The organism is Brevundimonas vitisensis, from assembly GCF_016656965.1.
Classification (GTDB): Bacteria; Pseudomonadota; Alphaproteobacteria; order Caulobacterales; family Caulobacteraceae; genus Brevundimonas; species Brevundimonas vitisensis.
Genome location: NZ_CP067977.1, coordinates 2,508,101 through 2,565,771, shown reverse-complemented (window position 1 = coordinate 2,565,771; position 57,671 = coordinate 2,508,101). Strand labels below are relative to the sequence as shown.

The following is a 57,671-nucleotide window of genomic DNA, read 5'->3' as shown; positions in this document are numbered from 1 at the left end:
TACTCCAGCAGTGACCAGTTCATCGGCGTGCCCTTGGCCGCTGGCACGCGCAGTCGCCGACCCAGCAGCTCGCGGTAATGGCGCGGGTGCAGCCCTTCACCGGGGCGTACCGATCTCAGATTGTCCGGCGTAAGCGCCTCACCCGCCGCGACGTCTGCGGCGATGAACAACGACCGGCCATAGCGCGCATTGGAGGCGGCCTGCCCCCTGGGGCCATAGCGCACCTGACCCAATGCGGCCTCGGCCACGCGCACCCCGTCAACCAGGGTGGAGAATTCCTCTGGCGTCAGGGAAAAACTGGCGTCCGGCCCGCCGATGGCCCTGTCGAGGATGAAGTGTTTCTCGATCATACAGGCACCCAGGGCCACTGCCGCGATCGCCACCGCCGGATTGGTCGTATGGTCCGACAGGCCAGCTTTGCAGCCGAAGGTCTCGGCCAGGCTGGGAATGGTCCGCAAATCCGCATCTGCCGGATCTGCCGGATAGGCCGAGGTGCATTTCAACAGAGTGATGTCCTCGGCCCCCATCCGCCGGCAGGCCGACACCGCTTCCTCGATCTGACCCAGGCCCGCTATGCCGGTCGATATCACCATCGGCCGCCCCTTGGACGCCGCATGCTCGATCAGGGGGATGTCGTCGATCTCGAACGAGGCGATCTTGAACATCGGCACGCCCAGGCCGTCCAGAAAGTCTACCGCCGTCGCGTCGAAGGGCGAGGAAAAGAAGGCCAGACCGTTGCGCTCGGCCTCTGCCTGGATCGGCGCATGCCATTCCCACGGCGTCATCGCCTCTGCATACAGATCATGCAGGGTCCGTCCGTCCCACAAGGTGCCGCCACCGATGCGAAACGAGGGGCTGTCGCAGTCCAGGGTGATCGTGTCGGGCGTATAGGTCTGCAGCTTGATCGCATCCGCGCCAGCGGCCGCCGCCGCCCGCACCGTGTCCAGGCAGACCTCCAGCGACCCTCCGTGATTGGCCGACAGTTCGGCGACCATGAAGACGCGGTCGGGCCAGGCGAAGCTCATACGGCGGCCTCCTCGAACACGACCGGGGCCAGGCGCTGGCGATCATCGGCCCACCCTTCAGCGAACCGGGCCAGGGCCACGATGTCTTTCATCTCGCCGTCCTTCCGGTAGTGGCGGACAAATCGCCCCTCCTCGACGAAGCCGAACCGGTGATGCAGCCGGATCACCGCCGCATTGAACACAAAGACCTCGCAGCACAGCTTTTCGAGCCCAAGCGGACCGAAGACCTCGTCCAGGGCCAGATACTCCATCGCCGCTCCAGAGCCCCGCGGGGCGTCGGCCTCGCCCAGATAAAAGGCCCAGGTGCAACGTCCATGCTCGCGCCGGATGTCGGTGAAGGAGACAAAGCCGATGGGCCGTCCCTGATGCTCGAAGATGCGATAAGCCGCCCGCTCGTCCGCCAGGGCCCGCTCCAGCCAGAGGGCGTGTTCGGCAGGGGCAATGACGTGGTCGGTGTACATATTGGCCCGCACCCGGTCCTGGTTGCGCCAGGCCAGAACGCGATCGCCATCGGCGAGGGTCAGGGGCTTGAGGGCGCAGTCGGCCAGACGGGGCAAGGCGAAATCCTTTCGGCGGTCACCGCCTCGCGCATTGAATCCCGCCAGGGTTAACGAAGCGTGGGGACTGCCTCTGTCAGCCGGTCCAGCAGGCGATCGACACCGCCACCATCGACGGCCTGCTGGGCGCGTGCGGTGATGCCAGCGCGCCGCGCCGAGGGGGCCAGGGCCACCACCGCGCGCGCAACCTGCTGGTCCAGGTCCGGATCGTCCCACGCCCCGGCCGCCTCGAAGCCGGCCAGCGAGGGCCACAGCGCCAGGTTGGCCGCCTGGTTTGCTGCCACAGCGATCATCACCGTCGGCGTTCCGCAGGCCGCCAGCTCGAAGATCGTCTGACCTCCCGCACTGATGGCCAGATCGGCCTGGGCCATCAATCGCGCGACTGCGGCGGCGTCACGATCCAGGTAGGCTATCACGCCGGGCTCCGCCGGTGCAGGCCCCAAGACGTCGATGGCCGCCTCCGGCAGGAGGCGGCGCACGACAGAGACCACCCGTGCGCTCAGACTGCGGACATCTGTCCCGCCCAGGCTCACCAGCACTCGCCGTACTTGGTCCGACACCGCCGTGCGTTTCGGCACAATCCTGAAGGCCGGTCTCAGCGGTTGCCAGCGCGGCCCCATCAGCCATTCGGCCGCTCCCGCCCGGTCCGCCCTCTGCACGGCGGGGCTGACCACCAGCCCGCCCGGATAGGCCAGAGAGCCCAGATCATCGATGAAGACGGTCTGCTGCGCGCGGCCCAGCACACCCTCGGCCAGATCCTGTGAAAGCGCATAGGAATCGACCAGGGCGACTTCATCTGGCGCGATGTCGGGCAGAGGGCCGCTCTGCCAGGGCTGTCGCCGCACCGGACCTGTCTCCGCCGCCACACCGGCTGCCCGATCGTCTCCGTCTAGGATCCAGCGCACCTCACCGCCCCGTGCGCGCCACCCCTGGCCATAGGCTGAGCAGCGCACGACATGACCCAGGCCCCGCGCTGCGTCCCCCTCGGTCAGGATGACCAGGCATGGCAGCCGGCTCACGCCCCGGTCTTCCGCCACTGGTGTTTCAGTTCGGCCAGCCGCCAGTCCGCCTCGGTGTCGATATCCTGCGACTCCATGGGGTCCAGGACCAGGGTTCCGGCCCGCCCCGCGAACACCGATGCCCGCGACAGCCAGGTCGCCGCCGAAGCCCAGTAGAACTGACCCGCATCATGATAGGCCGGCTCCAGGTCCTGAGACCGGCTGGCATAGTGTTCGGGATGCAGCATGCTGGCCATGCCGTCCGCGTCGCGTCGCAAGGCCCGCTGAACCGGGGCCGGGAAGGCGACCAGAGCAAAGACACTGTCGAAACGGCCCGAGGCGAACATCTGTGCCCCCTCGGCCAGTCGCGCGGCCGTCAGCAGAGGTGCGGTGGGCAGGATGCAGCAGACCGCGTCGAAGGTCTGCCCCTTGTCGGCGTAGGCGCCGACCACCTCGGCCATCACCTCGACCAGGGTGGCGTGATCCCCCGATGTGGCCGGGCTGCGCCGGAAGGGCACCGACGCCCCCTCCTCTTCGGCCACTGCCGCAATCTCGGCGTCATCGGTCGAGACCATGACGGCGTCGAACAGGCCGCTGTCCAGGGCTGCGGCGATCGACCAGCCGATGATCGGCCGCCCGGCGAAGTGGCGAATGTTCTTGCGTGGAAACCGCTTGCTGCCGCCCCGGGCGGGAATGATGGCCAGCCGCTTCATGCCAGGGCCCGGACGGCAGCGATCACCTGGGCTACGTCGTCATCGGTCATGGCCGCATAGAGCGGCAGGGACAGGGCCTGGCAGTAATAGGCCTCGGCATTGGGGAAGGCAGCGGGATCAGTGGCCAGATGCTCTCTGTACCAGGGCTGTCGCGTCACGGGGATGTAGTGGACCTGACTGCCGATGCCCCTGGCCGCCAGGGTGGCCATCACCTCGGCCCTCGTCTGGCCCAGCGCCTCGAAATCGAACTGCGTGGTGAAGAGATGCCAGCCGATGCGCCGGTCGCCGGCGTCGGGCGGCAGGGTCAGCCAGTCCAGGCCCGCAAAGGCCCGGCGATAGTCGGCCACGATAGCCAGCCGCCGGTCGATGAAGCCATCCAGCTTCTTCAACTGGCTGGAGCCCAGCGCCGCCTGGATGTCCGTCATTCGATAGTTCAGGCCCATCGCCTGCTGTTCGTACCACCAGGGTCCCGGCTGGTCCGCCAGCCGCGTCGGATCGCGCGTAATGCCGTGGGACCGCAGCATCCGCAGTCGCTCATAAAGTTCGGCATCATTGGTGGTGATCGCCCCCCCCTCTCCCGTCGTCATCGTCTTGACCGGGTGGAAGGAGAAGACGGTCAGGTCCGCATGGAGCCCGTTTCCGACCCGCCCGCCGCCGGCATACTCCGAACCTATGGCATGGGCGGCGTCCTCGACGATCTTCAGCCCGTGGTCGCCGGCCAGCGCCTTCAGCGGTGTCATGTCGGCGGGCAGACCCGCGAAATGGACCGGGGCCAGCAGGCGGGTGGCGGGCGTGATCGCCGCCGCCACTGCCGACGGCGACAGGGTCAGGGTGTCCGGGTCGATATCGGCAAAGACCGGCGTCAATCCGACCTGGACCATGGTGTTGGACGTGGCGACGAAGGTGATGGGGCTGGTGATCGCCTCGCCTGACCCCAGGTCCAGAGCCATCATCGACAGGTGCAGACCGGCCGTCGCGCTGGACACCGCCACGGCATGGCGAGCCCCGACATAGTCGGCGATCTCACGCTCGAAGGCGTCGGTTGCCGGGCCCTGGGTCAGCATGGGCGCACGCAGGGCGGCCAGGACCGCCGCCTCGTCCTCGGCATCGATCCATTGGCGGCCATAGGGAATCTGGGTCACGCGCGCTTGGGTCCGATCAGACGGTTTCTGGGGGCAGCCTATCGTGAGTCGCACCGGTCGTTTCACTGGCCTTCCCGGCCCGCTCGTCTAGGATCGTCGCCAGCACGAGAGGCCGTTCAGCGGCCCGGATCTTCTTGGGGCAGGCCGATGGGCGAACCGATCCAATCCATCTTGATCGTTGGCGGCGGCACGGCCGGCTGGATGGCGGCGGCGGCCTTGAAGCGCGCGGCCGGGCCCCATGTCCAGGTGCAGCTGGTGGAGTCGGACGACATCGGCATCGTCGGCGTGGGCGAGGCCACCGTGCCGCCGATCCGCGACTTCAATGCCATGATCGAACTGGACGAGGCCGAGTTCATGCGCGAGACCCGCGCCAGTCTGAAACTGGGCATCCAGTTCAACGGCTGGGGCGGGGCCGACTCTGCCTATTTCCATCCCTTTGGCACCTTCGGAGCCGGACCAACGCTGGGGGACTTCCACCACATCTGGTTCAACCTGCATCGGCAGGGCCAGCTCAAGGGGCAGTTGGGCGGCGACCTGCACGATCATGCCATCTGCACCCAGGCAGCGCGTCGCGGCCGGGTCGGCCAGCGTGATCCCGATCCGCGCCGCGCCCCGTTGAACAGCCTGTTCACCGCCTATCACTTCGATGCCGGCCTCTATGCCCGCTACCTCCGCCGCGTCTGCGAGAGCCGAGGCGTCCAGCGGCTGGAAGGACAGGTGGTCGAGGTGCAGCAACGCCCCTCCGACGGCTTTGTCAGCGGGGTCAGGCTGGACGATGGCCGGGTGCTGGAGGCGGACCTGTTCATCGACTGCACCGGCTTTCGCGGCCTGTTGATCGAAGGCGCGCTGAAGGCGGGGTATGAGGACTGGTCCCATTGGCTTCCGATGAACCGGGCCATGGCCGTGCCCTGTGCCCGAACCGGCCCCCTGACCCCCTACACCACGGCCACAGCGCGGGCGGCCGGATGGCAGTGGCGCATCGGCCTGCAGCACCGCACCGGCAACGGCTATGTCTATTGCAGCGACCACATCACCGACGACGAGGCGCGAGAGACCCTGCTGGCCAATCTGGATGGAGAGGCCCTGGCCGAACCCCGGCCCCTGCGGTTCGTGACCGGTCGGCGAAAGACCTATTGGGACAAGAACGTCGTGTCGCTGGGCCTGTCGTCAGGCTTCATCGAACCGCTGGAATCGACCAGCATCCATCTGGTTCAGTCCGGCATCTACAAGCTGTTGCAGCATTTCCCGGACCGGGATTTCAGCCCCGCCAACACCGCTGCCTATAACCGGCGCCTGGGGCGCGAGGTGGAGCTGATCCGCGATTTCGTGATCCTGCACTATCACGCGACCACCCGCGACGACACGCCGTTCTGGCGGCGGGCGGCGGCGATGGCCATCCCCGACAGCCTGGCCGAGAGGGTAGAAGCCTTCCGCGACCGGGGCCTACTGTTCCAGGTCGGGGCCGACGAGTATTTCAGCATGGGCTCGTGGCTGGCCGTCATGGTCGGACAGGGGATCGTGCCGCGCTCCGGCAATCCGCTCTATGCCCTGGGCGACGCAGCCCGCTCTGCCGCCGGCATGACCGCCTTTGCCCAGCGGGTGGCCCAGATGGCGGACGCCCTGCCCGAGCACGAGGCCTTCCTGAAGTCCCGCAACATGTGGGCCCCGGACAGCACTGCGGCGGCGGCCTGATCGACCGCCGCCGCAGGATTTCCGTCGACCCCTAAAGGTCAGTGGCCGCCGGGCGTACCCACCACGACGTCGCCGCGCACCTTGGCCCGCGAAGCGAAGAAGGCGAACACGACCAGGATCAAATAGCCGGCCAGCGGCACGAAGAAGACCGGGTTCAGCGTGGGCGAGGTATCGGCGATATGGCCTGCGATCGGCGGCAGGATGGCCCCGCCGATGATGCCGAAGACCAGCAGACCCGACGTCGCCGGGATCGGCGCGGTCGACCGCTCCAGCGTCAGGGTGAAGATGGTCGGGAACATGATCGAGTTGAAGAAGCCGATCGCGATGGCCGCATAGGCGGCGGTCGGTCCCGTCGTCTGGGTGACGACCAGGCAGAGGGTCGCGGCGACCGCCGTATTGACGATCAGGATGGTGCTGGCGCGGATCGAGGTCAGCATCAACAGACCGCCGACCAGACGGCCCACCATGGCCCCGCCCCAGTAATAGGCGACCATGCTGCCGGCGGTGGCCAGCGGCACGTTCAGGATTTCGGGGCTGTGCAGGAAGTTGGTCAGCAGATCACCGATCGTCACTTCCGATCCGACGTAGAAGAAGATCGCCAGGGCCCCGAACACGGCCCAGGGCGACTTCAGCGCCACCAGGGGCGACATCCGGTCTTCGGCAGTCGGCACGGGGGCAGCGTTGTTGATGGTCTTGCGCGCGGTGAAGATGAAGCCCGCGACGACGGCGAAGAACACGCCCACGGCCAGGAAGGCCATGTCGATGCTGCGCAGGGATTCTGCCCGCGTGGCGGGATCAGAAATCACGGCGTCGGCCGCGAACACGCCACCGGTCAGCAGGATCGGCGCGGCGATCAACGGGCCCAGGGTGGTGCCGAGCGAGTTGAAGAACTGCGAGAAGTTCAGGCGGGCGTGCGAGCTCTTGGCCGAGCCGAGCGCCGCGACCAGCGGGTTGGCCCCGACCTGCAGCAGGGTCACGCCCGAGGCGATCACGAACAGGGCGATCAGCACGCCGGGATACCAGTCGACGATGGTGGCGATCGGCACGATCAGACAGCCCAGCACCATGGTCACCAGGGCCACGATGATGGCGCGGCTATAGCCCAGACGACCCAGGATGGCCGCGGCCGGGATCGAAGCGATGCCATAGGCGATGAACCAAGCGAAGGTGGTCAGGGTCGCTTCGGCATAGCTGAGCTCGAACACCCGGCGGACGGCGGCAATCAGCGGCCCGATCAGCGAGGTGACGAAACCCCAGGCAAAGAACAGGGTGGTGACATAGGCGAAGGCAAGGCCCGTGCCTTTGACAGGCGCCGCCTGCGGCGGCGTTGGCGTGGTCTGACTCATTTGGCTCCCCGAAACGGAACGCTGCACTCTTTTGGCGCGCGAACTCTGGTCGGCCTTGGTTCCACGGCAAATCCATGCGCGTAAAGCCTATTTTCGATGGCCGTAACGAAAAGTGGCCGGACGGGGGCCATAAGGCACCTGTCCGGCCGAAGTCGAAGGGCCACGCCGGGGGACGGCGGGCCGCTTCTTCAGGAGATCAGTAGCGGAAGTTCACGCCGAACAGGAAAGTCCGGCCATATTCCTGGTAGATGATGGTCTGGCGCTCATCCCCGTTCACATTGTTGGTGAACGGCTCGTCGGTCAGGTTGTTGACCTGAGCCAGGACGGACAGGCCTTCCAGAGGACCGGACTGGAACTGATAGCCGATCTGGGCGTCGATGATCGATTCCTCGACCACGTTCTGGAAGCCGCGCTGGCCACCGAACACCGCCACTTCGCCGACGAAGTCGGAGCGATAGCGGTTGCTGACGCGCGCCTGGAACCCGTCCTTCTCGTAATAGAGGGTCAGGTTGGCCACCGTTTCCGACAGGCCCGGAATGGGCTCGGACGGATTGCCCGGGTTGGGCTCGATGTCGCTCTCGGTCGAAGAGATCGAGAAGATGCCGCCGAACCCGTCGAGAGCCGGATGGATCAGGTCGAACGGGGTCGAGACCGAGAACTCGACGCCCTGGATGGAGCCGCCGTTGCCGTTCTGGGGCGAGGTGACCAGACCGTCGTTGGTGACCGCCACCGGGCCGCCCGTCGGGAAGCCGGTGAAGTCGAACGGCACGCTCTGATCGAACACATAGGTGTCCAGATCCTTGTAGAAGGCCGCGATCGAGAAATAGGCCGCACGTCCGAAATAGCGCTCGTACGAGACGTCGAACACATTGGCGATCCAGGGCCGCAGCTCGGGGTTGCCGCCGCCACCGCTCCAGGGCGAGTTCGGCGCCCCGACGACGTTGTTGGCATTGTTGAAGTTGTAGGTCTTGGACGCACGCATCTGGTCCATGCGCGGCCGGGCAAAGGTGCGCGACGCCGCCAGACGGATGTACTGGCTGTCGGCCACTTCGAAGATCAGGTTCGACGACGGATAGATCTCGACATAGCTGTCCCCGCCCGTAATCGGGGTCACCAGGCCGGTGCCGTTACCGCCCGTGGCCGCAAAACCGTCCGAGGACTGGTCGGTATAGACCACCTGGAAGCCGACGTTGCCGGTGACGGGCACAGCGCCCCACTGGGTGTCGATGTCGGCCTTGACGAAGGCCGTGGCGACCTTCTCGTTCACCGACCAGCTACCGGCCACGACGCCGGCGTCATCGTTGGCAACGCGGTTGTAGATGCCGCTGTTGACCAGACCGCTGACGTCATAGCTCAGGATGCCGCCGTCGATGCCGACGAAATCCAGCGACGTCGGCTCCAGCAGGAACTCATCCGGCACGCGCACACTGCCCGGCGAGGCGGCCAGGATCAGATAATACTGCTCATTGGTCAGCGATTTCTCGCGCTCGCTCAGATACAGCCCGCCCTCGATGCCGCTGAAGATGCCGTAGTCGATGTCGGCGTCGATCGAGAAGCGCGCCGCGATCAGCTCATCTTCGGTCGAGGGGCTGTTCAGATACCCGTCCTGACCATTGGGAGCCAGGGTGCCGCCCCAGCCCTGAGGGCTGGTCAGGCGGATCAGGTTCGGGTCCGAATAGTCCAGCGCCGTGGTGAAACGCGGGAACTCGCCGGGACGCAGGTCGAAGCCCAGGGTGTCGAGGGCGCCGTCGATGTTGCGGCCCGTGCCGGCCAGGGTTTCATAGCGGTCGAAATTACGCTCGGCGTGCGACCAGCTGAGGTCGGCTTCCAGCGTCATCGTATCGCTGAGATCGTACTGGGTGTTGAAGCCCAGGGCGTTGATCTCGGCGTCGAACGCGAACTCATAGTTCTGGACGATGGCCTTCACATTGCTGAAGGCCCCCTGGGTGATTAGGCCGTCCTCAACCGTATAGCCGGGCTGCAGCTGCGGGCCGGGACGGCAGGTCGCGACGGGCCCAGGGCAGGTGCCGGCGCTGCCACCCCACCACAGCGGAGCCTCGAGCCCGCGCAGAAGCTGGGTGTTGTCGAAGGTCGAGTGATAGGCATCGATGACCGTGCGGCTGCGGTCGTTCGGCCGGAACTCCAGCACGCCCATGAAGGCATCGCGCTGCAGGTCGCCGGACATCACCCGGAACTCGGCGCCGCCCAGCACCAGATTGCCGTCGGCAGCATTCGGATAGGGAGGGCCCCAGGCGCGGAATTGGGTGGCCTGATACGGCGATCCGGTGTGGGCATAACCCAGCGCCAGACCGATCGTGCCGTCTGCGAACTGGTCGATATAGGAAATGCTGTAGCGTTCGCCCGTGTCCTCGGACCCGGCGTTCAGAGCGCCCTTGTCGTTGACTTCCCAGCGATAGTTCATCGCCAGGGCACGACGCCCATAGGCCAGCGGACGCACGGTCTGCAGGTCGACGGTGCCCGCCAGACCCTGGCCCGTCAGGGTGGCGTCGGGGGTCTTGTAAACGACCACGCCGCTCAGCAGCTCGGACGGATACTGGTCGAATTCGACGCCGCGGTTATCGCCGCTGGACACCTGCTCGCGACCGTTCAGCAGAGCCGTGGTGAAGTCGGGACCCAGGCCCCGGACACTGACCACCTGGCTGCGGCCGTCCAGGCGTTGCGACGCCAGGCCCGGCAGTCGCGCTAGAGACTCGGCGATGGACACGTCCGGCAGCTTGCCGATGTCCTCGGCGGTGATGACCTCGACGATGGAGGTGTTGTCGCGCTTGGCCGCGATGGAGTTTTCCAGCGAGGCGCGAATGCCGGTCACGATCAGTTCGTCGACCTCGGTCGCCTCGGGCTCCGGCTCTTCCGCCGTCTGAGCGTGGGCTCCGCCTGCAAATGCCAGCATCAGCACGGCGCAAGCGGCGCCGCCCGTCATCAGGCGCGCACGACGCGTCAGTGTGTTGGCCGAAGCCATGGATTGTCTCATCTCGTCCTCCCTGGGCCGTCGCTTTCTGTCGAAGCGATCCGATGCCGTCGCAAACTTATGCAAACTTCTTCGACTGTTGCAACTCCTTAATGCATGGGGCTGAAGCGAGGCGGCTGAAATAAGGCGGACAAAACGCCGCAATGACGCGCCGCAACATAGGCCTGCGGCGCTTGCAGTCAGGCAATCATGGCATAATCCGGACGGTTGACAGTGCTCAGTTTGACTGCAAAAACTTGCAAATCGATCCGACAGGCACGCATCTGTTTGGACGCCACAGGGATGGATGCATATGGCCTGGATCAGGACAGCCACGGCATGGGCAGGTTTGGGCCTGGCCCTTACCCTCGCCACGGGCACGCCAGCTCAGGCCCAGGTCCAGCAGAGCGCTGACTTTCGTCAGCGTCCGCCAGAGGACGAGGTGATCTATTTCGTTCTGCCCGACCGCTTCCGAAACGGGGATTCAGCCAACGACCGAGGCGGACTGGCGGGCGATCGGCTGGCGACGGGCTATGATCCCACCGACCGCGGCTTCTATCACGGCGGCGACCTGAAAGGGCTGATCGAGGGGCTGGACTATATCCAGGGGCTGGGTGTCACGGCTCTGTGGATCGCGCCGATCTTCGCCAACAAGCCGGTGCAGGGCCCGCCTGGGCATGAGAGCGCGGCCTATCACGGCTATTGGATCACCGACTTCACGCGGGTCGACCCGCATTTCGGGACCAATGACGATTTCCGCGCCCTGGTCGAAGCGGCCCATGCGCGGGGCATCAAGGTCTATATCGACATCGTCATCAACCACACGGCCGATGTGATCCGCTATCGGGAATGCCCCGGTTTCACATGTGCCTATCGCAGCCGCGCCGATCATGCCGACCCCGCCTATACGGCCTATGTCTCGGCAGGTGAGGCGGACATCAAGGTGCCAGCCTGGCTTAACGATCCGGCCCGCTACCACAATCGCGGCAACAGCGATTGGTATGGCGAAAGCGCGCTGGACGGCGACTTTGCCGGCCTGGACGACGTGGCGACCGAGGACCCCGTGGTGATCCAGGGGTTCATCGACGTCTATGGGGCGTGGATCGACGACTATGGCATCGACGGCTATCGGATCGACACGGCCAAACATGTGAACCCGGAGTTCTGGCAGGCCTTCGTCCCGGCCATGATGGAAAGAGCCCGGGCACGCGGGATCCCGAACTTCCATATCTTTGGCGAGGTCTACAGTTTCGACCCGGCGCAGCTGGCGCGGCACACCCACGTCGATCGCCTGCCGACCGTTCTCGACTTCGCCGTTCAGCGGGCGATCCAGGACATGATCGCCGGGACCGAGGGGCCGGATCGGTTGGAGGCTGTGCTCGCCGCCGACGCCGTATACGCCGGTGGACCCGCTACCGCCCTTCGCCTGCCGACCTTCAACGGCAACCACGACATGGGCCGGATCGGACGGTTGATCCTGAATGCCCGACCCGACATCGGCGACGAGGAGCTTCTGGCCCGCACGACCCTCGCCCATGCCCTGCTGCTGACCGGCCGGGGTCCGCCGGTCATCTATTACGGCGACGAGCAGGGCTTCACCGGCGACGGCGACGACAAGGCCTCGCGTCAGGACATGTTCGAGACCCGTGTCCCCGACTATGCGGACGACCGCCGTATCGGCAGCGCAGACGAAGCGTTCGATACCGAGGCCACTCTCTATGGCCGCATTGCCGCCCTGGCCCGCATTCGGGCTGGCGACGAACGTCTGCGCCGCGGCGACAGCCTGATCCGCCGTGCCGATCAGGATCCCGGCCTGCTGGCCATCTCGCGCTTGATCCCCGGACAGCCGGGCGAAACCCTGGTGGTGTTCAATACCGGAAGCGTACCGATCACCGCCAACCTCGTGGTAGAGTCGGGCTCGCGCGATTGGCGGGGCGTGCACGGATCCTGTCCGACGCAGGCCAGCCGACCGGGCGTGGTCACCGTGACGGTGCCGCCGCTCGACTACATGATCTGTGTTGCGGAAGGTGCGCGTTGAACGTCCAGACCCTGGCCCCCATTGCGGTCGAAGCCATGATCGATCCCGTCCTTGATGCCGACTGGTGGAAGGGTGCGGTCCTGTATCAGGTCTATCCGCGCAGCTTTGCCGATTCCAACGGCGACGGCATCGGCGACCTGGCGGGCATCACCGACCATCTGGATCACATCGCTTCGCTCGGCGTGGACGGCATCTGGCTGTCGCCCTTCTTCACCTCCCCGATGAAGGATTTCGGCTACGACGTGGCCGACTACTGCGGGGTCGATCCGATCTTCGGAACCCTGGACGACTTCGACCGGCTGATCGCGCGGGCCCACGCCCTGGGCCTGAGGGTCGTCATCGATCAGGTGTATTCCCACACCTCCGATGAGCATCCCTGGTTCATCGAGAGCCGCCAGAGCCGAAGCGCGCCGCGCGCCGACTGGTATGTCTGGGCCGACGCCAAGCCGGACGGCTCGCCGCCCTCGAACTGGCAGTCGGTCTTTGGCGGCCCGGCCTGGACCTGGGATGCCCGTCGCGGCCAGTACTATATGCACAACTTCCTGGCGTCCCAGCCGCAGCTGAACGTCCGCAACCCCGAGGTTCAGGCCGCCCTGCTGGACGCGGCACGCTTCTGGCTGGACCGGGGTGTCGACGGCTTCCGGCTGGACGCGATCAACTTCGCCATCCACGACCCTTCGCTGCGGGACAATCCGCCGATGCCCCCCGGCGTGGGCAAGCGGACCCGGCCCTTCGACTTTCAGGACAAGATCTACAACCAGTCCCACCCCGACATCCTGGCCTTCCTCAGCCGGATCCGGGCCGTGACCGACAGCTATGGCGACCGCTTCACCGTCGCCGAGGTGGGCGGCGAGCACGCCGACCGCGAGATGCAGCTGTTCACCGCCGGCGATGATCGCCTGCACAGCGCCTATGGCTTCCTCTATCTGTATGCGCCCCGCCTCCTGACCGATCTGGTGCGCCAGGGCGAGGGCATGTGGCCGGACCGCCAGGGCGAAGGCTGGCCGTCCTGGACCTTCTCGAACCACGATGCCCCGCGCGCCGTCTCGCGCTGGGCCGAGGGTCGCGACCCCCGTGCTCTGGCCGAGATGATGATGCTGCTGCTGATGACCTTGCGCGGCAACGCCTTCGTCTATCAGGGCGAGGAGCTGGGCCTGCCCCAGGCCCATGTCCCGTTCGAGCGGCTGCAGGACCCCGAGGCCATCGCCAACTGGCCCCAGACCCTGGGCCGCGACGGAGCGCGCACCCCCATGCCCTGGCATGCGGACCAGCCGAACGCGGGCTTCTCGGCCGTCGAACCCTGGCTGCCCGTCGATCCACGCCACCTGCCCCTGGCCGTCGATGCGCAGGAAGCGGACGCCGCCTCCATGCTGCATGCGGCGCGCCGCCTGATCCGGCTGCGTCAGGACCACCCGGCGCTGCGGACCGGATCGATGACCCTGCTGGACACGACCGATCCACTGCTGGCCTTCGTGCGAGATGTCCCGGGCGAGAGGCTGATGGCGGTGTTCAATCTGGGCCATGAGGCCACGGCGTGGGCCCAGCCGGACGGCTGGCGCGTGATTGAGGCGGTCAATCTGGACGGGCCTGTCGCAGGGGAGCTGCCGCCGCTGGCGGGGCTGCTTCTGACGGCGACGTCGTGAGCCGGATAGCCTCCATGAATCCTCCCCCGAGTAGCGAAGCGAAACGGGGGTGGGGGACCGCCGCAGGCGGTGGAGGGGGCAAAACTACGCACCGAGTCTGGGATCGCTCCCTCCACCACTTCGTGGTCCCCCTCCCCCGCGAAGACGCGAGGGAGGATAAATGGGTTTCAGCCCCCGCAGCTCTCGCGCACGATCAGGTCGGTGGGCACGCGCTCGGAGCGACCGGCAGCTGTGCCGCCGTGATCGATCAGCTTGGACACCATCAACCGTCCGGCCTTCATCGTGTCCTGGGCGATGGTCGACAGGGCCGGGCGGCTGTAGCGGCTGAAGGGGACGTTGTCGAAACCGATCACCGACACATCGCCAGGCACCGAGCGTCCGGCATGCAGCAGACCCCGCACGGCCCCCAAGGCGATCTGGTCGGAGGCACAGACCACACCGTCGAAATCCACCCCACGCCGGATCAGGGATTCGATCGAGGCCTCGGCCGATTCCACTTCGAAGTGGGCATCCACGATCAGTTCGGGCTCCACGCCCAGGCCCTGTGCGATCAGCGCCTCCTGATAGCCGCGATGCCGCTGCATCGATTCCGGCGGGTCGAGATCACCCAGGAAGACGATGCGCCTGCGTCCCAGACGCGCCAGATGCGCCGTCGCCCGGCGGCCGCCGTTGATGTTGTCCGATCCGATCGAGCAATAGGCCTGGTCCGGCAGTTCAGCGCCCCAGACCACAAAGCGCGCCTCGGTTTCGACCAGGCGGTTGAAGGCGGCGTGCAGGGTGCTCTGGCCCAGAAAGATCACCCCCTCGGCACGCGAGGTGGTCAGCGCCGCCGACAGGTCCTCATAGGTGGCCGGCGAAAGGTGACTGATGACCAGGTCACAGCCCCGCTCGCGCGCCGCCTCGCCGACCCCGGCCAGCAGCTCCAGGAAGAAGGGGTCCGACAGCCGTCCCTCGCGCCCCTGCGGCCTGGGCACCACCAGGGCAATCGTCGCCTCCGCCCCGATCGGGCCTGCGGGCATGGAGCGCCGGAACGGATAGTCGTGCTCGCGCGCCAGCTTCCAGATCAGCTGCTTGGTGCGCGCATTGACCGCCGGGCTGTCGTTCAGCGCGCGGGAGGCCGTCGCGATCGAAACCCCCGCCAGTTTGGCGATGTCTTCCAGGCGGGTGGTCTTGCGGCTCACGGGTTCGGGCGTCCGGCTCTGGCTGCTGATGTAAAATTTGCTGCAAAAATGTCACCTCCGTCATGCTCCCGGAACTCCGGGTTTGGCAAGCGGGAAAGCGTTGCTTTGGGAAGGATCGTCCGATGATCGAACGTCGCAGTCTGCTGGCCCTCGTGGGCGTTTCGGCCCTGGCCTTTGGTGCCCCGGCCGTGGCCCAGACAGCCCCGGCCGTGATCACGGCCCGTTCACCGGGCGGTGTGCTGGCGGTCCAGGTCATGACCGATGGCGATGGACGGCCCATGTATGCGGTCACCCGCCTGGGCCAGCCCGTCGTCACGGCATCAAAGCTGGGCTTCATCCTGACCGATGCCCCCAAGTTGGAGCGGGGCTTTGCCCTGGGCACGCCGGTCATCCGCACGGCCGACGACACCTGGGAACAGCCTTGGGGCGAGCGCCGCTTCATCCGCAATCACTTCACCGAACTGCGCGTGCCGATGACCGAGCGGTCCGGCCTGATGCGGCGGATGGACGTGGTGTTCCGCCTGTATGACGACGGCCTGGGCTTCCGATACGAATTCCCCGAGCAGGACGCGCTGAAGCAGCTGAAGATCGGCTCCGAGCTGACCGAGTTCACCCTGGCCGAGGACGGAGAAGCCTGGTGGATTCCGGCCTGGGAATGGAACCGCGAGGAATATCTCTATAACCGCACGCCCATCGGCGCGGTCGGCGCGGCCCAGACCCCGATGACGGTCCGCAACGCCAGCGGCCTTCACGTCTCGATCCATGAGGCGGCGCTGATCGACTATTCCGGCATGAACCTGTCGCGGGCCGAGGGCCGCCGGTTCCGCGCGGACCTGACGCCCGGCCTGTCCAGCGCCGCGGTCGAGATCGCGGCCCCCTGCACCACGCCCTGGCGCACCCTGCAGATCAGCGACACCGCCGCCGGTCTGGTGGAATCCAGCCTGATCCTGAACCTGAATGCGCCCAACAAGCTGGACGACGTCAGCTGGTTCAAGCCCATGAAATACATCGGCATCTGGTGGGAAATGCACCTGGAGTTGAAGTCCTGGAACAGCGGGCCCAAGCACGGGGCCACCACCGAAAACGCCATCAAACACATCGACTTTGCGGCCGAGCACGGCTTTGGCGGCGTGCTGATCGAGGGCTGGAACGTCGGCTGGGACGGCAACTGGTTCGGCACCGGCTGGGACTATTCCTTCACCCAGGCCTATCCGGATTTCGACATCGAGCGGGTCGCCGCTTATGCGAGGGACAAGGGTGTCGAGATCGTTGGCCACCACGAGACGGGCGGCAACGCCTTCCACTACGAACAGCAGCTGGACCCCGCCTTCGCCCAGATGCAGCGGTTCGGCTGGCACAGCGTCAAGACCGGCTATGTCGCTGATGCGGGCGGGGCCCAGGTGCGCGGGCCGGACGGGCGGGTCACCTTCGCCTGGCACGAAAGCCAGCCCATGGCCCAGCACCATGTCCGGGTGGTCGAGACCGCTGCGAAATACCAGGTCGCGGTCAATGCCCATGAGCCGTTCAAGGACACGGGCCTGCGCCGCACCTATCCGAACATGATCAGCCGCGAAGGTGCGCGGGGCATGGAGTTCAGCGCCTGGGGCCAGCCCGGCAATCCCCCCGAGCATGAGGCCAATCTGGTCTTCACCCGCCTGCTGGCCGGGCCGATGGACTATACGCCCGGCATCTTCGGCATGGAGACGCGCAGCCCCGACGGCATCGCCACCACCTGGGCCAAGCAGCTGGCCCTGTATGTCGTGATCTACAGCCCGATCCAGATGGCGGCGGACCTGCTGGAAAACTACGAGGCCAACCCGGCCCCGTTCCAGTTCATCAAGGACGTACCCGTCGACTGGGCCGACACCCGCGTCCTGAACGGCGAGATCGGCGATTACGTCACCATCGCCCGGAAGGACCGGAACTCCGACGTCTGGTGCCTGGGATCGCTGACCGACGAGCATCCGCGCGTGCTGTCGGCCTCACTGTCCTTCCTCGATCCGGGCCGCACCTATCGCGCCGAGATTTATCGCGACGCGCCAGACGCCGACTGGAAGACCAACCGCGAGGCCATCGTCATCGAGAGCCGCGACGTCACGGCCGCCGACACCCTGACCCTGACCCTGGCCCCCGGCGGCGGCCAGGCGATCCGCTTCGTGCCCAAGGGGCGGCGGCGTTGAGCGCTGGGCATTCCTTGTCTCCTCCCTGTTCGCGTGGCGGATGGGGAGGTGGCGCGGCGCGGCTTCGCGCCGTGACGAAGGGGGGCCTTCCGCCAGCGCGCAAGGTTGTGGAAAGCACCCCTCCACCGCTGCGCGGTCCCCTTCCCCACCGCTGCGCGGCAGGGAGGAGACGGCCATGACCACCCCATCGTCCCTGTCCCGGACTCCGCTGAAGTTCTGGGCCATCTGGAACATGTGCGTCGGCTTCTTCGGCATCCAGATCGGCTTCGGCCTTCAGAACGCCAATACCAGCCGGATCTTCCAGACCCTGGGGGCCGAGGTCGACAACCTGGCCATCCTGTGGATCGCCGCCCCGCTGACGGGGCTGATCGTCCAGCCGATCATCGGCCATTTCAGCGACAGGACCTGGACGCCCCTGGGCCGTCGCCGGCCCTATTTCCTGTTCGGGGCCATCGCCACGACCATCGCCCTGATCTTCATGCCCAATGCTCCGATCCTCTGGATGGCGGCGGCGACGCTGTGGATCATGGATGCGGCAATCAATGTCACCATGGAGCCGTTCCGCGCCTTCGTCGGCGACAACCTGCCTGAAGAGCAGCGCGCGACCGGCTATGCGATGCAGAGCTTCTTCATCGGTACGGGGGCCGTCTTCGCCTCCTGCCTGCCCTGGCTGCTGGCCCAGATGGGCGTGGCCAATACCGCCCCGGAAGGCATTGTGCCCGACAGCGTGCGCATCAGCTTCTACGTCGGGGCGGCTGCGATGCTGACCGCCGTCCTGTGGACGGTCGTCTCGACCCGCGAGTACACGCCCGAACAGATCGACGCCTTCGAGGCCGCCCGCGCCCTGCCGCAGGACGACCGGAGCACACTGCGGTCGGCGAAGGCCTATCTGACCGGCGGACTGACCTGGCTGTTGGTCGGCGTGGGCGCTGCGGCCCTGGTCTGGATGCTGCGGGATCAGGCGGCAGCCCTGCCCACCGGCACGATCGACTGGCGCACCGCCGTGGGTCAGGAACTCTACGTCCTGGCCGGCTTCATCGGCGGCTTTGGCCTGTTGCAGATGGTCGTCGCCCTGATGCGCGGGGCTGGCCGTTCCAACGGCCTCAGCGAGATCTTCGACGACATCTTCGCCATGCCGCAGACCATGCGCGGTCTGGCCGTGGTCCAGTTCTTCAGCTGGTTCGCCCTGTTCGCCATGTGGATCTACACCACCGCCGCCGTCACAGCCGTCCACTATGGGTCCAGCGACACGACCTCGGCGGCCTATAATACCGGGGCTGACTGGGTTGGGGTCCTGTTCGGCATCTATAATGGCGTCGCCGCCCTGACGGCCTTTGCCCTGCCCGTCCTGGCGCGGCGAACGGGGCGGACCGGGGCCCATGCGATTGCCCTGGCGCTGGGGGGCCTGGGCCTGATCGGCCTCTTCCTGATCCGCGATCCGGCCCTGCTGTGGCTGCCGATGATCGGCGTAGGCATCGCCTGGGCCTCGATCGTCTCCATGCCCTACGCCATCCTGTCGGGCGCCGTGCCGGGCCGGAAGATGGGCCTCTATATGGGGGTGTTCAACATCTTCATCGTCGTGCCCCAACTGGTGGCCGCGACCCTGCTGGGCCTGATGCTGAATGCCCTGTTTCAGGGCCAGGCCATCTGGGCTCTGGTTGTCGGCGGGGCCAGCTTCTTCATCGCGGCCGGCTTCAGCCTGCGGGTGAAGGAGGCAAGGCCATGAACCGCAGGGCCCTGATCGCCGCCCTGGCCGCCACGCCTCTGGCGGCCCCGGCCCTGGCGCATTCGCCCAAGACCGACACCGGACGCCTGATCGAGTGGGAGGCCGTGGCCTCGTCCCATGTCGGCCCGCGGAACGTCACCGTCTGGCTGCCGCCCGACTACGATCAGGGCAGCCGACATCCGGTCCTCTATATGCACGACGGCCAGAACCTGTTCGATCCGGCCCGCGCCAACTTCGGCGAATGGGGCGTGGACGAGCACCTGGTCCGGCTGATCGCCAACGGACAGGTCCGCAGCCCGATCGTTGTCGGCATCTGGAACACGTCGCTGCGGCTGCGCGAATACGTTCCTGCCGATCTCATCGCCTCCCTGCCGGCCGAGATCGGCGAGACCCTGACGACCCTGTATGGCGGACAGCCTCTGTCGGACGGCTATCTGCGGTTCATCGTCGAGGAGTTGAAGCCGCAGGTCGATGCGACCTTCGCCACCCTGACCGGGCGCGACGATACGATGATCTCAGGCTCCAGCATGGGCGGGCTGATCTCGCTCTACGCCATGATGAAACACCCGCAGGTGTTCGGGGCCGCCGCCTGTCTGTCGACCCACTGGCCCCTGCGTCTGGAGCGGCTGGATGAGGCCGCCCTGGCCCAGTGGCGCGAGACGGTCGTCCAGACCTGGAGCCGGGTGATCGCGGCCGGCCTGCCCGATCCGGCCACGCATCGCCTGTATTTCGATCGCGGCGACGAGACGCTGGATCAGTTCTACGCCTTCTTTCAAAGCCGCATCGACCAGACCGTGCGCGCCGAGGGATGGGGACCGGACCGGTTCCGCAGCCTGGTTTTTCCCGGCGCTCAGCACAATGAGGCGTCCTGGAACCAGCGCCTGGACGTCCCCCTGACCTTCCTTTTGTCCCCCCAGACGTGAGTTCGACCATGCGTTTCATGACGACCCTGGCGCTGTGCGCCTCGACCCTGGCGCTCAGCGCGGGTATCGCCCAGGCACAGACCGCCCCTGGCGCACCGGGCGAGCCGCCCACCTGGGCCAGCGCGGCCAAGATCGGCGCGGGCGCGTCCTACGAAGCCTATGTCGAGGGCCAGTACCGCGACGGCGGTCCCACCGGCGAAGTGTCCAAGGTCTGGTTCTCCATCGCCGACGGCGTGTTGACCGAAACCATGTGGGGCCTGATCCACGAGGCCCAGATCAAGCAGATGCGCATGGCCGTGGTCATCGGCGACGAGGTGGTCGTGGAAGGCCAGGATACCGACTTTGCCATCGACTATCTGACCAAGGACGACGAGGGGCGTCCCCTCTCGCCGTCATACCGCGTCACCACGCGCGACCGGCAGGGCCGGTTTGAAATCGAAAAGCGCATCTTCACTGACCCGAGCGGCCAGGCGCTGGTGGTGCGGGTCCAGGTACGCGCGCTCACGGCCTCGGTCGTGCCCTTTGTTCTGCTGGAACCGCACATGGCCAACACCGGTGTCGGCGATCGAGGCGACGCCGAGGTCAACGGCCTGTTCGCTCACGAGGGTGACACCCATCTGGCGCTGGTCCCTGATGTCCCCTTCACCGCGACCTCGGTGGGCTTTGTCGGGGTGTCGGACGGGCTGACGGATCTGCGGGACAATGGCCGGATGAACCGGGCCTATGCCACCACTGGCGAGGCCAGCGGCAACATCATGCTGACGGGGGCCCTGCCCCGCGTGCGGCCGGGCCGGACCCTCAGCCGCGATTTCGTCATCGGCTTCGGCTCAGATGCGGGCTCGGCTGAAGCCGAGGCGCGCGAAGCGCATGAGGCCGGGCTCGACCGCGTCCAGGCCGAATACGATGGCACCGGGTCCGCCATCGGCTGGTCCGACTGGCTGGCCTCGCTGGATCAGCTGCCGCGCCTGGCCGAACAGTCCACCGATGGGGGCAAGCTGGCCTATGCCTCGGCCCTGATGCTGAAGGTTCAGGAGGACCGGACTCATTCGGGGGCCCTGATCGCCTCCCTGTCCAACCCTTGGGGCGACACGGTGGACGCGACCCAGTCCTCGACCGGCTACAAGGCGGTCTGGCCGCGCGACTTCTATCAGGTGGCCATGGCGATGCTGGCCCTGGGCGATACCCAGACCCCGCTGGCCGCCTTCCGCTATCTGCCCCAGGTCCAGGTCCGGGCTGACACGCCGGGCAATACCGGCGCGACCGGCTGGTTCCTGCAGAAGACCCATGTGGACGGCGAGATCGAATGGGTGGGGGTCCAGCTGGACCAGACCGCCATGCCGATCATGCTGGGCTGGCGTCTGTGGAAGGACGGCCACATCGACGATGCCGAAATGGCTGCGGTCTATGCCGACATGATCAAGCCCGCCGCCGACTTCCTGGTCGATGGCGGCACGGTCGGCCTGCTGTGGAACGACCGGACGATCACGCCGCCCTGGAGCCAGCAGGAGCGGTGGGAGGAGCAGGAGGGCCACTCCCCCTCCACCACCGCTGCAGTCATCACCGGCCTGACCGTCGCCGCCGAGATCGCCCGGGCCTCCGGCGATGTCCCGTCCGCCGATCGCTATCAGGCCGCCGCCGACGACTATGCGTCCAAGGTGGAGTCCCGGATGTTCACGACCACCGGCGAATATGGCGACGGTCGCTATTTCATGCGCCTCAGCCGCAATGACGATCCGAACGACAAGGGCCTGCTGGGCGAGAACAACGGCCAGCCCGCCATGCCCGAGGACCGCATCATCGATGGCGGCTTCCTGGAACTGGTGCGCTATGGCGTGCGGGCACCGGACGCCGCCTCCATCGTCGAAAGCCTGGGCGAATATGACGACCAGACCCGCGAAGACCGGTTCCGTGTCCGCTACGACGTGGGCCCCGAGGGTGATCGCACCCCGGCCTTCCGCCGCTACGGCAATGACGGCTACGGAGAGAATGCCCAGACCGGCGGCAACTATGGCGTCGGCGGCATGACCCCGGGCCAGCGCGGTCGCATCTGGCCCTTCTTTACCGGTGAGCGCGGCCACTATCAGATCGCTCTGGCCGCCGCCGATGGCTCCGTCGACGATGCCGAACGGGCCGAGATCCGGCGCACCTACGTCCGGGGCATGGAACGGTTCGCCAATGGCGGCCTGCTGCTGCCGGAACAGGTCTGGGACGGCGTGGGCGATCCCACGGCCAACGCCTATGCGCTGGGTCAAGGCACGGATTCGGCCACGCCTCTGGCCTGGACCCACGCCGAATATATCAAGCTGCTGCGCTCGCTGGCCGATGGCGCCGTCTGGGATCGCTATGCGCCTGTGGCCGGGCGCTACGCTCGCCCGGATTGAGCCACCGTACAGGGACCGTCACAAACGGGCGCTAAGGCGCTGTCATGAAGCCGTTGCTGACCCGTCTTGGGGCGGCCCCCCTGTCCAGCCCCCGAGCCCGCAGTGCGGTGGAGCTGTCGCTGCTGGTCCTGCTGGCGATCCAGCTGGCCTGGGGTTTGTCGCTTGCCTTGCGCCCCGCTGAGGGTCAGGGACAGGCCGCGCGCGTCGCGGTCGTGCCGGACCGCGCGGTCTTCAGCCGATTCGACGCCTTCTTTCGCAGGGCGCCTGCCGTGGCCGGGTTCGATCTGGCTCAGGCAGGCTATCGGCTGTTCGGCGTCCGCACAGGCCCGGCGCCCAGCGCGATCCTGCTCGGACCTGACGGTCGCCAGGCATCCTATGGCCTGGGTGACGGTGTCGGGCCGGACGTCACCCTGGTGGCGGTTGCCGCCGACCATGTGCTGCTGCGTCAGGGCGGCCGCGACCATCGCCTGACGTTCAGCGACGAGCCGCCGCCAACGCCGGAAGCCCCCCCGCCCGAATCCGTATCCCTGGCCCCCGATGCCGCCACTGCCGCTGCGTCCATGGGCATCAGTCCGCCGACCCAGGACGTCTATGGTGCGGCGCTGCGGCCACAGGTCAGGGACGGACGTGTCGAGGGCTACGTCTGGCGTCGCGGCGCACAGGGCGGGGCGCTGGCCGCCGCCGGACTGCGTGAGGGCGATGTCATACTGTCGGTGAACGGCGATGCGTTCCAGACCGACGAACGGGTCGGGGAACTGTCCCAAGTCCTGGCCTCAGGCGATCCGGTGGCGATCCAGTACCGCAGGGGCGGCCAGACCTTTAATGTGACACTCGCTCCGTCTTCGGACTGATTGTCACCCAAGGTTCGCTTATCTTTATTGATGTCTGGGTGAACAGTCGTCCGCGCCCGGAACAAACGACACACTAAGTAAAATTTGCTTCATTTTACTATCGCATTGCGCCGCTAATCAGCCCCCCGGGGTTGCTGGGGTGCGTCAGACCGGTGCGCGGTAGCCCGAACATACATTTCGAGGGTTTCCGATGCGCTATTCCAAGATCCTGCTCGCCGGCGCGGCCGCGCTGGCTCTGGCCGCCTGCGGCTCGTCCGAGGTCGCTTCGCCCGGCGAGGGCAATTTCGGTGGCGGCACCGGCGGCGGCACGGGCGGCGGCGGCGGAACGGGTGGTGGGACCACCCCGGCAGCCTGCCCCACCGGCTTCTCGAACGTCGGCACCATCACCGCCGCCGGCGGCACTGTCCTGCGCAACTGTCAGCTGCCCGCCCTGATCACCGGCAACCTGGTCGTCGCCAACACCACCGGCGTGATCTATTCGGTCTCGGGGCGGACGGACGTCGGTCAGGACCGCGGCGCCAATCCCGCCGTGCCGCTGGCCGGTGCCCAGCAGGGCATCCTGACGATCGAGCCGGGCGTGCGCATCTTCGGTTCGGGCGGCCTGGACTATATCGTGGTCAACCGCGGCTCGCAGATCTTCGCCGAAGGCACCGCGACCAGCCCGGTCGTCTTCACCAGCCGTCAGAGCGTCGAAGGCACCACCAACGTCGATTCGATCGGTCAGTGGGGTGGTCTGGTCATCCTGGGCCGCGCGCCGATCGCCGCCTGCCCGGCCGGCGTGACCCCGCCGAACATCGCCTGTGAAGCCCAGGTCGAAGGCACCTCGGCCTTCTACGGCGGCAACACGGTTGCCGACAACTCGGGCCGCCTGCGTTACGTGCGCCTGCAGCACTCCGGCTTCCAGATCCTGCCGGGTAACGAGCTGAACGGCATCACCATGGCCGGCGTCGGCAACGGCACCACCGTCGAGTATCTGCAGGTTCACAACTCGTCCGACGACGGCATCGAGCCCTTCGGCGGCACGGTCAACATGCGCTACGTCATCCTGACCGGCAACGACGACGACAGCTTCGACACCGACACCGGCTATCGCGGCAACGTCCAGTTCATGATCATCCGCCAGCGTGCCAACGGCGGCGACCGGATGTTCGAATCCTCGTCGGCCGGCAACCAGGCTTTGTTCACCCGCCCGGTCATCTCGAACGTCACCGCCATCGGCCGCAGCTCGGCCGGCACCGGTGTCGCCCCCGGCGACGGCGTCCTGCTGAACACCGGCCACGCCATGCAGCTGTACAACTCGGTCGTGACCGGCTCGCCCACCTGCTTCGACATCGACGACGCCGCCACCGTCACCAATGGACCGACCTTCAACTCGGTCTTCCTGACCTGCGCCACGACCTTCCGTGCCGACGGCAATCAGGACGCCGCGACCTCGGGCATCTTCGCTACCGGGGCCAACAACGGTTCGGGCACCTCCACCCTCAACGGCGTGACCAACGGCGCCAATGAGACCGCCCGCACCCCGACGGCCGTCCCGGGTTCGTTCTTCACCAGCACGACCTACATCGGTGCCGTCCGTGACGCCGCCGACACCTGGTACGCCGGCTGGTCCTGCGGCATTGCCGCCGGCTCCACCTGCTGATGACGCGCCCGGCGGGGCGGCGGCGGATGTCCGTCGTCGCCCCGTCTCGTCGTTCCGTTGACCCCATTAGGACCAAGGCGCTGACCATGAAGACGCTTTCTCTGACTCTGAGCGGTATTCTGCTCGCCAGCACCGCGTTGATCGCGCCTGGCCTGGCATATGCCCAGACCCCGCCCACGGCCCAGACCCCGGCCGTGATTTCCCAGGACCCCGAGGCTCAGGATCCCGATCCTGAAGAAGCCTCCGACGTCGACGAGATCGTCGTCCTGGGCCGCTATATTCCCGAGCCCCTGCGCGAGACCTCCGAGGTCGCCGCCTTCGTGACCGCCGAGGACCTCGAGCGGACCGGCGACGACAATGCCGCTGCCGCCCTGACCCGCGTTACCGGCCTGTCGATCGTCGAAGGCCGGTTTGTGTATGTCCGCGGCCTGGGTGAGCGCTACTCCTCCGCCCTGCTGAACGGTTCGCCCCTGCCCAGCCCCGAGCCGCTGCAACGGGTTGTGCCCCTCGACCTGTTCCCCTCGTCCATTCTGGAAGGCGTGACGGTCCAGAAGACCTATTCCGCCAACTATCCGGGCGAGTTCGGCGGCGGCGTCATCGACCTGACCACCATCTCGGCCCCGGCCGAACCCTTCCTGACCTTCAAGGTTTCGATGGGCGGCAACACCGAGACGACGGGCCGCGACGGCCTGGTCTACTACGGATCGCGCACCGACTTCACCGGCTTCGACGACGGCACCCGGGATGTCCCTGGCCTGCTGCGCGACGCTATCGCCAGTGGCAACCGCGTCCAGACCGGTGCCGACTTCACCAGCGCCGAGATCCAGGCCATCGGCCGCGACTTCGTCAATGCGCCGCTGAATCTGCTGCAGGAGCAGGACTACATCCAGCCGAATTTCGGCATCGAAATCACCGGCGGGCGCTCTTGGGCCGCCGGTAACGGCGACCTCGGCGTGGTGTTCGTGGCCGCCTATGACAATGAGTGGCAGACCCGCCAAGGTATCCAGCAGGAAGCCCGTCTGGACGTCGACCAACTGGTCGCCCAGACCAGCTATGACTACCGTTCGACCTCCAACGAGATCGGCCTGAACTTCCTGGGCAGCATCGGCTGGTCGAACCTGGACCACGACATCAAGTGGACCAATCTGTTCGTGCGCCGCGTGACCAAGGAAGCGCGCACGCGCGAAGGCATCGACTTCGCTGCCCCCGGCACGGGCGAGGTTCGCGACGACTATACCGAATGGTTCGAACGCGACCTGTTCTCCAGTCAGCTGGCCGGCGAGCACACCTTCCTGGACGGCGCGCTCGAGTTCGACTGGCGCGGTGCCTATGCCCTGACCACGCGCGACTCGCCGTATGAAAAGGTCATCCGCTACGGCCTGGGCGCTGATGGCGTCTATCGCCATGACGGCGAACAGTACCGCAACTCCACGACCTTCTCGGAACTGGAAGACGAGATCGTCAGCGGCGGCGCGGACCTGCGCTACATCATCCCGCTGTCGGACGCGCGGGACCTGACGATCAGCGGCGGCGTTGCCTGGTTCGACAACACCCGATCCTCGGAACAGCGCGTGTTCCGCTTCTATGCGCCCAACGGCATTCCCGCCGATGTTCAGGACAGCCGCGTCGATTATCTGTTCTCGGACTTCAACCTGGGACCGAACCTGCTTGAACTGCAGGAAATCACACCCGGTGGCGGTGCTGCGGCCTATGACGCGGGCCTGGAAGTCCTGGCCGGCTATATCCAGGCCGAGGCCGAAATCATTCCGCTGGTTAGCCTGTCGGCTGGCGTGCGCTATGAGGACGGCGAACAGTTCGTCACCCCGATCGACGTGTTCGGCAATGCGGTCACCTTCCAGCCCACGCAGCTGGAAGAGCAGTATTGGCTGCCGTCGGCGACGCTCACCTGGAACTTCGCCGAAGACCTGCAACTGCGCCTCGGGGCCTCCCAGACCATCGGTCGCCCGCAGTTCCGCGAACTGGCCCCGCAACAGTATCTGGACCCTGACAACGACCGCCTGTTCTCGGGCAACCCCTATCTGGTCGATACCGAACTGCTGAACCTGGATGCCCGGGTGGAGTGGTATTTCGCGCGCGGCCAGTACGTCACGGGCGGCGTCTTCTACAAGGACATCGAGAACCCGATCGAGTCGGCGATCAACGACACCGGCAGCGTGCTTCAGCAGACCTATCTGAACGCGCCGCAGGCGACGCTGTATGGCTTCGAGGTCGACGCCAAGAAGTATTTCGAATGGCCCGACCATTCGATCGACTTCGTCGCCAACAAGCGCTGGCTGGTCCAGGCCAACTACACCTACGCCGACTCCGAGGTGACGGTCGAGGCGGGCGACACCGTTCGTCCCGTGTCCGCCGGTGGAGCCACCCGGCCGGCTGGCGACTTCATTATCGACGGCTCCAAGCTGCAGGGTCAGTCCGAGCACCTGGCCAACCTGCAGCTGGGCTGGGAAGACGACATGGCCCGGTCGCAGGCGACCATCCTTGTGACCTATGTCTCGGAGCGCAGCTCCGCGCGCGGCCGTCCGGGTGAACCCGACCTGATCCAGGATCCGGGCGTCATCCTGGACTTCGTCTATCGCAAGGACTTCGAGTGGATGGGTCGCGACCTGGGCCTTTCGGTCGAGCTGCGCAACCTGCTGGATGAAGAGTACATCGAGTATCAGGAACTGGGCACTCGCGTCATCGCCAACGGCTATGACCTGGGCCGCAGCGGGTCGATCAGCCTGACCGCCCGCTTCTGATCCCAAGACCTCTGACGACACCGACGCGGCCGGTCCCCTGATGGGGACCGGCCGTTTCGCTTTCTGAACGCCGCGGTGGCCGCTGCCCGCCCGCCCGCCCAACGAAAAGGGGCGGGACCGTTGCCGATCGCGCCCCATCTTTCTAGCGCCTGTTAAGGCTTACTGAACCGGGTTGCCCTGGGCATCGACCACGATGACCTCGCCCAGGTTCAGGGCGCGGATGCGAGGCTCGATGGTCGCACGGTCGCCGACGATGACCCAGGTGGTCGGGCCGTCGGCCACGATGGTCCGGGCCGCTGCCGCGGCGCTTTCAACCGTCGTGCCGTTCACCCCGGCGGCATAGGCGTCGAAATAGTCCTCAGGCAGGCCATAGACGACCATCTGCGTCAGGTCGCTGACGACCGCAGCATTGGTCTCCCAGCCGCCGGCACGGCCCAGGACCAGGCCCGAACGCGCCTCGGCCAGTTCGGCCTCGGTCAGCGGACGGGTGGTGGTGACCTCGGTCAGCTCGCGATCGATCTCGGCCAGGCTCTCGGCGGTCTTGTCGCTCTGCACCCCGGTCGAGACCAGGAAGATTCGCTCGCCGCGCGCATTGCGGATGCCCGAGCCCGCGCCATAGGACCAGCCCTTGTCCTCACGCAGGTTCATGTTGATCCGGCTGATGAAGCTTCCGCCCAGGGCCGTGTTCATCGTGTCGAACACCGCCTCCTCGGCCGGGTTCAGCGCCGGAGCGAGACGCCCTGCCGTGATCGTCGACTGCGGCCCGGCCCGATCCACGATCAGGACCCGCGGCGTGGCCGGGGCAGCGGCCGGTGCGACAGGCGTGCGGGCCTGCAACGGCGTTGCCGGCGCATCCCAGTCGGCAAAGGCCCGCTCCAGCATCGGCTGCAGCTCAGCCTGGGTGATGTCACCCACCACGATCAGGGTGGCGTTGTCCGGGCGGAACCAGGTGTCGTGGAAGGCCTCGGCATCGGCCGGCGTCAGCGTACGGACCGAAGCTTCATTGCCCGAGGACGGACGGCCATAGGGGCTCTGCGGACCATAGACCGAAGCCGCCAGAACCCGGTTGGCGATCGCCCCCGGGTTGCGGTTCGACTGCTGGATGCCCGACAGCTGCTGGGACTGGGACCGCTGGAAGTCGGAGGCCCGGAAGGCAGGGTTCATGATGACGTCGGCATACAGAGCCAGCGAAGGCTCCAGCCGCGACTCGATCGCCGTCATCGAGACGTTGGTAAAGTCCACCGCCGACCCGGCCGACAGCGTCGCGCCCAGGATCTGCAGGCGGTCGCTGATGGCCAGGGCGTCCAGGTCGTCGGTGCCATTGGTCATGACCGCAGGGGCCAGGGCGGCGATGCCGAACTTGCCCTCCGGATCGACCGAAGACCCGGCGTCGACCACCAGGTTCATGGCCACGGTCGGCACGCCGCTGCGCGGTGCGAACACCACCTTCAGCCCGTTCGACAGGGTGAAGCGTTCGAATTCCGGGAAGGCGGCCAGGGGCGCAGCTCCCGGTGCCGGCATGGCCGACCGGTCCGCACCCGTCGCGGCGACCGTGTATTCGGGGAAGGGCCGCACTTCCAGGGCATAGCTGCCATCGCTCAGCCAGGTCCGGCCCGCCGCCGTCAGATTGGCGGGCGTCGCGGTCAGCACGCGCTGATAGGTCGTGCGCCAGTGGCCGGGATCGCCGTGGAAGACCTGGCTTTCGGCCAGACGGTCGGACTTGCCGCCGAAGCCGCCGATCCGCTCCAGGCCGCGCACATATTCGCCGCCGACCGAGCTGCGCGCCCGCTCCAGCTCGACTGCGGTCGGGCCGTCACGCAGCAGACGGGTCATTTCCTCGTCCACGATGGCTTCGATGGCCGCCAGGTCCTGGCCGGGCTTGGCCGTCACGATGACCAGGAACTGGCTGCCGATGGCCCCTTCGGACACGCCGGCAAAGACGCTGGTCGCAACCTGGTCGTCGAACACCAGCCGCTTGTACAGGCGCGAATTGCGGCCCGACGACATCACGGTGCCCAGCAGGTTCAGATAGTCGGTGTCGGCCTCGCCGCCGGGCGGCACGTTCCAGACCTTGTATAGGCGCGGCTCGCCCACGCGGTCGTACATGATCTCGCGCTGCTCGCCGACCATCGGCGAGATCATGCGCTGCGGCTGGGTGACCGGAGGGCCCGAAGGGATGTCGCCGAAGTAAAGCTCGGCCTTTTCGCGCGCCTGTTCCGGGGTGATGTCACCCGCCAGCACCAGCACGGCATTGGCCGGGCCATAATATGTGCGGAACCAGTCCTGCACGTCCTCGACACTGGCGGCGTCCAGGTCCGCCATCTCGCCGATGACGGTGTGGCCATAGGGGTGGTCGGCCGGATAGGTGGCATAGGTGATGGCGTTCCAGACCCGGCCATAGGGGGCCGTCTCGCCCTGGCGCTTCTCGTTCTGGACGACGCCGCGCTGCTCATCCAGCCGCTCCTGGCTGATGGCGCCGACGAAATGACCCATGCGGTCGCTTTCCAGCCACAGGATGCTGTCCAGGGCCGAGGTCGGCACGTTCTGGAAATAGTTGGTGCGGTCGTTGTTGGTGGTGCCGTTCAGGTCGGTGGCCCCCAGGACCTCCACACCCTTGAAGAAGTCGGTGTTGAAGTTCTCCGACCCGTTGAACATCAGGTGTTCGAACAGGTGGGCAAAGCCCGACCGGCCGGTCGGCTCGTTCTTGGATCCGACGTGGTACCAGACGTTCACCGCCACGATCGGGGCCTTGTGGTCCTCGTGCACGATCACCGTCAGGCCGTTGTCCAGCACGAAGCGGGTATAGGGAATGTCCACCTCGGGCAGCGGCGGCAAGCTCTGGCGCTCCTGGGTCGCGCCGGCGACACCGTCGACCGGCATGGCGGTCACGGTCTGGGCCGAGGCGGCCAGCGGGGACGCCAGCAGGGCGACTGCCGCGCTGCCGCCCAGAAGTGCGAGACGAAGGGAGGTCTTGGACATAAAAGTCTCCGCAGAACAAAACGAACCGTTTTTGTGACGATCAGTCCTAACGGGCACGGCCTGCCGCACAAGAGGCTGGATCATGGCTTTTCCGTAACAATTGCCGGCATCGTTTGCCGTTGCGAGCGTCAGCGGCAAGCATGTGCGCGAGCACGCCCGCTTTGCAGTACGAGCGGCCGGTTTGGCCCCATATTGCGCCGCACACGAAATGAATTGCCTATCGCAGCGCAATAGCCTCCTATTCATCCTCGCGGTTCTGGACGCGGTTCGGGCCGGTGATCGACACGATTTCGGAGTTCCAGCCCGCGCCATGAGAGTTTCCACCCGCACCGCAGCCGCCACAGTCTTCCCGGCCGCTGCCCTTCTGGCCGGCCCGTCCATGGCCGTTCCGGTCGGGCCACTGCTGTCCCATCAGGCGGCCCTGGCACTGGATGGCGCGGCGACGGCCTGGATCCTGACGTCCACGGCCCTTGTGCTTCTGATGACCCTGCCGGGGCTGGCGCTCTTCTATGGCGGCATGGTCCGGCGCAAGAACATCATCGCCACCCTGGCTCATTCCACGGCAGCCTTGGCGATCGTGACGGTGCTCTGGTTCATCGCGGGCTACAGCCTGTCGTTCGGCACGGGGCCTGCCTCGATCAACGGCTTCATCGGCGGGTTCGAGGCGCTGCTGATAAACGGGGTGCGGATCGACACGGCCCACAGCCTGGCCCCCGCCCTGCCCGAGATGCTGTGGATCGCCTATCAGCTGACCTTTGCCATCATCACCCCGGCTCTGATCGCGGGGGCGTTTGCCGAGCGGATGAAGTTCTCGGCCTCGCTGCTGTTCTTCGGCCTGTGGCACCTGATCGTCTATGCCCCGATCTGTCATCAGGTCTGGGGCGGCGGCTATCTGGGTTCCATGGGCGTTCTGGACTTCGCCGGCGGAGCGGTCGTTCACGTCAATGCCGGGATCGCAGGTCTGGTCTGCGCCCTCGTTCTGGGGCCGCGTCACGGCTTTGGACGGGACAATATGGCCCCCGGCAACCTCGCCTATACGGCCATAGGCACCGGCCTGCTGCTGGTCGGTTGGCTGGGCTTTAATGCGGGCTCGGCCTGGACCGCCGACGGGATCGCTGCGGCCGCCGCCTTCAACACCATTCTCGCCGCCGCCGCCGCCGCTCTGGGCTGGATGATCGTCGAATGGATCGATCACCGGCGGCCGACCCTGCTGGGCCTGTTGTCCGGCCTGGTCGGGGGTCTGGTCGGCATCACTCCGGCGGCGGGTTTCGTCGATCCCAAAGGAGCCTTCCTGATCGGCGCGATCTCGGGACCGGCCTGCTATGCCGGGGCCGTCTGGCTGAAGCGCGCCCTGAAATACGACGACAGCCTAGACGCCTTCGGCGTGCACGGCGTGGGCGGCATCGTCGGCGCCCTGCTGACCGGCATCTTTGCAACCACCGCCATCAACCCGGTGGCCGAGGGCGCGACCGTGCTGAAACAGGCCATCGGCCTGGTCGCCGTCATCGCCTGGAGCGGCGTGGGCACCTTCGTCGTCCTGATGATCTGCAAATATACGACCGGCCTGCGCGTCACCAAGGAACAGGAGATCGAGGGCCTGGACTACACCCAGCACGGCGAGACCATTCACCCCTGACCAAAATCCTCCCCCGCCCTTCGCGGGGGAGGATCATGATCCCGCCTATCTCCCGCCGCCCGGCGTCGCTACATTGCGTCGACAGCCGCCCCGGCGACGCCGTTCGAGTCCGCTTTCGTGTTGAAGACCCTGCTGCCCAGCCGACCCGGCACCGAGCCTCTTGCCGAGGCCCTGCGGGCCTGCCGCGTGCATTTCGTCTGGGCGGCGGTGTTCAGCGCCCTGGTCAATCTGCTCTATCTGACGCCGACCATCTATATGATGCAGGTCTATGACCGCGTGGTCCCGACCGGCGGCATCGGCACCCTGATCCTGATCTCGCTGGTGGCGCTGTTCGCCCTGGCGACCCTGGGCGTCCTGGACTGGCTGAGGGGGCGGCTGCTTCTGCGGGCCGGCCTGCGGCTGGATCGCCTGCTATCGGGAACCGTCCTGTCGCGCGTGGTGGACATGCAGGGACGCGCCGCCAACACCCAGGCCCTGCGCGAGTTCGACAATGTCCGCGCCGCCGTATCGGGCCAGGGGGCCCTGGCCCTGTTCGACGCCCCCTGGACGCCGATCTATCTGGCCTGCTGCTTCCTGCTGCACCCGGCGGTCGGGGCCCTCACCCTGGTCGGAGCCCTGATCCTGCTGGTCCTGGCGATCCTGAACGAGAGGGACAGCCGCCCGCGCCTGAAGCAGGCCATCCTGTCCGGCCACGCCGCCTATGCGGCTCAGGAAGGCATCGCCGGTCAGGCCGAGGTGGTGCGCGCCCTGGGCATGCGCCGCGCGACGATCGCCCGCCAGGTCGATCAGCGCCGCCACGCCACAGATCAGCAGGCCGACGCCCAGCTGACCGGCGGCAAATATACCGGGGCGATCAAATTCCTGCGCCTGGTGCTGCAATCCCTGTCGCTGGGCCTCGCCGCCCTGCTGGCCGTGAACGGAGAGATTTCGCCGGGAGCCATCATCGCGGCCTCCGTCCTGCTCAGCCGGGCGGTCGCCCCGATCGAGCTTCTGGTCGGATCCTGGGCCGGGCTGGTCCAGGCCAAGACCAGCTGGGGCGTGCTGACCGACCTGTTCGCGGGCACGGCCGAGGTCGAGCGGCCGCGCACCCTTCTGCCCGCACCCGCCGGCCGCCTGAACGTCGAGAGCGTCAGCGTCCGCTTTCCCGACACCGAAGTGCCCCAGCTGCGCGGCGTCTCCTTTGCCCTGGCGCCGGGTCAGACGCTGGGCGTCATCGGTGCCAGCGGTTCGGGCAAGACCACCCTGGCGCGCGTTCTGGCCGGGGCCATCACCCCGACCCTGGGCGCGGTTCGCTTGGACGGTGCCGAATATGGTCTGCGCGAAGGTGACGATCTGGCCCGCTGGATCGGCTATCTGCCGCAGTCGCCCAGCCTGTTTGCCGGGTCGATCAAGGACAATATCTCGCGCTTTGCCGCCTCCACCGGACTGGACGCCGCCACCGTGGACCAGGGGGCCGTCGCCGCCGCCATCGCCGCCGGGGCCCATCAGATGATCCTGTCCCTGCCCCAGGGTTACGACACCCAGCTGGGAGCCTTCGGCGCAGGCCTGTCGGCCGGTCAGGCCCAGCGTGTCGCTCTGGCGCGCGCCCTCTATGGCGATCCGGTCCTGCTGGTTCTGGACGAACCCAACTCCAACCTGGACCAGGAGGGAGAAGCCGCCTTGATGGCCGCGACCGCCGCCGCCGCCGCACGCGGGGCCTGCGTCGTCATCATTGCCCACCGGGCGGGGGTCCTGGCCCGCGTCGATCGCCTGCTGATGCTGCAAGGCGGGGTGGTCCAGGCAGAAGGCCCGCGCGAAACCGTGATGCAGGCCCTGCAACAGACTCGTGCCGTTTCGGATGCGACCGCCCGATGACCGCTCCCACGCCCCATAATCCGGCGCCTTTGCCGGTCGTCGTCAACTCGCCCAACCCGCCCGCCCCCGTGCCCGATGCCCCGCGCAACGAGCTGCTGATCGGCGGGGCGGTCATTGCCGCCTTCTTCGTGCTGTTCCTGGGCTGGGCCGCCTTTGCGCCCCTGGATGCCGGTGCCTTTGCCCAGGGGCAGGTCGCCGTTTCCGGCAACCGTCAGGCGGTTCAGCATCGGGACGGCGGGGTCGTGTCGGTCCTGGCCGTCGCCGAGGGCGACACGGTCCAGCAAGGGCAGGTGCTGATCCAGGTGGCGGGCGGCGATCTTGCGGCCACCGAGCGCGGCCTGACGGGTCAGGTGCTGGCCCTGCTGGCACAGCGATCCCGCCTGATCGCCGAGCGGGACCGTCTGGGCAGTGTCCCGACCCCGCCTGAGTTCGCCAGCCTGCCGCCCGAGGACCAGCCCCTGGCCGCCGAGGCCCTGCGCCTGCAACGCATCCAGTTCGACGCCCGCAGTTCTGGTCGCTCGACCGAGCGCGGCGTGCTGCAACAAAGGATCAGCCAGCTGGAACAACAGGCCGAGGGCCTGCAGCGCCAGATCACCGCCAACATCGAGCAGCGCCGTCTGATCGACGAGGAACTGGAGGGGATGCGGTCCCTGGCGGCGCAGGGCTATGCGCCCATGACCCGCGTTCGGGCGCTGGAGCGTCAGGCCGCCGAGCTGGACGGCCAACAGGGCTCCTTGCGGGCCCAGGTCGCCGCCACCCGCGAACAGATCGGCGAAACCCGCCTGCAGATCTCGGCCGTCGGCACCACGACCAATGAGGACGTGGCCGAACAGCTTCGCAACATCGAGATCCAGCTGAACGAACTACAGCCGCGCCTGGCCGCGACGCGCGCCCAGATCGCCCGCAATCAGGTCCGCGCCCCCGCCTCGGGTCAGGTGGTCGGCCTGACCATCTTCACCGCCGGAGGCGTGATCCAGCCGGGCCAGACCCTGATGGAGATCGTGCCGACCGACGCGTCGCAGATCATCGTTGCCGAGATCGACCCCGCCGACATCGACAACCTGCGGATCGGCCAGGACACGGAGGTGAAATTCCCCGGCCTGCGCGAAACCAATCCCCCGATCGTGCGAGGGCGGATCACCCGCATCTCGGCCGACAGTTTCACGCGCGAACAGACCGGGGCCCGCTACTTCCGCGCCGAGATCGTCGTGCCCCAGACCGAGCTGGAAAAGCTGGGCCCTTCGGCGGGCTTCATACGGCCGGGGGCTCCGGTCGAGGTCGTGGTGCTGCTGCGTCGCCGCACCGCCCTGCAATATCTTCTGGAGCCGCTGACCCGCGGTCTGTGGCGTTCGGGCAGCGCGCAGTAAGTCGGCTTAGAGCCTGATCGGTTGTTGGACGGCGTCCAACAACCGATTTCGCTCTAGGGCCGGTTGCCGCCGGTCCGTTCCCGGAACTGGGTCTTCATGCCGTTGACCCAGCCAGCAAAGGTGTCGGCTGCGGCGGTCAGGCTGGCAAAGTCCTGCGCCTGTGCGGTGCCGCCCAGACCGTCCAGTCCCGCCAGGGCGATCCGCAGGGCATTGGGGGCCTTGGCCCCGGCGATGAAGCCGGACCAGTTGCGCGAGAGCCGCGCCACCGCCCCGCCGTCGCCGCCCAGCGAATAGCCGACGCCGGCGCGGATCAGCCGGCTTTCGTCCTCGGCGCTCAGGGGCGTGCCTGTGTCCTTGAACCGCTCACCCAGCCGCGCCTCATAGATGGCGGCCGCCTCGGCCCACTTCTGCTGTTTCCACAGGACTTCGGCGCGGACATCGCGGGCGGCGGGGCTCTGATCGTCGCCCAGGACTTCCAGGGCATGGTCGAACCGGCCCAGATCCATCAATGCCCGCGCTTCCAGGGCCCGACGTTCGGCGTTCATGGCGGTCGGCAGCAGGGTGGTGCGCGATCCCCACAGCGCCTGCAGGGCCTTCTCCGGCTGGCGATCCATCAGATAGACGGTGGCCAGATCGGTCGCGACCTGGGCCTTGGCCACACCCTCCAGCCGGTTGTCGACCTGGTGTTTCAGCAGTTCCGCCGCCTGGTCCAGCAGGTCGACATCGATCAGCCGCCGCGCCAGTCGACGCACCATCTCGTCGCCGTCCGCCCCCACCGGGGTCAGGTCGCGGAAGTCATAGAACAGGCCCAGCGCCTGGACCGGCTGCATGCCGTCGGCCCCGCCCTCCAGGAACAGCACGCGGAAGGCCTTGTCCTGGTCGGCCTGAAGCTCGGTTGCGCCCGGCAGGCGCGCCATGCGCGGTCCGGCGCCACGCAGGGCGGTCAGGGCCTCGCGATACAGGCCCTGCGACAAGTAGAGCTGGCCCAGGGTGCGGATCACCTCGACCTCGACGGCATCGCCCCGCCAGCGCCAGCGCAGGGATTCCAGCTGGGCCGCCGCCACGTCGGGCTTCATCGTCCCGCGCGCCAGTTCCAGCCGCACAATGCCCAGTTTGGCGGGCACGGCCACTCCGTCCAGCGGCGCGCGGGCCACGGCCCGATAGACGGCCAGGGCCCGGTCGCCCTGCCCTTCCAGTTCGAACAGCCGGGCCTGGATCAGACGCGCGGCCAACTGGTCGGCCGCCGGTGCGGGCTGGCTGAAGCTATAGGCCAGCAGGGCCCGCGCAGCCTCCAGCTCGCCGGTCTCGATGGCGGCCAGGGCATGGGCGGCCCCGAACCGGGCGCGCCACTCGGGCGCAAAGCGGTCGATCACGCCCGCACCAGCCGCAAAGGACCGCCGCGCTTCGATCCAGTCGCCCTGTCTGCTGGCGACATAGCCGCGCCAGACGGCGGCGGATGGATCACCAGCCAGGGAAGCCCCCGCCAGATCGCCCTGCGCCTCTTCCAGTCGACCGATGGAGGCCCGCGCCGCGCCGCGCAGACCGCGCACCTCGGCTTCCCCGAGCATATTGGGGGCTGCGGCAACGATCGCATTCAATACGCCGATCGCCTCATAGGCCAGGCCAGAGCCGATCAGGAACCGGGCCAGGGCCAGCCTGGCCTCGACGGGGGCGCGCGGATCGTCACCGGCCTTGGCCCCCTCCTGGGCGGCTGCGTCCTGCAGCGCGCGGTGGCGTTCGGTAAAGGTCTGGTCGCCCAGTCCGGCCCATTCGGCCAGGATCAAGGCCGGATAAGGCGCTTTGCGCGGCGCATCCGCGCCCGCCGTCGCTGTCTGCAACCCCGCCGACGGCGGAGACAGGATCAGCCCGCGCGGCCGCGACAGAGTGACCAGATCGCCCTCTGCGCGGATGGCCAGATCGTCGGCGGGCGTCTCGACCGCCAGTCCATGCGCGGTGGGGATCAGGGTCAGGTCCACCGACTGCTGGCGACGGCCATATCCCTTGCCGGGGGCCAGTGCCGTGACGGCGGCGAAGCGGTCGCCCACGACCGGATCGGTCAGCCAGATCGCCTTTGTCGCCCCGGCCATGCGTGCAACCAGGACCGGCTCTCCGCTGTCGTCGCGACCGACGTCGACACCGGTGGCAGACCGGGGCAGGCCCCCGATGACCACACGCCATCCTGTGCCTTCACTGACGGCGGAGACAGGAAGACTGCGCGGCGCAGCGATGCGGACGGCGACATAGTCGGGACCGGCCGCCCACCGGGCATCCGTCGCCGGGCCCAGGGTCCGGGCCCCCGCCATGTCCAGACGGGCAACGGTGTCGAACACCACCCAGACGGCATCGCCGCGCCGAAAGACTGCGGCTCCGACGGCCTGAGGCCATTGAAAATCCAGGCTGACGCTGTCTTCGGCGACGGTCGCCTTGACCGGTATCGCCTCGGTGATCGGCGCCTTGGCTGCGGCTTCCACGGGCGGCGCGGCACCGGGTGCATAAAGGTTCAGCCAGACCGCGCCATCGGCCACGCCCGACCGCGCCTCGGCGCCCTCGGCCAAGGTCAGAACCAGTTCGGTGCCGCCCCTCACCGAGCGGGTCTCGACGCTCTCGACGCCTCGCGGGGGATCGACCTTCAGCCGGCTGACGTCAGGGGCCGCTGTGGTGCCCAGGCGAACGATCACGGCCCGCCCGTCCTGGCGCACCCGGGACCGGGCCCCGATCACGCCGGCGAACTCGACGCGGGTAAAGGCTTCGGTCGCTCCGATGCGGATGACGATCGGGTCCAGTGCGACCGTGCCCTCCTGCGCGAGGGAGGCAAAGGGCGCGAACGTGATCGCCCCGGCCGCGGCAGCCGCCACGGAGGTCTTCAACAGTCGAGAACGGGCGACGCGCGAGGCGGACATGCGCGCGCACCCTCGCGCGAACGGCCTTTCATCGCGGTTAATGCCGGTTCACCGTATTTGGGTCGACCAATAGTCGCGGATGTGGCGCTTGCTATCGGCGGACCAGGGGCCGATCTAGGGCTTGTCTTGTCAGGACCCCATTGTGACCGAACCCGCCCCTTCCGAACCGCTCCACCCTCGTCTCAACACCCTGGCCACCGGTATCCGCTGCCGTTGCCCACGGTGCGGCAAGGGCCCGCTGCTGCGCGGCTATCTGACCATCCGCGACCGCTGCCCCGTCTGTGATCTGGATTATGGCTTTGCCGATCCCGCCGACGGCCCTGCCTTCTTCGTCATGTCGGTCGTGGGTGTGCTGGGCATGGCCGCCTTCATGGCCTTCGAGTTCACGGTGCACCCGCCGACCTGGGTCCATTTCGCCTTCACCTTTCCGGCTCTGGCGGCGGCCTGCCTGCTGATCCTGCGCCCGTTCAAGGGGTGGATGGTGGCCGAGCAATATGTGCACAAGGCAGCCCCGCCCGAGTTTGAAAGCATCGGCAAACACGGCCCGTTCTGAGCGTCACGCCGCGCGATCAAAGCATGGCGGCTTTGCGACCGACCCTCGCAACGATCTGAGGTGTCAGGGGTTATTTATGCTCAAGCTGCCGTTCCAGCGCCTGATTTGCACCGGGGGCGGAGGGCCGCTAGACTATAGACCTCCCCATTAGCCCTTGTATTTGTTCCACAATCGCACGGGGAGCCACGAACATGGTTCGTGGGCGGCCGGCTGTCAGCGTCGGTGAGTGGAACCTGTTCAAGGACTGATTATGCGTGTTTCGACCCTCCTCGCCGCCACCGCCTCCGTTGCCCTGATCTCGGGTGCCGCCGCAGCCGCCCCCGCCGCAGTCGCCACTGCCGCCGTCTCGGCACCGCAGGATGCCGCCTATACCGACGCTGAACTGAAGGGCTATGCCACGGCCATGGCGCGGATCGCGCCGATCGCCCAGTCCCTGAACGGCGCGGCTCCCAATGCCGACCAGCAGGCCCAGATGGCCGCTGCCGTCAGCGAGTCCGGCCTGACGATCGAGAAGTTCAACGAAATCTCCAATGCCGTGGGTGCTGATCCCGAGCTGGGCGCCCGCGCCGAGCTGGCCGCCGCCACGCCGTCGCCGGCCGGCTCGGTCGGTGCTGGCGTGACCGATACCGAGGCCGATCAGTTCGGGGCCGCCATGGTTCAGCTTCAGGCCGTGCTGGCCACGGTGCAGGGTGGCACCCCCACCCCCGAGCAACAGGCCCAGATGGCCGCCATCGTCGAAGGCTCCGGCCTGTCGGTCGAGCGGTTCAATGAGATCTCGAACGCCGTGGCTCAGGACGCCCACCTGCGCGCCCGCGTCTCTCTGGCCGACGCACGCCGCAACTGATCGCGACGACACACTGAGCGGAACGAGGGGTGGTCCACCGGGCCACCCCTTTTCCATGGACGTCACATACCGTCAGTCGCTAAGCGTTGCCGCTGAGTGAAAGCCGGGCCATAGATGCTGTCCATGGTCAGGCTTGGAGGCTTCGGATGATGGGTTTCGGTCGAGGCTTGCACTTGATGTTCGTAATGACGGCAGCGGGGGCCCTGATTCCCGGGATCGTCCAGGCCCAGTCGGGCTGCGTCAGCCAGAACAGCAATTTCTCCGTCCGCATTGTCGAATGCGACGCCGTCATCGCCGCCGGCGACATGGGCGATATCGACTATGCCAACGCCCTGTTCAACCGGGGCTATGCCCTCAGCCAGACGGGCGACAAACCGGCCGCCATCGCCAACTACAGCGCCGCCATCGCTGTAAATCCGACCTTCGCCAATGCCTATGACAATCGGGGCTGGCTGCGCCATGAGGCCGGCCAGAATGAAGCGGCGCTTGCCGATGTCTCGCGCGCAGTCGAACTGAACCCCCAAAGTCAGAACGCCTGGAGCAACCGCGCCACCATCGCCCTGCGGATGGGCCGGTTCGACGAGGGCATGATGAGCGCCGACCGGCTGCTGGCCCTGAATCCCGGCCACAAATACGCCAACGCTTTCCGCGCTCGCGCCTTCCTGGGACAGGGACGGCTGGACGAAGCCATGACCGCCATCGAACTGGCCATCCGTATCGACCCCGCCGCCACCTATATGCTGACGGACCGCGGCATGATCTATCAGAGACGCGGCGACGATTTGCGTGCCTTCGGCGACTATGACGCGACCTTGCGCAGCACACCCGACGATGCCTGGGCGCTGTATGGCCGTGGCCTGGCTCAGCTTCGTCTGGGCCGCCCGGCCGAAGGCCAGGCCGACATGGCACGGGCGGTCACCCTTAAGCCCGACATCGCCGAAAGCTTTGCCCGCTATGGGATTCGGCCATGAAGGACCTCCGCATGAACCGCACCCCGCTCCTGGTCGCCCTGGCGCTCGGTCTGATAGCCGCCAGTCCCGCCTGGGCTCAGAGTGATGGCCAAACTCGGCTGAGTTCAGCGAACGAAACCTGCCGGATCGATGGCCCGAACGCGGCACGCATCGAGGCCTGCACCTATGTGATCGCCCACGCCCAGCTGACCCGAAACCTGCTGACCGGCAGCCTGGCGAGCCGCGGCCAGGCGCACCGTCTGTCTGGCAATCGCGAGGCGGCGATGGCAGATTTTGACGCCGCCCTGACGATAGACCCGGAATACGGCTTTGCTTGGCTGGGTCGCGGTCAGGTGCTGCAGGCGGACGGTGATACGGTCGCCGCGATCGCGGCGTTCGACAAGGCTACCCGCTATTCGCCCACTCTGGCCGGACCCTATATCGCACGCGGCAACATCATGCTCACGCGATCGGACTTCGCTGGGGCGGAGGCAGAGGCGAACCGCATGCTGGCTGCGATACCGGACACTGCCTCTGCCTATCGGATGCGTGCTCTGGCGCGTCTCCGGCTGAGGCGGTTGGACGAAGCCCTGGCCGACGCCGACCGGTCGATCCAGCTGGCGCCGAACGATGCCTACAGCTTCGATCTTCGCGGACAGATTCATCAGGCCCGGGGCGATCAGCTGCGGGCCTTTGCCGACTATGACCGGGCGGTCGGCCTGTCCCCACAGACGGTCAACTATCTGTTTCGCCGGGGCAATGTCCTGCATGGGCTGGGCCGCTATGCCGACGCCATAGCCGACTTCGATGCCATCAACCGCATCCAGGCCCCGAATGCGACGGTGCTGAACGCCCTGTGCTGGAGCCGGGCGGTCTGGGGTCAGCAGCTTGATCAGGCCCTGGCAGAGTGCAATGAATCCTTGCGCCTGAGGAACGACGCCAACACCCTCGACAGCCGGGGCCTGGTGCATCTTCGCCGAAGCGACGCCGCGGCCGCCTTTGCCGATTATGACGCTGCCTATCGGCTGGATGCCGACTCAGCCTCAGCCCTGTATGGGCGTGGACTGGCCCAGATCCGGCTGGGCCGCGAGGTCGAAGGTCGGGCTGACATCGCCGCGGCTGTGGCTAAGGACCCCAAGACCGCCGAAAACTATGCTGGCTACGGCTTCCCTGCCCCCTGATCGGGGCTGACGGGGCCGGTCAGGACCGCCACGCCCGCCGACAGGGCCAGCTGGCGCGGATAGTCGCGGCTGACGCCCAGCATGTCGCCCAGGATCGGCCCGATCAGGGCGTCGGCAAAGGCCATGTAGGCGGCGGTCAGAACCAGGCCGGTGGCCTTGGCCTGGGCCTCTGCATCGCCCCCGGCCAGCCGGGCGACCCGCACCGCCAGGTCGCGCACCACCTCGGCCAGGCCCGCCGCCCGCTCGCCCTCACGCGCCAGAACCAGGGCGGCAGCCAGCTCGGCCGCCCCGCCCTGATCGGGCCCCGCACCAAAGGCGTCGAAGACCGCATCCAGCAGCTTGCGCTGGCCCAGTTCGCCCGGCTGCAGGGCTTCCAGCCCCCCCGCGATCCGCTCGGCCAGGTCCCGCACGACCCGATCCATCAGGGCCGCCTGCAAGCCGGCCGCCGATCCGAAATGGTGGATCAGATTGGCATGGCCGACGCCCATGCGCGCGCCCACGGCCTTCAGCGTGACCGCCGACGGCCCACCCTCGGCCAGCAGGGCGCGAGCCGCCACGATCGCCTCGGCGCGGGCATCGTCACCCCGCCGGCGCGTCGCGGGTGAAGCAGCAGTCGGATTAGTTGACATTAGTGTCAGTTAACTCCATCTTCGTCTGGTCGTAAGGAGATTACGCATGCCGGTCCAGACCTCGCCCGCCGACCTGACCATCACGGCCCGCCCCCTGCACATGGATCGTGACGCCCAGACCCCGCGCTGGTGGCTGAACGGCGATCCTTACGGCACGGCGGTAATGAACGCCCTGTCCCTGACCTTTCCGGATGGCGAGCGGTTCTTCATCCAGGCCGTGCGGCGTTTCGAGGGTGATTGCCCCCCCGCCCTGCGCGCTCAGGTCCGCGCCTTCGTGCAGCAGGAAGGGGCCCATACGCGCGAGCATATCGCCTTCAACGCCCTGACCGAGCGCTCCGGTTATGACGTGACCGAGGCCATGGCCTTTGTCGAGGCGCGCATCGGCCTGGCCCGGTCGCGCCCGGCCATCGCCCAGCTGGCCGCCACCGTGGCGCTGGAGCATTTCACGGCCGCCTTCGCCCATGCCCTGCTCAGCCGCCCCGAACTCCTCAAAGACGCGCCGCCCGAGCTGGCCCGGCTGTGGCGCTGGCATTCGATCGAGGAGATCGAGCACAAGGCCGTGGCCTATGACGTCTTCATGCACGCCATCTCGGGCCTGTCGCCGCTCAAACGCTGGGCCTTCCGCCGTCGCGCCATGATCCTGTCGACCCTGCTGTTCACCAAGACGGTGCGGGTCACGGCGCGGATGCTGCTGAAACAGGACGGCATTACCGGCCTGCGCGCACGCTGGGGCCTGTTCCGCTGGCTTTGGCTCAAGCCGGGCCTCTACCGGATGATCCTGGGCGACTATCTGACCTTCTACCGCCCCGGTTTCCACCCCTGGCAGACGGACGACCGCGCCCTGATCGCAGAGGCCGAGGCCGGTCTGGCCATGGCCGCCTAGGCCGCGCTCTCCACGTCGTCCTCGTTCAGCAGCTTGCCCTCGCGGCGCGGCTTCACATAGGGGGCCGGCTGCGGTGTCGAGGCATTGCCGCGCATCAGCGACCGCCCGGCCTGAAGCCCACCGGCCAGTTGAAGGGTCAGCCGTTCCTCGTCGCGGCGGCGCACGTCCTCGATCGTCTCGCGCGCCTCCTGGTCGCTCAGGCCCAGGTCCAGCAGCACCTTCTCGCTGAAGGCCAGGGCCGACTCGAACGTCTCGCGCACCTGATAGTCGACGCCCGCCTGGATCAGGCGGATGGAGTGCCCCCGGTCGAAGGCCCGCACGAACAGCTTGGTCAGGGGGAACTCCGATTTGACCAGTTCGACGATCCGGTCGGCGGCTTCGGGCTTGTCCACGCACACCAGGATGGTCTCGGCCTTTTCCGCGCCCGAGGCGCGCAGGGTGTCCAGCCGGGTACCGTCGCCGTAATAGACCTTGAAGCCGAAATTCCCGGCCGCCTGGATCATCTCCACATCGTGGTCGATGATCGAGACATCGACGTCGCGTGCCAGCAGCGGCTGGGACACGACCTGGGCGAACCGGCCAAAGCCGATGATCAGGACCCGTTCGCGCAGACCCTCGGCCCGGTCCACGCCCTCGGCCTCGTCCGGCGACAGGGTAGAGGCCGGCATGAACCGGCCGACGATCATGGTGGTCAGAGGCGTCAGCACCATGGACAGGATGACGATCGCCGTCAGGGCCGCCGAGACCCGGGCATCGAACACCCCGACCGACAGGGCGGCGGCATAAAGGACAAAAGCGAACTCGCCCCCCTGGGCGAACAGCACCGCGCGCTCGACCGATTCCCGCTCGGTCGCCTTGAACACCCGGCCGACGCCATAGATCGCAACCGCCTTCACCGCCATGAAGGCGACCACACCGCCGATGATGACCTGCCAGTCGGCCAGCACCACCGCGACGTCCAGCGACATCCCGACGCTGACGAAGAACAGGCCCAGCAACAGGGCGCGGAACGGCTCGACGTCGGCTTCCAACTGATGGCGGAAGGTCGATTCCGACAGCAGAACCCCGGCCAGGAAGGCCCCCATGGCCATGGACAGACCGCCCAGGTCCATCAGCCACGCCGCTCCCACCACGACCAGCAGGGCCCCATAGGTCATGACCTCGCGCCCGCCGTATCGCGCCAGGATGCGGAACACGGGGTTCATCAGGAACCGTCCGGCCAGGAAGACCACCGCCACGGCCCCGACGGCCAGACCGATGGTCCGCCACAGCGGCGGCGCGGCCTCGCCCGAGGTTCCCATCACCCCGGCCATGATCGCCACCACGGCCAGCAGGGGCACGATGGCCAGATCCTCCAGCAACAAGATGGAGACCGCCCGCTGGCCCAGGGGCGTCCCCATCTCGCCGCGTTCGTCCAGCATCTGCATGATGACGGCGGTCGAACTGAGCACAAAGCCCATGGCCCCGACGAAGGCGATCGGGGCCGACAGCCCGGCCGCCATGCCGGTCAGGGTCAGCAACAGGCCCGCCACCCCGACCTGGGCCACTCCCAGGCCGAAAATCTCTTTTCTCAGGCTCCACAGCCGGGCCGGTCGCATCTCCAGGCCGATGATGAACAGGAACATCACCACGCCCATCTCGGCGACGTGCAGCACCGCCTCGGGCTCACGGATCAGGCCGATCCCGAACGGCCCGATCAGCAGCCCTGCCGCCAGATAGCCGAGCACCGACCCCAGACCCAGACGCCGAAACAAGGGGACGGCCACGACCGCCACGGCCAGCAGACCCACCACATGGCCCAGCTCCAGACCTCCGCCCGCTTCCGCCATGATCGTTCGCCCCCCTGCTGCTCCGCTTCATTGTGGTGACGGCGGCGGAAGAGCGCTAGAGGCGTTCGTCAGGCTTCGTCAGGCGGCCCTGCCTTGTTTTTGCCCGAGACGACGCCGGACATGGCCTCAGGACACGGGAGGACGTTCGATGACCGATAAACCCCTAACACGCACCCTGGCGGCGCTGACGGCCGTAGCCATCGCTCTGCCCACACCCCTGATGGCGCAGGACCGCCCGGCCACGGCCGGCAATCGGGACAAGCCGGGCGACGGGGTCCCGTCCGTGGCGGCCTGTGCGCCCCTGGGCTTCCAGCTGCCGCGCCCGCAACCGGAGCAGACCTTTGCACCCGGTGTGAGCAGCGCGCGTTCCTATGTCGGCACGCCCCCGCCGCCCGCACCGCCACCGCCACCGCCACCGCCACCTCCGCCTCCGCCTCCGCCTCCGCCTCCGCCTCCTCCGCCCCCGCCCCCGCCGCCACCTTCGGCGCCCGTTCTGGTCACGCCGGCCGCCCCGGTCGTTGTCACGGCCAGCGCCATCTCTTCGACAACGCCCGCACCCGCCCAGGATCTGTCGTCACGCGACACAGCCCGCTATCCCGACGCCACGCCAAACCCGGTGCGCCGGGTCGCCGATGCCCCCGTCTCGACCTTTTCGATCGATGTGGACACCGTCTCCTACGCCAATGTCCGTGGCTTCATCGAGGACGGCATGTTCCCGCCCAAGGACGCCGTCCGGGTCGAGGAACTGATCAACTATTTCGACTATGGCTATGATCGTCCGACCAGCGCCAACGCGCCGTTCGCCGTCACCACGGCCGTCGTCGCCTCGCCCTGGTCGCCGGGCCGCCAGATCGTCCATATCGGGGTGCAGGGCTTCCAGCTGCCGACCGATCAGCAGCCGCCGCTGAACCTGACCTTCCTGGTCGATGTGTCGGGATCGATGGACGATCCGAACAAGCTGGGCCTGGCCCAGAAGGCGATGAATCTGGTCATCGACCAGCTGCGCCCCCAGGACACCCTGGCCATCACCTATTACGCCTCGACCGAGGGCACCACGATCGCCCCGACGCCGGGCGATCACAAGTTGCAGCTGCGCTGTGCCGTGGCCAGTCTGTCGGCCAGCGGCGCGACCGCCGGGGCGCGCGGCATGGTCAATGCCTATGAAACGGCCGAGGCGAATTTCGCGCCCGACCGCGTCAACCGCATCCTGATGTTCACCGATGGCGACTTCAACGTCGGCGTCACCGAGAACCGAACGCTGGAGGACTATGTCGCCGACAAGCGCGAAACCGGCATCTATCTGTCGGTCTATGGTTTCGGGCGCGACAACTATCAGGACGACCGGATGCAGGCGATCGCCCAGTCCGGCAACGGCACGGCGGCCTATGTCGACGACCTGAACGAGGCGCGCCGCCTGTTCGGGCCGATGTTCGACCGGGGGGCCTTTCCCATCGCCGACGACGTCAAGATCCAGGTCGAGTTCAACCCGGCCCAGGTCTCCGAATACCGGCTGATCGGCTATGAGACCCGCCTGCTGAACGAAGAGGATTTCACCAACGACCGCATCGATGCGGGCGAGGTGGGGTCGGGTGCCTCCGTCACTGCCCTTTATGAGATCACGCCCGTGGGCGGACCCAGCCAGATCCCCGACCGCCGCTATGAAGCCAATCGCGCGGCCCCGGCGGGTGATCCTTCGGCAGAGATCGCCTTCGTGCGCCTGCGCTACAAGCTGCCGGGCCAGGATCGGTCCATCGAGATGTCCACGCCGGTGACGCCGACGCCGGGCGAGGCGCCCGAATCCACCCGCTGGGCCCTGGCCGTGGCCGCCTTTGGCCAGAAGCTGCGGGGCGATCCGTGGATGGCCGAGGACTATGGCTGGGATCGCATCGTCGACCTGGCACAGGGCGCGCGCGGCGAGGACCCCTATGGCGACCGGGCCGAGTTCGTCCAGCTGGCCCGTGCCATGGGCACGATGTGGGAGGATGAGGAGTGAAGCGTGAGCACCGCACGCTTCACCGTCACTCCGCCCGGAACTGCAGCTCCGCCAGCCGGGCGTAAAGGCCACCCCGAGCGATCAGTTCGGGGTGGGTGCCCTGTTCCACGACGGCACCGTCCTGCATGACCACGATGCGGTCGGCCCGCAGGACGGTGGCCAGGCGGTGGGCGATGACCAGGGTGGTTCTGGCCTCCATCGCCTGATCCAGGGCCGCCTGCACCAGGCGCTCGCTTTCGGCATCCAGCGCACTGGTGGCCTCGTCCAGCAACAGGATCGGCGCCTCGCGGACCAGGGCGCGCGCGATGGCCAGCCGCTGGCGCTGACCGCCGGACAGGGACTTGCCCCGTTCGCCCAGCGGCGTGGCAAAGCCTTCGGGCAGGGCCTCGATGAAGCCCAGGGCTTGGGCCTCGGCCGCCACGGCGCGGGCGTCGTCCTCGGTCGCGGTTTCGCGGCCAAAGCGGATGTTTTCCAGCGCCGAGCCCGAGAACAGCGGGGCCTCCTGCGAGACCCAGGCGAACCGCCCGCGCACCGCGACCGGATCGGCATCGCGCACATCCACGTCGTCCACCGTCACCGCGCCCGCCTGCGGGTCATAGAAGCGCAGCAGCAGCCGGAAGACCGTGGACTTGCCTGCCCCCGACGGCCCGACCAGGGCCACGGTCTCGCCCGGCCGCACGGTCAGGGAGAACCCTTTCAGCGCCGGCAGATCGGGTCGGCCCGGATAGGCGAAGTCCACGCCCGACATCGACACTTCGCCGCGCGGCGGCTCGGGCAGGGCGCGCGGGCTGGCCGGGGGTGCGATGGCCGGCTGGCTCTGCATCAGCTCGTCGATCCGCTGCATGGCCCCGGCGGCCTTCTGCACATCGCCCCAGCTTTCGCCCAGCGCCCCCACGGCGCCGGCAGCGAATACCGACAGCAGCACGAACTGCAGCAGGGCGCCCGGCGACATCCGCCCGGCAATCACATCCTGGGCCCCCAGCCACAGGACCAGGGTCACGCCTCCGAACATGACGATGATGATCAGGGCCGTCATCCAGGCCCGCGCCTTCATCCGGGTCAGGGACACGCCGAACGCGGCCTCGACCGCCTCGCCGAACCGGCCGATGGCGCTGGCCTCGCGGCCAAAGGCCTGGACCGTCTCGATGGCATCGACGCTTTCGCCGGCAAAGCCGACGGCATGGGCGAACCGGTCCTGGGACGCGACCGTCAGCTTGCGAACCCGCCGCCCGAACAGGAACAGCGGCACGATCAGCACCGGCACGATCAGCAGCACCAGGCCGGTCAGCTTGGGACTGACCACCATCAGCAGGACGATCCCGCCGATCAGGGTCAGCACATTCCGCAGCGCATAGGAGACCGACGTCGTCATCAGGGTCTCGACCAGGGCGATGTCGGTCGTCAGCCGCGACAGCACCTCGCCGGTCCGCATCTTCACATAGAAGGCGGGATCCAGCGTCAGAATGCGCTGGAACAGGGCCTTGCGCAGATCGGCAATGACCCGCTCGCCCGTCTTGGTCACATAGAAATAGCGGACGGCTGTGGCCAGACCGAGGAACAGGGCATTGGCCCCCAGCAGCAGGAACCACAGGTTCAGCTGCGCACCGCCGCCTTGGAACCCGTTGTCGATCGCGCCCCGTGCCGTGACCGTCAGACCCAGCGACGCCGAGGTGGACAGCAGCAACCAGAAGCCTGCCAGCAGGGCGGGTGCCTTGTGGCGCACCGCGAGCGGCCACAGGCGCATCAGTGGCCGGATGTCGCGCGTCTTGGCGCGGCGCTCGCCCGCCTCGCTCATCTGTTCGGCCAGAACGGCCCCGGCACCCGGTCGGCCATCGGCTTCGGCACGGGCAGCAATCGGCGAGGGGTCGGTCATGGCGCAGCCTCTTGCCCCGGAACGCCCCCCGGTGTAAACGCCGCCGCTCACTCCCGCCGGGCTCTTTGGCGGGATTTCTTATTCTCCGTCGCAGCGAGCCACGGACCTGATCCGGGTCAAGCTTCAGCGACACTCAGCAAAAGCGCAGCGACGGTCGGCATCGTCATCGCGCAGAGACCGGACGACGACCATGAAAGCGGACACGCACCCCGACTATCACTTCATCACCGTGGTGATGACCGATGGCACGACCTATCAGACCCGTTCGACCTACGGCAAAGAAGGCGCGACGCTGAACCTGGACATCGACCCGACCACCCACCCGGCCTGGACCGGCGGCAATGCCCACATGCTGGACCGCGGCGGCCGCGTTTCGCGCTTCACCAACAAGTTCGGCGGCTTCCTCAAGAAATAAGCCCGTGCGGGATCGCCCGGGCGATCCCTGTGCGACATCACGGCAACGGAAGCGCCGGTCCCTTCGGGCCGGCGCTTTCTGTTTGCGCGGAACGCCGATAACATGGCGGGCGTTGGCTTTCGGGGTGCGGACAAGGTGTCCGTCACGGGGCGAGCAAGAGCGGATCTGTCATGAATCGACGCGAATTGGCCTTGGGTGCTGCGGTGACCGCCGTGTCGGGCGCGACAGCTATGGCCGCGCAGGCTCAGGTCCAGAGCCAGTCTCAGGCCCGGTCGGCCGCTGCCGTGGCCTTCTATGACGGCTTCAACGACCTTCTGGCCCGCGTGCCCGCCGCCTTCCAGGGCGATGTCCGCGCCTTCTACGAGATCAACGGCTGGAACCCGGTCTGGACGGCCGAGCGTGTGCGCGTGCTTCGCCAGGCGGCTTCCCGCGCTGAGCGCCATGGCCTGTCCCAGGGCGACTTCTTCGACTTCGACGCCGCCGTCACCGACGCTTCGCGCCTGGAGATGAACACCACGGTTGCGGCCCTGACCTACGCCCGCGTTCTGGCCGAAGGTCGGGTCCGGCCGGAGACGGTCGAAGACCTGTGGGAGATGCAGAAGAACCGCGTCGACCTGCCCGCGGGTCTGAACAACGCCCTGGCCACCAATCGCCTGGTGGACTGGTTCGAGGGGCTGGCTCCGACGGACCTGGGCTATTCCAATCTTTCGGCTGGCTATGTCCGGTATCGCCGCCTGATCCAGGACGGCGGCTGGCCCGTGTTCCGGGCCGGGGCCAATATCGAGCCGGGCGGCAGCGACCCGCGCGTCCCTGCCCTGGTGGCGCGTCTGGTGGCAGAGGGTGATCTGTCGGCAGCCGATGGCGCACGCCTGTCCGGCATGGGCAACTTTTACGGCCCCGAACTGGAAGCGGCGGTTCGCAGCTTCCAGACCCGCCACGGCCTGGTTTCCGACGGCCGCATCGGGACCGGCACTCAGCGTTCACTGTCGGCCTCTGCCGAGGACCGGGCCCGTCAGATCGCCCTGAACCTGGAGCGGCGCCGCTGGCTGAAGCGCGACCTGGCACCCGAGCGGATCGAGGTGAATACCGCCGCCGCCATCATGGTCTATGTGAAAGACGGCAAGCCGGTCCACTCCAACCGCGTCGTCGTCGGCACGCCCGAGAACCAGACGCCCAGCCTGGAAAAACCATTCGCCTCGGTCGTCGCCAACCCGCCGTGGTATGTGCCGGCTGGCATTGCCCGGAACGAGATCCTGCCGCGCGGGCCCGCCTATCTGGCGGCCAACAATATGTACATCTCCAACGGCACGGTCATTCAGCGGGCCGGCCCGACGGCGGCGCTCGGCTATGTGAAGTTCGAGCTGCGCGACAGCTACGCCATCTTCCTGCACGACACCCCGTCCAAGGCAGCGTTCAACAATGCCTATCGCCACCGCTCGCATGGTTGCGTCCGCGTGCAGGGTGCCGTCGAGTTTGCGCGTCTGCTGCTGTCGCCCGACCCGGATCGGCTGGCCGAGTTCGACGCCGCTCAGGACAGCCGCCAGACCAAGCGGATCCAGACCGGCCGCGAGATCAGCGTGCGCCTGCTTTACTGGACCGCCTTCGTCGACGGTCTGGGCCGCGTCGCCTTCCGTGAAGATGTCTATAGCCGCGATGAAAAGCTGGCCGACGCCCTTGGCATCGCCGTCAGCCTGCCGCGTCCGGTCATCGACGGCCGCGCCGACAGCAACGACGTCGGACCGTAAAGGAAGAGAACTGCCACCGACTTCTCCCTCCCCCGGCGGGGGAGGGAAAGCGGATGCTACCCCCCGAAGGCAGCCGCCAGGCGATCCATCTGGCTCAGCACCGGATTGACGACCTCCTCGGCCGGCAGGTCCGAATACATGCGCCGGTCCAGATACAGGACACGATCGTGCAGCTTTTCGGCGCGCACCATGTATTCGATCAGGGCAATGGGCAGTTCGGGATGGGTCGGCGTTTCGGCCGGCTTGCGTTCGGCCAGGCGATAGCGATCCTGCGCCGCCGCTTCGGGGGCGATGTCGCCTTCACGCACGGCCCGCTGCACCAGCAGCCAGGACGCGATCTGCATCAGGCGCGTGGTCAGCGTCATGCTCTCACCGGCATAGGCCAGGGCCGCGACGCGCGACAGCAGCTTGGATTCCCGGCGGCCATCTCCGTCCAGATAGGCGGCGGTCTCCTCGACCAGTTCCATCCCTTCGCGGAAGGTGCGATCGAACAGTTCCGAGGCGGCGAAATCGCGGACCTCGCCCGCGCGGTTCCAGCCGCTGCCGGCTGGAACGTCTGGTGCGGGCGGGCTCAGGTCGTCAGTGGCCATCAACTCAACCGTACTCATGCAAATCCCGCGTATCGTCCCGGCTCTGTCCCCAAAGGACGGCCACCGGACCGGTTCTGCAACTCCCGTGCCACGAGCCGTGGCGCATCGCGATAGTCAAACACCCTTAACGGCCGAAGTTGAACAGAGCATCGGCCGCGCTCTTGCGCGAATTCTTCGAGTCGATGGCCGCACGGACACGGGCGATCTCGGCCTCCAGCGCCTCGATCCGCTCGTTCAGCTCTTCGACGGCATACAGGTCGAGGTCCTCTCGGGACAGGGACGCGACCGCTGCGCCGCGCTTTGCGCGGGGCTCCAGATCCTCGAACATCGTGCCACCTCCTTGGCCTTCACCGTGGCGAGCCCCTATCTGAACGCCTGGACACGGACGATTGCAAGGGTGACGTCATGCGGGTGATCGAGATCGACGGCGGCTCCGGCCCGGCCACGGCGCTGCGGCTGGGTCAGCGGCCGACGCCAGAGGCGGCTCCGGGACAGGTGCGTATCCGTGTCCGGGCGGCGGGCGTGAACCGTCCCGATCTGCTTCAGCGCGGGGGCTTCTATCCCGCCCCGCCGGGAGCCTCGGACATTCTGGGACTGGAGGTCGCCGGCGAGATCGACCAGTTGGGCCAGGGCGTCACCGGCTGGAGCCTGGGCGACCGCGTCTGTGCCCTTTTGGGCGGCGGCGGCTATGCCGACCATGCCGTGGTCGATGCGCGTCATCTGCTGGCCCTGCCCGCCGATCTGGATGACATCCAGGCGGCGGCCCTGCCCGAGACCCTGATCACCGTCTTTGCCAATGTCTTCGAGGCGGGCGGGCTGAAATCCGGCGAGACCCTGCTGATCCATGGAGCCACCAGCGGCATCGGCGTCACCGCCATTCAGATGGCCAAGGCGGCAGGTGCCCACGTGATCGCCACGTCGCGCGGTCTGGCCAAGACGACCGCGGCCCTGTCGCTGGGGGCCGACATCAGCCTGGATGCCACGCGAGATGATCTTCCGGCGGCGATCGCGGCTGCCGGCGGGGTCGATGTGGTGCTGGACATGGTCGGCGCCGACTATGCGACGCTGAACCTGGAGGCCCTGAAACCCGGCGGCCGCTGGGTTGTCATCGCCACCTTGTCGGGGCCGCTGGCCCAGGTCGATCTGCGACGGGTGATGATGAAGCGTCTGGTCCTGACCGGCTCGACCCTGCGCGCCCGGTCGGCCGACGAAAAGGCCAGGCTGATCGCGGCGGTGCGCGACCGGGCCTGGCCCTGGGTCGTGTCGGGTGCGGTCCGCCCTCCGGTGGAGGCGACCTTCCCGCTGGATCAGGCCGCCCTCGCCCACCTCAGGCTTGAGGCGGGCGAGCACGTCGGCAAGATCGTCTTGACGCCGTAGCGGTTACCAGCGACCGCCGCGCACCGGGCGCAGCGACGAGATGCTGTCGTTCATTCCGAAGCGCTCCAGATTGCTGACGTCATAGTTGAACGTCTGGCAGCGCCCACGGAAGTTGGCGTCGGTGCAGGCTTCCCATTCGCCCTGGAAGCGCATCGAGCTGATCCGGTCGTTCAGGCCGCTGGACCGCAGGTCGGGGATCGCACCGCGCAGCGTCAGCGAAGCACCGCGGTAGTTGGCATCGCGATAGACGGTGATGGTGTTGCGGCCACCGTTGCCGCCCCAGTTGCCACCGCCATTGTGGTCGCCCCAGCCGCCGCCGTTGTTTCCGCCGCCGTTCTCGAAGTCGCCGCGAACGTTGCCGCAGACCAGACGGCCATTGTCGTTGGCGACGTCGTAGTTGCCGCAGCGCTGCAGATCGATGGAGGTGCCGCGCAGGCGCCCGCGCTCATCGCGGCAATCGGCATACAGTCGACCCTGGTTGACGTAGGAACCGCTGCAGGTGGCCGCATAGCTGCCGCGCGGGGCCACGCGCTGGGGGCCGTCCTGGCCGCCGTAGGGGGCATATTCCTGAGGCGCGCCGGAAAGGGCCGCCATGGCCGCCAGGCTGATGATCGACAGCATATCAATTCCCTCCAGTTGAGTTCCTGTGACGCCAAACGCGTCCATGGGCTCCATTGTTCACAGCCTGGATGAACCGTAGCTGTATGAGGTTGTCGGACATCGTTTTCTTTTCTGCAGAAACGGCCTATATCGAAACATCAACGCCCGGCCGAAAGGTCGGGCGCCTTTGTTTCCGCGACCCTTCAAAGGCCGCCACAGAACCGGAATACAGGTCCATGACCGACATCCTGATGCCCAAGGCGACCGCAGTCTGGCTGGTCGACAATACCTCGCTCACCTTCGAACAGATCGCCGACTTCTGCGGCCTTCACCCGCTGGAAGTGCGCGGCATCGCTGACGGCGACGTGGCGCGCGACATCCGGGGGGCCGATCCCCTGGTCAATGGCCAGCTGACCCGCGAAGAGCTGGACAAGGCCCAGAACGACGAGGCCTATCGCATGAAGGCCGTCGTCAGCCGCCATGCCGAGCTGCTGAAGCCGGCCAAGGCCCCGCCGAAATACACCCCCGTCTCGCGCCGTCAGGATCGCCCGGATGCCATCGCCTGGTTCGTGCGCAATCACCCCGAGGTGACCGACGCCCAGATCGCCAAGCTGCTGGGGACCACCAAGTCCACCATCGAAAGCGTGCGCAATCGCACCCACTGGAACAGCGCCAACATCAAGGCCGTCGATCCGGTGACCCTGGGTCTCGTCGGGCAGCTGCAGCTGGACGAAGTGGTCAAAAAGGCCGCCGACAAGAAGGCCAAGGACGACCTCAAGCGTGGCGGTCCGACCCTGCAGGAGATCGAGGCCGAACCCGCCGAGCCGGAGTTCGTCCCCGATGCCGCGGAACGTCGTGGTGCCGAACCCACCGCCGAATCGGTGTTCGGCAAGCGCGACTGATGCCTTTTTCCCTCCCCTTCACGGGGGAGGGCGCGCCTTACACCTCGAAGCGCACGCCCTGGGCCAACGGCAGGTCGCGGCTGAAATTCACCGTCTGGGTCTGACGGCGCATATAGGCCTTCCAGGCATCCGACCCGGACTCGCGGCCGCCGCCGGTCTCCTTTTCACCGCCAAATGCCCCGCCGATCTCGGCGCCTGACGGGCCGATGTTCACATTGGCGATGCCGCAGTCCGAGCCCCAGGCCGACAGAAAGGCCTCCGCCTCGCGCACGCTGTCGGTAAAGACGCAGGAACTCAGCCCCTGCGGCACCGCATTCTGCATCGCCACGGCTGCGTCGAAGTCCGACCAGGTCATGACATAGAGGATGGGCGCAAAGGTCTCGTGCTCGACCACGGCCGTCTGGGCGGGCATCCGCACGATGGCGGGCCGCACATAGGACACCGCCCCCTCCACCCGCGTCCCGCCGACCAGAAGCTGCCCGCCCTGTTCGGCGGCCTGGGCAAGGGCGGTCTCGAACCCGTCCACCGCCGCCTCGTCGATCAGGGGCCCCAACAGCACGCCTTCCTGACGCGGGTCGCCGATCGGCAGGGTGTCATAGGCCGCCACCAGCCGCGCGATCAGGCCTTCTGCCACATCCTCATGCACCAGCAGCCGCCGCAGGGTCGTACAGCGCTGGCCGCATGTGCCCACTGCGGAAAAGGCAATCGCCCGAACCGCCATGTCCAGGTCGGCCGAGGGCGTCACGATCATGGCATTGTTGCCGCCCAGTTCCAGCAGAGACCGTCCCAGACGTCCGGCGACCGCCGTGGCCACGGCCCGTCCCATTCGGGTCGATCCCGTTGCCGAAACCAGCGGCACGCGAGGATCGGCGGCCAGGGCCTCTCCGATCTCCTTTCCGCCGATCAGCAGTTGCGACAGACCCGGCGGGGCATCGGCAAAACGCGCCGCTGCACGCTCGAACACGGCTTGGGTGGCCAGTGCCGTCAGGGGCGTCTTTTCGGACGGCTTCCAGATCACGGGATCGCCGCAGACCAGGGCCAGCGCCGCATTCCAGGCCCAGACCGCCACCGGAAAGTTGAAGGCCGAGATCACCGCAACCGGCCCCAGCGGCTGCCAGGTCTCGCGCATGTGATGGCCCGGGCGTTCGCTGGCCAGGGTCAGGCCGTACAGCTGCCGTGACAGGCCCACGGCAAAGTCGCAGATTTCGATCATCTCCTGCACCTCACCCAGGCCCTCGGACACGATCTTGCCGGCCTCCAGCGTCACCAGACGGGCCAGGTCGGCCTTGGACGCGCGCAGTTCCTCACCCAACAGCCGAACCAGCTCTCCCCGCCGCGGCGCGGGCACCCGCCGCCAGGCCTGGAAGGCCGTTGCCGAACGGGCGATGACCGCCTGGACCTGATCCGGCGTGGCCTCGTGCAGGCGGCCTGCCGATGAGCCATCGATCGGCGAGCGGGTCGGCAGATCACCGCCCCAGACCCCGTCGGCCACGCCCAGTCGCGTCAGGATGCTTCTGGCTTCATCCGCTGCTGTGGTCATCGCCCGTCTCCTTGTCTTGTCGGCCCGGCTTAGCGGTGCCTGCGGCACAGGCAAAGCGGAACCGCCGCGCCGTCATCGGGTTCTGAACCGCATTCCCCCTGTCAGGAGCCAATGCCATGAAAGTTCGCGATGTGATGAGCAAGGATGTCCAGATCGCCCGCCCCGGTGATCCCATCCAGGAAGTTGCCGCCCGCATGGCCGCCGGCGATTTCGGCTTCATGCCCGTGGCCGATGGCGAAACCCTGATCGGCACGATCACCGATCGCGACATCACTGTCCGCGCCGTCGCCGCCGGGGCCGCGCCCTCTGCCTCCGTGGTCGAATACATCACCCGCGACCCGCACACCGCCCACGAGGACGATGACCTCAAGACCGTGCTGGACGCCATGGGCAGCCGCCAGATCCGCCGCCTGCCGGTGCTGGACAAGAACGAGCGTCTGGTCGGCGTGGTGTCTCTGGGCGACCTGTCCACCCGCGTGAAGGAAAAATACGCCGGCGAGGCGCTTGAGGACATCTCGCGCACGGCCTGACGTTCACCGCTTCTTCACCCTGCCTCCAAACGCCCCGTTCACCGATGCCGGTCATTCTGACCTGCGGTTGGAGGTCGAATGGCACGCGCGCAGTTCCAGAAGGGTCAAAAGGTCTGGGTCGAATGCGTCGGTGCATGGGCCCAGATCGAGAAGGTCCAGCCCGTCTGGGCCAAGGGCTTCGAAGAGCCGGTCCGCGTCACCTATGACGTGGGTTTGGGCCGGGAATTCCTGGGGCATGAGCTGCTCGCCCCGGTCGAGGACCCGGCCGCGCAGGCCACCGAGCAATGGCGGCTGCTGCGCGCCCGCAACAAATGGCAGGCGGCAGAGGACTGCCCCCACCACCCCTTCCCCGGCAGCTATCCCGTCGTGGTGACGGACGCAGCGGACTGGGGCGGCTGGCGCGTGCCCGGGGCCGAATACGACCGCGATCCCGAGCGCATCGAGTTTCAGGCCCGGCTGATCGCCGCTGCGCCTCAGCTGATGGCCGTGGCCCAGGCCTTGATCGACGCCGTCGATGAAGCCCCCGAGGACGCCCCGCCCGAGGCCCGCGCCCTGGCCCGCCAGGCCCGCACGGTGGTGAAGGGCATCACCGATGTGCTGGCAGCCCCCTCTTCCACCCAAACCGCACCGTCCAGGCCGACCCCGGCTCAGATTGAGTCCCGCGCGCCACAGGCGGCGTAAGGGTTAAGCCAAGGTTACGCAGCGTCTCGACACATCCTCGCGACGCAGCCTAGAT

At 67.5% G+C, this 57,671-nt stretch carries 42 protein-coding genes (1 of these 42 cut by a window edge); 25 read left to right on the top strand and 17 right to left on the bottom strand.

The annotated features are described in order from the left end of the window. The 5 genes in view from pseI to pseC are tightly spaced (at most 50 nt apart) and all read right to left on the bottom strand, a layout consistent with a single transcriptional unit that may run on beyond the window. On the bottom strand, positions 1-1,025 hold the 5' portion of the coding sequence (gene pseI / locus JIP62_RS12975; RefSeq protein WP_201102575.1) for a pseudaminic acid synthase. The gene continues 1 nt to the left of window position 1, outside the view; only the first 1,025 of its 1,026 coding nucleotides appear in the window; it begins with the start codon at positions 1,023-1,025; only part of the stop codon is in view: it crosses the left edge, with 2 bases visible at positions 1-2. Then, positions 1,022-1,582, bottom strand: coding sequence for a UDP-4-amino-4,6-dideoxy-N-acetyl-beta-L-altrosamine N-acetyltransferase (pseH, locus tag JIP62_RS12970; protein WP_201102574.1), 561 nt, complete (start codon positions 1,580-1,582; stop codon positions 1,022-1,024). Before pseH ends, pseI begins: the two co-directional genes overlap by 4 nt. Positions 1,583-1,632: 50 nt before the next feature. Then, positions 1,633-2,601 carry a hypothetical protein gene (locus JIP62_RS12965; RefSeq protein ID WP_201102573.1) on the bottom strand — a complete coding sequence of 323 codons (969 nt, stop codon included), beginning with the start codon at positions 2,599-2,601 and terminating at the stop codon, positions 1,633-1,635. After that, complete coding sequence (gene pseF, locus JIP62_RS12960) at positions 2,598-3,293, bottom strand: pseudaminic acid cytidylyltransferase (RefSeq protein WP_201102572.1); 696 nt, start codon at positions 3,291-3,293, stop codon at positions 2,598-2,600. Before pseF ends, JIP62_RS12965 begins: the two co-directional genes overlap by 4 nt. Then, a complete protein-coding gene (gene pseC / locus JIP62_RS12955) occupies positions 3,290-4,435 on the bottom strand; it encodes a UDP-4-amino-4,6-dideoxy-N-acetyl-beta-L-altrosamine transaminase (RefSeq protein WP_201102571.1) in 1,146 nt (381 codons plus the stop codon). Before pseC ends, pseF begins: the two co-directional genes overlap by 4 nt. A gap of 147 nt (positions 4,436-4,582) precedes the next feature. On the opposite strand from pseC, the gene JIP62_RS12950 reads away from it, so the two are divergent. Further along, a complete protein-coding gene (locus tag JIP62_RS12950; protein ID WP_201102570.1) occupies positions 4,583-6,127 on the top strand; it encodes a tryptophan halogenase family protein in 1,545 nt (514 codons plus the stop codon). Positions 6,128-6,165: 38 nt separating this feature from the next. On the opposite strand, the gene JIP62_RS12945 is transcribed toward JIP62_RS12950, so the two are convergent. Further along, positions 6,166-7,473 (bottom strand): sugar MFS transporter, encoded by a 1,308-nt coding sequence (locus tag JIP62_RS12945; RefSeq protein WP_201102569.1) that lies wholly within the window; start codon positions 7,471-7,473, stop codon positions 6,166-6,168. Between the two features lie 196 nt (positions 7,474-7,669). After that, positions 7,670-10,465, bottom strand: coding sequence for a TonB-dependent receptor (locus tag JIP62_RS12940; RefSeq protein ID WP_230974760.1), 2,796 nt, complete (start codon positions 10,463-10,465; stop codon positions 7,670-7,672). Positions 10,466-10,748: 283 nt separating this feature from the next. On the opposite strand from JIP62_RS12940, the gene JIP62_RS12935 reads away from it, so the two are divergent. Both JIP62_RS12935 and JIP62_RS12930 read left to right on the top strand, forming a co-directional pair. Then, positions 10,749-12,479, top strand: coding sequence for an alpha-amylase family glycosyl hydrolase (locus JIP62_RS12935; protein ID WP_407932722.1), 1,731 nt, complete (start codon positions 10,749-10,751; stop codon positions 12,477-12,479). Between the two features lie 35 nt (positions 12,480-12,514). Further along, positions 12,515-14,122 (top strand): alpha-amylase family glycosyl hydrolase, encoded by a 1,608-nt coding sequence (locus JIP62_RS12930; RefSeq protein ID WP_201104769.1) that lies wholly within the window; start codon positions 12,515-12,517, stop codon positions 14,120-14,122. A gap of 167 nt (positions 14,123-14,289) precedes the next feature. Here the strand turns inward: JIP62_RS12930 and JIP62_RS12925 are convergent, their stop codons facing one another. Then, the gene (locus JIP62_RS12925) at positions 14,290-15,333 is read right to left on the bottom strand and encodes a LacI family DNA-binding transcriptional regulator (RefSeq protein WP_230974914.1); all 1,044 of its coding nucleotides are present in this window, start codon (positions 15,331-15,333) and stop codon (positions 14,290-14,292) included. A 92-nt stretch (positions 15,334-15,425) separates the two neighbouring features. On the opposite strand from JIP62_RS12925, the gene JIP62_RS12920 reads away from it, so the two are divergent. From JIP62_RS12920 to JIP62_RS12890, 7 genes are all read left to right on the top strand, one after another. Further along, positions 15,426-17,483 (top strand): glycoside hydrolase family 97 protein, encoded by a 2,058-nt coding sequence (locus JIP62_RS12920; RefSeq protein WP_201102566.1) that lies wholly within the window; start codon positions 15,426-15,428, stop codon positions 17,481-17,483. Positions 17,484-17,658: 175 nt separating this feature from the next. Further along, positions 17,659-19,209 (top strand): MFS transporter, encoded by a 1,551-nt coding sequence (locus JIP62_RS12915; RefSeq protein WP_230974759.1) that lies wholly within the window; start codon positions 17,659-17,661, stop codon positions 19,207-19,209. Then, positions 19,206-20,132, top strand: coding sequence for an alpha/beta hydrolase (locus JIP62_RS12910; RefSeq protein WP_201102565.1), 927 nt, complete (start codon positions 19,206-19,208; stop codon positions 20,130-20,132). Before JIP62_RS12915 ends, JIP62_RS12910 begins: the two co-directional genes overlap by 4 nt. An 8-nt stretch (positions 20,133-20,140) precedes the next feature. Beyond that, the gene (locus tag JIP62_RS12905) at positions 20,141-22,513 is read left to right on the top strand and encodes a glucan 1,4-alpha-glucosidase (RefSeq protein ID WP_201102564.1); all 2,373 of its coding nucleotides are present in this window, start codon (positions 20,141-20,143) and stop codon (positions 22,511-22,513) included. Between the two features lie 44 nt (positions 22,514-22,557). After that, positions 22,558-23,364, top strand: a complete 807-nt coding sequence (locus JIP62_RS12900; protein WP_201102563.1) for a type II secretion system protein N — start codon at positions 22,558-22,560, stop codon at positions 23,362-23,364. 190 nt (positions 23,365-23,554) lie between these two features. After that, the gene (locus JIP62_RS12895; protein ID WP_201102562.1) at positions 23,555-25,006 is read left to right on the top strand and encodes a hypothetical protein; all 1,452 of its coding nucleotides are present in this window, start codon (positions 23,555-23,557) and stop codon (positions 25,004-25,006) included. Positions 25,007-25,092: 86 nt separating this feature from the next. Beyond that, positions 25,093-27,765: a TonB-dependent receptor domain-containing protein gene (locus JIP62_RS12890; protein WP_201102561.1), complete on the top strand. Its 2,673-nt coding sequence runs from the start codon at positions 25,093-25,095 to the stop codon at positions 27,763-27,765. Positions 27,766-27,924: 159 nt separating this feature from the next. Here JIP62_RS12890 and JIP62_RS12885 read toward each other — a convergent pair whose 3' ends face one another. Next, on the bottom strand, positions 27,925-30,744 hold the full coding sequence (locus JIP62_RS12885; protein ID WP_201102560.1) for a M16 family metallopeptidase: 2,820 nt from the start codon (positions 30,742-30,744) through the stop codon (positions 27,925-27,927). A gap of 310 nt (positions 30,745-31,054) precedes the next feature. Here JIP62_RS12885 and JIP62_RS12880 point away from each other — a divergent pair, with 310 nt between their 5' ends. The 3 genes from JIP62_RS12880 to JIP62_RS12870 all read left to right on the top strand — a co-directional run bounded on the left by JIP62_RS12880 (position 31,055) and on the right by JIP62_RS12870 (position 35,601). Beyond that, positions 31,055-32,380, top strand: a complete 1,326-nt coding sequence (locus tag JIP62_RS12880) for an ammonium transporter (RefSeq protein WP_201102559.1) — start codon at positions 31,055-31,057, stop codon at positions 32,378-32,380. 117 nt (positions 32,381-32,497) lie between these two features. After that, a complete protein-coding gene (locus JIP62_RS12875; RefSeq protein WP_201102558.1) occupies positions 32,498-34,234 on the top strand; it encodes a type I secretion system permease/ATPase in 1,737 nt (578 codons plus the stop codon). Next, positions 34,231-35,601: an HlyD family type I secretion periplasmic adaptor subunit gene (locus JIP62_RS12870; RefSeq protein ID WP_201102557.1), complete on the top strand. Its 1,371-nt coding sequence runs from the start codon at positions 34,231-34,233 to the stop codon at positions 35,599-35,601. The genes JIP62_RS12875 and JIP62_RS12870 overlap by 4 nt, the downstream gene beginning before the upstream one ends. A 53-nt stretch (positions 35,602-35,654) precedes the next feature. Here the strand turns inward: JIP62_RS12870 and JIP62_RS12865 are convergent, their stop codons facing one another. After that, positions 35,655-38,501 (bottom strand): tetratricopeptide repeat protein, encoded by a 2,847-nt coding sequence (locus tag JIP62_RS12865; protein ID WP_230974758.1) that lies wholly within the window; start codon positions 38,499-38,501, stop codon positions 35,655-35,657. A gap of 190 nt (positions 38,502-38,691) precedes the next feature. Here JIP62_RS12865 and JIP62_RS12860 point away from each other — a divergent pair, with 190 nt between their 5' ends. The 4 genes from JIP62_RS12860 (at position 38,692) to JIP62_RS12845 (ending at position 42,029) form a co-directional block, all read left to right on the top strand. After that, positions 38,692-39,054 carry a DUF983 domain-containing protein gene (locus JIP62_RS12860; RefSeq protein WP_230974912.1) on the top strand — a complete coding sequence of 121 codons (363 nt, stop codon included), beginning with the start codon at positions 38,692-38,694 and terminating at the stop codon, positions 39,052-39,054. Between the two features lie 250 nt (positions 39,055-39,304). Next, positions 39,305-39,898 (top strand): DUF4168 domain-containing protein, encoded by a 594-nt coding sequence (locus JIP62_RS12855; RefSeq protein ID WP_201102556.1) that lies wholly within the window; start codon positions 39,305-39,307, stop codon positions 39,896-39,898. Positions 39,899-40,083: 185 nt separating this feature from the next. Next, positions 40,084-40,869 (top strand): tetratricopeptide repeat protein, encoded by a 786-nt coding sequence (locus JIP62_RS12850; protein ID WP_201102555.1) that lies wholly within the window; start codon positions 40,084-40,086, stop codon positions 40,867-40,869. 11 nt (positions 40,870-40,880) lie between these two features. Then, positions 40,881-42,029 (top strand): tetratricopeptide repeat protein, encoded by a 1,149-nt coding sequence (locus tag JIP62_RS12845; RefSeq protein WP_201102554.1) that lies wholly within the window; start codon positions 40,881-40,883, stop codon positions 42,027-42,029. Here the strand turns inward: JIP62_RS12845 and JIP62_RS12840 are convergent. Next, a complete protein-coding gene (locus tag JIP62_RS12840) occupies positions 42,008-42,658 on the bottom strand; it encodes a TetR/AcrR family transcriptional regulator (RefSeq protein WP_201102553.1) in 651 nt (216 codons plus the stop codon). The genes JIP62_RS12845 and JIP62_RS12840 overlap by 22 nt on opposite strands. Before the next feature lie 46 nt (positions 42,659-42,704). Between JIP62_RS12840 and JIP62_RS12835 the strand changes: the two genes are divergently transcribed. Further along, positions 42,705-43,541, top strand: coding sequence for a metal-dependent hydrolase (locus JIP62_RS12835; RefSeq protein WP_201102552.1), 837 nt, complete (start codon positions 42,705-42,707; stop codon positions 43,539-43,541). Here the strand turns inward: JIP62_RS12835 and JIP62_RS12830 are convergent. After that, on the bottom strand, positions 43,538-45,370 hold the full coding sequence (locus JIP62_RS12830; RefSeq protein WP_201102551.1) for a monovalent cation:proton antiporter-2 (CPA2) family protein: 1,833 nt from the start codon (positions 45,368-45,370) through the stop codon (positions 43,538-43,540). The two genes, JIP62_RS12835 and JIP62_RS12830, sit on opposite strands and share 4 nt — an antisense overlap. 148 nt (positions 45,371-45,518) lie before the next feature. On the opposite strand from JIP62_RS12830, the gene JIP62_RS12825 reads away from it, so the two are divergent. Beyond that, entirely contained in the window at positions 45,519-47,363 is a 1,845-nt protein-coding gene (locus JIP62_RS12825; protein WP_201102550.1) for a vWA domain-containing protein, read from the top strand. Positions 47,364-47,388: 25 nt separating this feature from the next. Here JIP62_RS12825 and JIP62_RS12820 read toward each other — a convergent pair whose 3' ends face one another. After that, complete coding sequence (locus JIP62_RS12820) at positions 47,389-49,236, bottom strand: ABC transporter transmembrane domain-containing protein (protein WP_201102549.1); 1,848 nt, start codon at positions 49,234-49,236, stop codon at positions 47,389-47,391. Between the two features lie 190 nt (positions 49,237-49,426). Here JIP62_RS12820 and rpmE point away from each other — a divergent pair, with 190 nt between their 5' ends. Both rpmE and JIP62_RS12810 read left to right on the top strand, forming a co-directional pair. Beyond that, positions 49,427-49,651 carry a 50S ribosomal protein L31 gene (gene rpmE, locus JIP62_RS12815; RefSeq protein ID WP_201102548.1) on the top strand — a complete coding sequence of 75 codons (225 nt, stop codon included), beginning with the start codon at positions 49,427-49,429 and terminating at the stop codon, positions 49,649-49,651. Between the two features lie 170 nt (positions 49,652-49,821). Beyond that, positions 49,822-51,396: a L,D-transpeptidase family protein gene (locus JIP62_RS12810; RefSeq protein WP_201102547.1), complete on the top strand. Its 1,575-nt coding sequence runs from the start codon at positions 49,822-49,824 to the stop codon at positions 51,394-51,396. A 56-nt stretch (positions 51,397-51,452) separates the two neighbouring features. Here JIP62_RS12810 and rcdA read toward each other — a convergent pair whose 3' ends face one another. Next, a complete protein-coding gene (rcdA, locus tag JIP62_RS12805; protein WP_230974757.1) occupies positions 51,453-51,986 on the bottom strand; it encodes a protease adaptor protein RcdA in 534 nt (177 codons plus the stop codon). Positions 51,987-52,110: 124 nt separating this feature from the next. After that, positions 52,111-52,314 carry a DUF1192 domain-containing protein gene (locus tag JIP62_RS12800; protein WP_201102545.1) on the bottom strand — a complete coding sequence of 68 codons (204 nt, stop codon included), beginning with the start codon at positions 52,312-52,314 and terminating at the stop codon, positions 52,111-52,113. Between the two features lie 77 nt (positions 52,315-52,391). Between JIP62_RS12800 and JIP62_RS12795 the strand changes: the two genes are divergently transcribed. Continuing rightward, positions 52,392-53,363, top strand: coding sequence for an NAD(P)H-quinone oxidoreductase (locus tag JIP62_RS12795; protein ID WP_201102544.1), 972 nt, complete (start codon positions 52,392-52,394; stop codon positions 53,361-53,363). A gap of 3 nt (positions 53,364-53,366) precedes the next feature. Here JIP62_RS12795 and JIP62_RS12790 read toward each other — a convergent pair whose 3' ends face one another. Continuing rightward, on the bottom strand, positions 53,367-53,984 hold the full coding sequence (locus tag JIP62_RS12790) for a beta/gamma crystallin-related protein (protein ID WP_230974756.1): 618 nt from the start codon (positions 53,982-53,984) through the stop codon (positions 53,367-53,369). A 215-nt stretch (positions 53,985-54,199) separates the two neighbouring features. Here JIP62_RS12790 and JIP62_RS12785 point away from each other — a divergent pair, with 215 nt between their 5' ends. Continuing rightward, positions 54,200-54,865, top strand: a complete 666-nt coding sequence (locus JIP62_RS12785; protein ID WP_201102543.1) for a DUF1013 domain-containing protein — start codon at positions 54,200-54,202, stop codon at positions 54,863-54,865. Between the two features lie 37 nt (positions 54,866-54,902). Here JIP62_RS12785 and amaB read toward each other — a convergent pair whose 3' ends face one another. Then, a complete protein-coding gene (gene amaB / locus JIP62_RS12780) occupies positions 54,903-56,405 on the bottom strand; it encodes an L-piperidine-6-carboxylate dehydrogenase (protein ID WP_201102542.1) in 1,503 nt (500 codons plus the stop codon). 116 nt (positions 56,406-56,521) lie between these two features. Here amaB and JIP62_RS12775 point away from each other — a divergent pair, with 116 nt between their 5' ends. Together JIP62_RS12775 and JIP62_RS12770 are read left to right on the top strand one after the other, a co-directional pair. Continuing rightward, complete coding sequence (locus JIP62_RS12775) at positions 56,522-56,935, top strand: CBS domain-containing protein (RefSeq protein ID WP_201102541.1); 414 nt, start codon at positions 56,522-56,524, stop codon at positions 56,933-56,935. A gap of 78 nt (positions 56,936-57,013) precedes the next feature. Next, complete coding sequence (locus JIP62_RS12770) at positions 57,014-57,616, top strand: hypothetical protein (RefSeq protein ID WP_201102540.1); 603 nt, start codon at positions 57,014-57,016, stop codon at positions 57,614-57,616. Positions 57,617-57,671 lie beyond the last annotated feature (55 nt).

What these genes read in the sequence shown, in the direction of transcription:
- pseF (WP_201102572.1), bottom strand. Translation starts at nt 3,293, where the DNA reads ATGAAGCGGCTGGCCATCATTCCCGCCCGGGGCGGCAGCAAGCGGTTT.
- JIP62_RS12950 (WP_201102570.1), top strand. Translation starts at nt 4,583, where the DNA reads ATGGGCGAACCGATCCAATCCATCTTGATCGTTGGCGGCGGCACGGCC.
- JIP62_RS12945 (WP_201102569.1), bottom strand. Translation starts at nt 7,473, where the DNA reads ATGAGTCAGACCACGCCAACGCCGCCGCAGGCGGCGCCTGTCAAAGGC.
- JIP62_RS12940 (WP_230974760.1), bottom strand. Translation starts at nt 10,465, where the DNA reads ATGAGACAATCCATGGCTTCGGCCAACACACTGACGCGTCGTGCGCGC.
- JIP62_RS12935 (WP_407932722.1), top strand. Translation starts at nt 10,749, where the DNA reads ATGCATATGGCCTGGATCAGGACAGCCACGGCATGGGCAGGTTTGGGC.
- JIP62_RS12930 (WP_201104769.1), top strand. Translation starts at nt 12,515, where the DNA reads ATGATCGATCCCGTCCTTGATGCCGACTGGTGGAAGGGTGCGGTCCTG.
- JIP62_RS12920 (WP_201102566.1), top strand. Translation starts at nt 15,426, where the DNA reads ATGATCGAACGTCGCAGTCTGCTGGCCCTCGTGGGCGTTTCGGCCCTG.
- JIP62_RS12915 (WP_230974759.1), top strand. Translation starts at nt 17,659, where the DNA reads ATGACCACCCCATCGTCCCTGTCCCGGACTCCGCTGAAGTTCTGGGCC.
- JIP62_RS12910 (WP_201102565.1), top strand. Translation starts at nt 19,206, where the DNA reads ATGAACCGCAGGGCCCTGATCGCCGCCCTGGCCGCCACGCCTCTGGCG.
- JIP62_RS12905 (WP_201102564.1), top strand. Translation starts at nt 20,141, where the DNA reads ATGCGTTTCATGACGACCCTGGCGCTGTGCGCCTCGACCCTGGCGCTC.
- JIP62_RS12900 (WP_201102563.1), top strand. Translation starts at nt 22,558, where the DNA reads ATGAAGCCGTTGCTGACCCGTCTTGGGGCGGCCCCCCTGTCCAGCCCC.
- JIP62_RS12895 (WP_201102562.1), top strand. Translation starts at nt 23,555, where the DNA reads ATGCGCTATTCCAAGATCCTGCTCGCCGGCGCGGCCGCGCTGGCTCTG.
- JIP62_RS12890 (WP_201102561.1), top strand. Translation starts at nt 25,093, where the DNA reads ATGAAGACGCTTTCTCTGACTCTGAGCGGTATTCTGCTCGCCAGCACC.
- JIP62_RS12885 (WP_201102560.1), bottom strand. Translation starts at nt 30,744, where the DNA reads ATGTCCAAGACCTCCCTTCGTCTCGCACTTCTGGGCGGCAGCGCGGCA.
- JIP62_RS12880 (WP_201102559.1), top strand. Translation starts at nt 31,055, where the DNA reads ATGAGAGTTTCCACCCGCACCGCAGCCGCCACAGTCTTCCCGGCCGCT.
- JIP62_RS12870 (WP_201102557.1), top strand. Translation starts at nt 34,231, where the DNA reads ATGACCGCTCCCACGCCCCATAATCCGGCGCCTTTGCCGGTCGTCGTC.
- JIP62_RS12865 (WP_230974758.1), bottom strand. Translation starts at nt 38,501, where the DNA reads ATGTCCGCCTCGCGCGTCGCCCGTTCTCGACTGTTGAAGACCTCCGTG.
- JIP62_RS12855 (WP_201102556.1), top strand. Translation starts at nt 39,305, where the DNA reads ATGCGTGTTTCGACCCTCCTCGCCGCCACCGCCTCCGTTGCCCTGATC.
- JIP62_RS12850 (WP_201102555.1), top strand. Translation starts at nt 40,084, where the DNA reads ATGACGGCAGCGGGGGCCCTGATTCCCGGGATCGTCCAGGCCCAGTCG.
- JIP62_RS12845 (WP_201102554.1), top strand. Translation starts at nt 40,881, where the DNA reads ATGAACCGCACCCCGCTCCTGGTCGCCCTGGCGCTCGGTCTGATAGCC.
- JIP62_RS12840 (WP_201102553.1), bottom strand. Translation starts at nt 42,658, where the DNA reads ATGTCAACTAATCCGACTGCTGCTTCACCCGCGACGCGCCGGCGGGGT.
- JIP62_RS12835 (WP_201102552.1), top strand. Translation starts at nt 42,705, where the DNA reads ATGCCGGTCCAGACCTCGCCCGCCGACCTGACCATCACGGCCCGCCCC.
- JIP62_RS12830 (WP_201102551.1), bottom strand. Translation starts at nt 45,370, where the DNA reads ATGGCGGAAGCGGGCGGAGGTCTGGAGCTGGGCCATGTGGTGGGTCTG.
- JIP62_RS12825 (WP_201102550.1), top strand. Translation starts at nt 45,519, where the DNA reads ATGACCGATAAACCCCTAACACGCACCCTGGCGGCGCTGACGGCCGTA.
- JIP62_RS12820 (WP_201102549.1), bottom strand. Translation starts at nt 49,236, where the DNA reads ATGACCGACCCCTCGCCGATTGCTGCCCGTGCCGAAGCCGATGGCCGA.
- rpmE (WP_201102548.1), top strand. Translation starts at nt 49,427, where the DNA reads ATGAAAGCGGACACGCACCCCGACTATCACTTCATCACCGTGGTGATG.
- JIP62_RS12810 (WP_201102547.1), top strand. Translation starts at nt 49,822, where the DNA reads ATGAATCGACGCGAATTGGCCTTGGGTGCTGCGGTGACCGCCGTGTCG.
- rcdA (WP_230974757.1), bottom strand. Translation starts at nt 51,986, where the DNA reads ATGGCCACTGACGACCTGAGCCCGCCCGCACCAGACGTTCCAGCCGGC.
- JIP62_RS12800 (WP_201102545.1), bottom strand. Translation starts at nt 52,314, where the DNA reads ATGTTCGAGGATCTGGAGCCCCGCGCAAAGCGCGGCGCAGCGGTCGCG.
- JIP62_RS12795 (WP_201102544.1), top strand. Translation starts at nt 52,392, where the DNA reads ATGCGGGTGATCGAGATCGACGGCGGCTCCGGCCCGGCCACGGCGCTG.
- JIP62_RS12790 (WP_230974756.1), bottom strand. Translation starts at nt 53,984, where the DNA reads ATGCTGTCGATCATCAGCCTGGCGGCCATGGCGGCCCTTTCCGGCGCG.
- JIP62_RS12785 (WP_201102543.1), top strand. Translation starts at nt 54,200, where the DNA reads ATGACCGACATCCTGATGCCCAAGGCGACCGCAGTCTGGCTGGTCGAC.
- amaB (WP_201102542.1), bottom strand. Translation starts at nt 56,405, where the DNA reads ATGACCACAGCAGCGGATGAAGCCAGAAGCATCCTGACGCGACTGGGC.
- JIP62_RS12775 (WP_201102541.1), top strand. Translation starts at nt 56,522, where the DNA reads ATGAAAGTTCGCGATGTGATGAGCAAGGATGTCCAGATCGCCCGCCCC.
- JIP62_RS12770 (WP_201102540.1), top strand. Translation starts at nt 57,014, where the DNA reads ATGGCACGCGCGCAGTTCCAGAAGGGTCAAAAGGTCTGGGTCGAATGC.